The sequence below is a fragment of the Maricaulis maris genome (genome assembly GCF_003634045.1).
Classification (GTDB): Bacteria; Pseudomonadota; Alphaproteobacteria; order Caulobacterales; family Maricaulaceae; genus Maricaulis; species Maricaulis maris.
In genome coordinates, this window is record NZ_RBIM01000007.1 from 111,989 (window position 1) to 168,097 (window position 56,109).

The 56,109-nt window shown below is 65.3% G+C and carries 59 protein-coding genes (1 of these 59 running past the window's edge); 45 read left to right on the forward strand and 14 right to left on the reverse strand.

Going from position 1 to position 56,109, the window contains the following annotated elements:
* Window positions 1–127: 127 nt before the first annotated feature.
* Complete coding sequence (locus C7435_RS14475) at window positions 128–601, reverse strand: hypothetical protein (protein WP_121212233.1); 474 nt, start codon at window positions 599–601, stop codon at window positions 128–130.
* A 116-nt stretch (window positions 602–717) separates the two neighbouring features.
* Here C7435_RS14475 and C7435_RS14480 point away from each other — a divergent pair, with 116 nt between their 5' ends.
* Both C7435_RS14480 and C7435_RS14485 read left to right on the forward strand, forming a co-directional pair.
* Window positions 718–945 (forward strand): AbrB/MazE/SpoVT family DNA-binding domain-containing protein, encoded by a 228-nt coding sequence (locus tag C7435_RS14480; RefSeq protein ID WP_121212234.1) that lies wholly within the window; start codon window positions 718–720, stop codon window positions 943–945.
* The gene (locus tag C7435_RS14485; protein ID WP_121212235.1) at window positions 942–1,352 is read left to right on the forward strand and encodes a type II toxin-antitoxin system death-on-curing family toxin; all 411 of its coding nucleotides are present in this window, start codon (window positions 942–944) and stop codon (window positions 1,350–1,352) included. The genes C7435_RS14480 and C7435_RS14485 overlap by 4 nt, the downstream gene beginning before the upstream one ends.
* Here C7435_RS14485 and C7435_RS14490 read toward each other — a convergent pair.
* The 3 genes from C7435_RS14490 to C7435_RS14500 all read right to left on the reverse strand — a co-directional run bounded on the left by C7435_RS14490 (window position 1,349) and on the right by C7435_RS14500 (window position 4,900).
* Window positions 1,349–2,431 carry a DUF2336 domain-containing protein gene (locus tag C7435_RS14490; protein WP_121212236.1) on the reverse strand — a complete coding sequence of 361 codons (1,083 nt, stop codon included), beginning with the start codon at window positions 2,429–2,431 and terminating at the stop codon, window positions 1,349–1,351. The two genes, C7435_RS14485 and C7435_RS14490, sit on opposite strands and share 4 nt — an antisense overlap.
* 115 nt (window positions 2,432–2,546) lie before the next feature.
* Window positions 2,547–2,933 carry a PAN domain-containing protein gene (locus tag C7435_RS14495; protein WP_121212237.1) on the reverse strand — a complete coding sequence of 129 codons (387 nt, stop codon included), beginning with the start codon at window positions 2,931–2,933 and terminating at the stop codon, window positions 2,547–2,549.
* Window positions 2,930–4,900, reverse strand: coding sequence for a putative bifunctional diguanylate cyclase/phosphodiesterase (locus C7435_RS14500; protein WP_121212238.1), 1,971 nt, complete (start codon window positions 4,898–4,900; stop codon window positions 2,930–2,932). The genes C7435_RS14495 and C7435_RS14500 overlap by 4 nt, the downstream gene beginning before the upstream one ends.
* A 197-nt stretch (window positions 4,901–5,097) precedes the next feature.
* On the opposite strand from C7435_RS14500, the gene C7435_RS14505 reads away from it, so the two are divergent.
* Window positions 5,098–5,940 (forward strand): ion transporter, encoded by an 843-nt coding sequence (locus tag C7435_RS14505; protein ID WP_233350792.1) that lies wholly within the window; start codon window positions 5,098–5,100, stop codon window positions 5,938–5,940.
* Here C7435_RS14505 and C7435_RS14510 read toward each other — a convergent pair.
* The gene (locus C7435_RS14510; protein ID WP_233350793.1) at window positions 5,874–7,811 is read right to left on the reverse strand and encodes a transglycosylase domain-containing protein; all 1,938 of its coding nucleotides are present in this window, start codon (window positions 7,809–7,811) and stop codon (window positions 5,874–5,876) included. The genes C7435_RS14505 and C7435_RS14510 overlap by 67 nt on opposite strands.
* Before the next feature lie 99 nt (window positions 7,812–7,910).
* Here C7435_RS14510 and C7435_RS14515 point away from each other — a divergent pair, with 99 nt between their 5' ends.
* From C7435_RS14515 to C7435_RS14545, 7 genes are all read left to right on the forward strand, one after another.
* Window positions 7,911–8,372 (forward strand): YcgN family cysteine cluster protein, encoded by a 462-nt coding sequence (locus C7435_RS14515; protein WP_121212240.1) that lies wholly within the window; start codon window positions 7,911–7,913, stop codon window positions 8,370–8,372.
* 784 nt (window positions 8,373–9,156) lie between these two features.
* Entirely contained in the window at window positions 9,157–9,681 is a 525-nt protein-coding gene (locus C7435_RS14520) for a winged helix-turn-helix domain-containing protein (RefSeq protein WP_121212241.1), read from the forward strand.
* Window positions 9,566–10,861 (forward strand): DNA-packaging protein, encoded by a 1,296-nt coding sequence (locus C7435_RS14525; protein WP_407658369.1) that lies wholly within the window; start codon window positions 9,566–9,568, stop codon window positions 10,859–10,861. The genes C7435_RS14520 and C7435_RS14525 overlap by 116 nt, the downstream gene beginning before the upstream one ends.
* Window positions 10,862–10,898: 37 nt before the next feature.
* Window positions 10,899–11,957, forward strand: coding sequence for a phage portal protein (locus C7435_RS14530; RefSeq protein ID WP_121212357.1), 1,059 nt, complete (start codon window positions 10,899–10,901; stop codon window positions 11,955–11,957).
* Window positions 11,950–12,189, forward strand: coding sequence for a hypothetical protein (locus tag C7435_RS14535; protein ID WP_121212243.1), 240 nt, complete (start codon window positions 11,950–11,952; stop codon window positions 12,187–12,189). The genes C7435_RS14530 and C7435_RS14535 overlap by 8 nt, the downstream gene beginning before the upstream one ends.
* A 372-nt stretch (window positions 12,190–12,561) precedes the next feature.
* Window positions 12,562–12,996, forward strand: coding sequence for an HK97 family phage prohead protease (locus tag C7435_RS14540; RefSeq protein ID WP_121212244.1), 435 nt, complete (start codon window positions 12,562–12,564; stop codon window positions 12,994–12,996).
* Window positions 12,997–13,046: 50 nt separating this feature from the next.
* Window positions 13,047–14,258, forward strand: coding sequence for a phage major capsid protein (locus C7435_RS14545; protein ID WP_121212245.1), 1,212 nt, complete (start codon window positions 13,047–13,049; stop codon window positions 14,256–14,258).
* Between the two features lie 317 nt (window positions 14,259–14,575).
* Here C7435_RS14545 and C7435_RS14550 read toward each other — a convergent pair whose 3' ends face one another.
* On the reverse strand, window positions 14,576–15,196 hold the full coding sequence (locus C7435_RS14550; RefSeq protein WP_170150487.1) for a hypothetical protein: 621 nt from the start codon (window positions 15,194–15,196) through the stop codon (window positions 14,576–14,578).
* Here C7435_RS14550 and C7435_RS14555 point away from each other — a divergent pair.
* From C7435_RS14555 to C7435_RS14685, 27 genes are all read left to right on the forward strand, one after another.
* Window positions 15,195–15,773, forward strand: a complete 579-nt coding sequence (locus C7435_RS14555; protein ID WP_170150488.1) for a head-tail connector protein — start codon at window positions 15,195–15,197, stop codon at window positions 15,771–15,773. The two genes, C7435_RS14550 and C7435_RS14555, sit on opposite strands and share 2 nt — an antisense overlap.
* Entirely contained in the window at window positions 15,770–16,183 is a 414-nt protein-coding gene (locus C7435_RS14560; RefSeq protein ID WP_121212248.1) for a DUF3168 domain-containing protein, read from the forward strand. Before C7435_RS14555 ends, C7435_RS14560 begins: the two co-directional genes overlap by 4 nt.
* Window positions 16,184–16,538: 355 nt before the next feature.
* Entirely contained in the window at window positions 16,539–17,063 is a 525-nt protein-coding gene (locus C7435_RS14565) for a DUF4760 domain-containing protein (RefSeq protein ID WP_121212249.1), read from the forward strand.
* 99 nt (window positions 17,064–17,162) lie between these two features.
* Window positions 17,163–17,579: a phage major tail protein, TP901-1 family gene (locus tag C7435_RS14570; RefSeq protein ID WP_121212250.1), complete on the forward strand. Its 417-nt coding sequence runs from the start codon at window positions 17,163–17,165 to the stop codon at window positions 17,577–17,579.
* 1 nt (window position 17,580) lies between these two features.
* Entirely contained in the window at window positions 17,581–17,850 is a 270-nt protein-coding gene (locus C7435_RS17280) for a gene transfer agent family protein (protein WP_233350795.1), read from the forward strand.
* On the forward strand, window positions 17,847–18,035 hold the full coding sequence (locus C7435_RS14580) for a phage tail assembly chaperone (RefSeq protein WP_121212251.1): 189 nt from the start codon (window positions 17,847–17,849) through the stop codon (window positions 18,033–18,035). The genes C7435_RS17280 and C7435_RS14580 overlap by 4 nt, the downstream gene beginning before the upstream one ends.
* Entirely contained in the window at window positions 18,032–18,547 is a 516-nt protein-coding gene (locus C7435_RS14585) for a phage tail tape measure C-terminal domain-containing protein (RefSeq protein WP_121212252.1), read from the forward strand. Before C7435_RS14580 ends, C7435_RS14585 begins: the two co-directional genes overlap by 4 nt.
* The gene (locus C7435_RS14590) at window positions 18,544–19,170 is read left to right on the forward strand and encodes a DUF2460 domain-containing protein (RefSeq protein WP_121212253.1); all 627 of its coding nucleotides are present in this window, start codon (window positions 18,544–18,546) and stop codon (window positions 19,168–19,170) included. The genes C7435_RS14585 and C7435_RS14590 overlap by 4 nt, the downstream gene beginning before the upstream one ends.
* A 36-nt stretch (window positions 19,171–19,206) precedes the next feature.
* Window positions 19,207–19,875: a phage/gene transfer agent baseplate hub protein gene (locus tag C7435_RS14595; protein WP_121212254.1), complete on the forward strand. Its 669-nt coding sequence runs from the start codon at window positions 19,207–19,209 to the stop codon at window positions 19,873–19,875.
* Complete coding sequence (locus C7435_RS14600) at window positions 19,872–20,372, forward strand: NlpC/P60 family protein (RefSeq protein WP_121212255.1); 501 nt, start codon at window positions 19,872–19,874, stop codon at window positions 20,370–20,372. The genes C7435_RS14595 and C7435_RS14600 overlap by 4 nt, the downstream gene beginning before the upstream one ends.
* Complete coding sequence (locus C7435_RS14605) at window positions 20,354–24,118, forward strand: baseplate multidomain protein megatron (protein WP_121212256.1); 3,765 nt, start codon at window positions 20,354–20,356, stop codon at window positions 24,116–24,118. Before C7435_RS14600 ends, C7435_RS14605 begins: the two co-directional genes overlap by 19 nt.
* A gap of 76 nt (window positions 24,119–24,194) precedes the next feature.
* Window positions 24,195–25,112, forward strand: a complete 918-nt coding sequence (locus tag C7435_RS14610) for a DnaJ C-terminal domain-containing protein (protein ID WP_121212257.1) — start codon at window positions 24,195–24,197, stop codon at window positions 25,110–25,112.
* 64 nt (window positions 25,113–25,176) lie between these two features.
* A complete protein-coding gene (locus tag C7435_RS14615) occupies window positions 25,177–25,548 on the forward strand; it encodes a PepSY domain-containing protein (RefSeq protein WP_121212258.1) in 372 nt (123 codons plus the stop codon).
* 9 nt (window positions 25,549–25,557) lie between these two features.
* On the forward strand, window positions 25,558–26,235 hold the full coding sequence (locus C7435_RS14620) for a response regulator transcription factor (RefSeq protein ID WP_075191010.1): 678 nt from the start codon (window positions 25,558–25,560) through the stop codon (window positions 26,233–26,235).
* On the forward strand, window positions 26,232–27,617 hold the full coding sequence (locus C7435_RS14625; protein ID WP_075191009.1) for a sensor histidine kinase: 1,386 nt from the start codon (window positions 26,232–26,234) through the stop codon (window positions 27,615–27,617). The genes C7435_RS14620 and C7435_RS14625 overlap by 4 nt, the downstream gene beginning before the upstream one ends.
* A 114-nt stretch (window positions 27,618–27,731) precedes the next feature.
* Window positions 27,732–29,039 carry a hypothetical protein gene (locus C7435_RS14630; RefSeq protein ID WP_075191008.1) on the forward strand — a complete coding sequence of 436 codons (1,308 nt, stop codon included), beginning with the start codon at window positions 27,732–27,734 and terminating at the stop codon, window positions 29,037–29,039.
* 59 nt (window positions 29,040–29,098) lie between these two features.
* Complete coding sequence (locus tag C7435_RS14635) at window positions 29,099–29,755, forward strand: DUF938 domain-containing protein (RefSeq protein WP_121212260.1); 657 nt, start codon at window positions 29,099–29,101, stop codon at window positions 29,753–29,755.
* On the forward strand, window positions 29,755–30,225 hold the full coding sequence (gene ccmE, locus C7435_RS14640) for a cytochrome c maturation protein CcmE (protein WP_233350796.1): 471 nt from the start codon (window positions 29,755–29,757) through the stop codon (window positions 30,223–30,225). Before C7435_RS14635 ends, ccmE begins: the two co-directional genes overlap by 1 nt.
* 76 nt (window positions 30,226–30,301) lie before the next feature.
* Window positions 30,302–31,531, forward strand: a complete 1,230-nt coding sequence (locus C7435_RS14645; protein WP_121212262.1) for a bifunctional alpha/beta hydrolase/OsmC family protein — start codon at window positions 30,302–30,304, stop codon at window positions 31,529–31,531.
* Window positions 31,532–31,649: 118 nt separating this feature from the next.
* Entirely contained in the window at window positions 31,650–33,164 is a 1,515-nt protein-coding gene (locus C7435_RS14650; protein ID WP_083635194.1) for a Do family serine endopeptidase, read from the forward strand.
* 19 nt (window positions 33,165–33,183) lie between these two features.
* Entirely contained in the window at window positions 33,184–33,855 is a 672-nt protein-coding gene (locus C7435_RS14655; RefSeq protein WP_075191003.1) for a response regulator transcription factor, read from the forward strand.
* A 6-nt stretch (window positions 33,856–33,861) separates the two neighbouring features.
* Window positions 33,862–35,295 (forward strand): sensor histidine kinase, encoded by a 1,434-nt coding sequence (locus C7435_RS14660; RefSeq protein WP_121212264.1) that lies wholly within the window; start codon window positions 33,862–33,864, stop codon window positions 35,293–35,295.
* Between the two features lie 115 nt (window positions 35,296–35,410).
* Window positions 35,411–38,296 (forward strand): bifunctional [glutamine synthetase] adenylyltransferase/[glutamine synthetase]-adenylyl-L-tyrosine phosphorylase, encoded by a 2,886-nt coding sequence (locus tag C7435_RS14665; protein WP_170150489.1) that lies wholly within the window; start codon window positions 35,411–35,413, stop codon window positions 38,294–38,296.
* Between the two features lie 72 nt (window positions 38,297–38,368).
* Entirely contained in the window at window positions 38,369–38,938 is a 570-nt protein-coding gene (locus C7435_RS14670) for an EF-hand domain-containing protein (RefSeq protein ID WP_143743060.1), read from the forward strand.
* Between the two features lie 29 nt (window positions 38,939–38,967).
* A complete protein-coding gene (locus C7435_RS14675; RefSeq protein WP_083635217.1) occupies window positions 38,968–39,645 on the forward strand; it encodes an RNA polymerase sigma factor in 678 nt (225 codons plus the stop codon).
* Entirely contained in the window at window positions 39,645–40,055 is a 411-nt protein-coding gene (locus tag C7435_RS14680) for a hypothetical protein (protein ID WP_147422716.1), read from the forward strand. The genes C7435_RS14675 and C7435_RS14680 overlap by 1 nt, the downstream gene beginning before the upstream one ends.
* Window positions 40,052–40,600, forward strand: coding sequence for a periplasmic heavy metal sensor (locus C7435_RS14685; RefSeq protein WP_121212267.1), 549 nt, complete (start codon window positions 40,052–40,054; stop codon window positions 40,598–40,600). The genes C7435_RS14680 and C7435_RS14685 overlap by 4 nt, the downstream gene beginning before the upstream one ends.
* A 28-nt stretch (window positions 40,601–40,628) precedes the next feature.
* On the opposite strand, the gene C7435_RS14690 is transcribed toward C7435_RS14685, so the two are convergent.
* The 4 genes from C7435_RS14690 to C7435_RS14705 form a co-directional block, all read right to left on the reverse strand.
* Window positions 40,629–43,364: a PAS domain-containing sensor histidine kinase gene (locus C7435_RS14690; RefSeq protein WP_233350797.1), complete on the reverse strand. Its 2,736-nt coding sequence runs from the start codon at window positions 43,362–43,364 to the stop codon at window positions 40,629–40,631.
* Window positions 43,365–43,428: 64 nt separating this feature from the next.
* Window positions 43,429–43,986, reverse strand: a complete 558-nt coding sequence (locus C7435_RS14695) for a response regulator (protein WP_075190996.1) — start codon at window positions 43,984–43,986, stop codon at window positions 43,429–43,431.
* Window positions 43,987–44,007: 21 nt separating this feature from the next.
* Window positions 44,008–45,573, reverse strand: coding sequence for an EAL domain-containing protein (locus C7435_RS14700; protein WP_121212268.1), 1,566 nt, complete (start codon window positions 45,571–45,573; stop codon window positions 44,008–44,010).
* 76 nt (window positions 45,574–45,649) lie between these two features.
* A complete protein-coding gene (locus tag C7435_RS14705) occupies window positions 45,650–46,201 on the reverse strand; it encodes a hypothetical protein (protein ID WP_075190994.1) in 552 nt (183 codons plus the stop codon).
* 157 nt (window positions 46,202–46,358) lie between these two features.
* On the opposite strand from C7435_RS14705, the gene dusA reads away from it, so the two are divergent.
* Entirely contained in the window at window positions 46,359–47,354 is a 996-nt protein-coding gene (dusA, locus tag C7435_RS14710) for a tRNA dihydrouridine(20/20a) synthase DusA (protein ID WP_121212269.1), read from the forward strand.
* Window positions 47,355–48,173 carry a sulfite exporter TauE/SafE family protein gene (locus C7435_RS14715; protein WP_121212270.1) on the forward strand — a complete coding sequence of 273 codons (819 nt, stop codon included), beginning with the start codon at window positions 47,355–47,357 and terminating at the stop codon, window positions 48,171–48,173.
* 10 nt (window positions 48,174–48,183) lie between these two features.
* Here C7435_RS14715 and C7435_RS14720 read toward each other — a convergent pair whose 3' ends face one another.
* The gene (locus C7435_RS14720) at window positions 48,184–48,903 is read right to left on the reverse strand and encodes a retropepsin-like aspartic protease family protein (protein WP_158025632.1); all 720 of its coding nucleotides are present in this window, start codon (window positions 48,901–48,903) and stop codon (window positions 48,184–48,186) included.
* A 4-nt stretch (window positions 48,904–48,907) separates the two neighbouring features.
* Window positions 48,908–49,123: a DUF1289 domain-containing protein gene (locus tag C7435_RS14725; protein ID WP_170150490.1), complete on the reverse strand. Its 216-nt coding sequence runs from the start codon at window positions 49,121–49,123 to the stop codon at window positions 48,908–48,910.
* Between the two features lie 96 nt (window positions 49,124–49,219).
* On the opposite strand from C7435_RS14725, the gene C7435_RS14730 reads away from it, so the two are divergent.
* A complete protein-coding gene (locus C7435_RS14730; protein WP_121212272.1) occupies window positions 49,220–50,497 on the forward strand; it encodes a NupC/NupG family nucleoside CNT transporter in 1,278 nt (425 codons plus the stop codon).
* 498 nt (window positions 50,498–50,995) lie between these two features.
* Window positions 50,996–51,589, forward strand: a complete 594-nt coding sequence (locus C7435_RS14735; RefSeq protein WP_170150491.1) for a hypothetical protein — start codon at window positions 50,996–50,998, stop codon at window positions 51,587–51,589.
* Between the two features lie 5 nt (window positions 51,590–51,594).
* Here the strand turns inward: C7435_RS14735 and C7435_RS17355 are convergent, their stop codons facing one another.
* A complete protein-coding gene (locus C7435_RS17355; RefSeq protein ID WP_325048660.1) occupies window positions 51,595–52,317 on the reverse strand; it encodes an acyltransferase in 723 nt (240 codons plus the stop codon).
* Window positions 52,318–52,469: 152 nt separating this feature from the next.
* Here C7435_RS17355 and C7435_RS14745 point away from each other — a divergent pair, with 152 nt between their 5' ends.
* From C7435_RS14745 to C7435_RS14760, 4 genes are all read left to right on the forward strand, one after another.
* The gene (locus C7435_RS14745; protein ID WP_121212274.1) at window positions 52,470–52,907 is read left to right on the forward strand and encodes a PaaI family thioesterase; all 438 of its coding nucleotides are present in this window, start codon (window positions 52,470–52,472) and stop codon (window positions 52,905–52,907) included.
* A gap of 12 nt (window positions 52,908–52,919) precedes the next feature.
* Window positions 52,920–53,192 (forward strand): DUF3253 domain-containing protein, encoded by a 273-nt coding sequence (locus C7435_RS14750; RefSeq protein WP_121212275.1) that lies wholly within the window; start codon window positions 52,920–52,922, stop codon window positions 53,190–53,192.
* The gene (locus C7435_RS14755; protein ID WP_121212276.1) at window positions 53,179–53,769 is read left to right on the forward strand and encodes a uracil-DNA glycosylase family protein; all 591 of its coding nucleotides are present in this window, start codon (window positions 53,179–53,181) and stop codon (window positions 53,767–53,769) included. The genes C7435_RS14750 and C7435_RS14755 overlap by 14 nt, the downstream gene beginning before the upstream one ends.
* A gap of 119 nt (window positions 53,770–53,888) precedes the next feature.
* Window positions 53,889–54,962, forward strand: coding sequence for a Leu/Phe/Val dehydrogenase (locus tag C7435_RS14760; RefSeq protein WP_121212277.1), 1,074 nt, complete (start codon window positions 53,889–53,891; stop codon window positions 54,960–54,962).
* A 308-nt stretch (window positions 54,963–55,270) separates the two neighbouring features.
* On the opposite strand, the gene C7435_RS14765 is transcribed toward C7435_RS14760, so the two are convergent.
* Window positions 55,271–56,109, reverse strand: the 3' portion of a protein-coding gene (locus tag C7435_RS14765; protein ID WP_121212278.1) for an ABC transporter ATP-binding protein. Its footprint extends 199 nt past the window's final position; only the last 839 of its 1,038 coding nucleotides appear in the window; its start codon lies beyond the right edge, outside the window; its stop codon occupies window positions 55,271–55,273.

Sequence of the window (56,109 nt, forward strand, 5' to 3'; positions counted from 1 at the left end):
CGTCGCGCCAGCGGCGAGACGGAGGGGCCGCCTTAGGCGGCGAGCGGATTTCCTCGCTATGCTCGGCCCCATCGGCCCCATGCTGCGCATCGGCCCACTTCCCCATGTGATGGGGAAGAAGAGATCGTCATCCGCTCGGCAGCAATCCGGCCCGTCGCCGCAGCGCCTGAGCGGCGCCCGAGTTTAGCTGCCAGTCCAGATCCGTGATCACATCCGGGATATCGCCCCAGGCCGCCAGGAAAGCGGACCGGGCCGCGTTGAGTTGCTGATACAGGAGCGCCACCCCCGGATCGGCGGCATCCAGCCCCTCGGCCAGCGCCCAGCGCGACAGGTCCGCCGCATCGGCCAACTCGGCAAATCCGCGCCCTATCATCATCACTGCCAGCAAGGTGTCGTGGGTTGCGAGGTCGCCATACTCGTCAAACACGGTCACCCGCAGGGGCGGCAGGGTGTCGCTGTGAACGAGGATATCGACGGCATCACCGTGCAGGACCGCAAAGTCGGACGGAACAATCTCCAGCCGCAAGCGCGCCGCCGCCAACCAGGCATCCAGCCTGGCAGTGGCGCGTGTTGCGGCGGCGGGGTCGAAGGGGGCAGGCATGTTGGGAGACTGGCATGGTCGGAGGAAGCCGGGAAGTTTCCCAGATACTCTTCGGTCGCTCGTTCCGGACGCAGCCCGGATGTGTTATAACACACGTGACCACACGAGGTGATGTCATGACCCGTCTGAAAATTCGCACAATCGGCAACTCGCAGGGCGTCGTTTTGCCCAAGGCCCTGCTCGAACGCTTCAAGCTGGCGGCCGGTGACGTCCTTTATGTGACCGAAGCACCGGACGGATCAATGCGGATCACCCCCTATGACCCGGCTTTCAGCGAACAGCTCGAGGCGGCAAAGGAGGGCATGGCTGCCTATCGCAATGCCTTGCGTGAATTGGCCCGGTGAGCGCCCCGAAATGGTTGTCACCGGCAGTCGTGTTTGCCGTTCACGACATGCAGATCGCAGAGCATGGCGGTGCGGCGGGTCTGCGCGATGCGGAAGGTTTGGACAGCTCGCTGGTTCGTCCGTCGCAAGCCTATGAGTCTGGACTGACGGACCTGCATGCGCTGGCCGCGAAATATGCGCACGGCCTCGCTTCGGCGCATCCGTTCGTGGACGGCAACAAGCGCACGGCGTTTTTGGCGGCGTTCATATTTCTCGGGATCAACGGATTGAATTTGACGGCATCGGAAATTGATGTCGTGCGTCATACCTTGGCCTTGGCCGCAGGCAAGTGTTTGCAAGGCGAATACGCCGAGTGGTTACGCATGTGGACGAAGCCGGTCGACCTGGCAAATGCGCCCGCCCCCTAAGCCGCCATGTCCCGGCGCATGCGCCAGAAGCGCATCGCCCTTGCGGCGTCGTCGGGGGTGATCTTGTCGTAGAGCTGGCCCAGTTCTCGGGCATCGCGGAAGGCGTCTTCGCCGCCATTGTGGCGCAGCACGGCGAGAGTGACGAAGAGGGCCTTGTCGAAGCCGGCGGAGCGGCAGATCAGGGCGAGCGGATCAATGCTTTCCTGTTCGATGGCGCGCTTGGCGGCCGGGTAGTCGACGCCGGTCATTTCGGCGAAGGCGACATGGCATTTCACGTCTTCGCCCTCGCGCATGAGGCGGGCCAGAAGGCCGCCATCGAGCTTTTTGCGCATCGCCATGGCGCGCACGAATTTGCGGGCTTCCTCGACCGCCTTGTCCTGCTTCATGCGGGCTGCGAGGCGCGCCCTGGAGACGGCCATCGCCTGGTCGATGATGTCCGGATCGACGCTGTCAAACTTCTCCATGATCTGGTCGCGCAAATGATTGCGCACGGTCAGCATCATGTCGGCGAGGATGTCGTTTGGCGTATCACTCCGGCGGACCAGCGGCGCCTGCAGGACTTGCGAGGTTTCGGCCCGTTCGGAGACGGTCTCGAAGGCTTCCCGTGACAGCTGGGCGCCCTCGTTCGAGATCAGCGTCGCGACCGTTTCGTCATCGCCGCGGCGAACAATCGTGTCGGACAGGCGTTCGGAAACGGCCTCGCGTTTCGACATCGCCTTGAGGTGGTGCTGGCCACCCTTCTCGGCGATGGCCATCAAATCATCCTCGGACAGGACGGAGGATTTCGACAACATCGGGCCGGCGACCTCGATCGCGTCCTGGGCCAGTTTCAGGACCAGGCCGCGCGGCGCCAGTGGCGTGTCGGCGAAGCGCTGGGACAATTCCTCGCGGGCGTCCTGGGCAGTCTGTTCGGCCAGCGCGGAGAGGACTTCATCAAACCGTCCCGATACCGCGCTGTCACGCGCCGGCGGTTCCTCGAAGAAGAGATCGGTCACCTCGCGCAACAGGGTCCGCCGGCGATCACTCGATTTCTCGCGTGCCAGGTCGACCAGATTGTTGAGCTTGCTGATGACAGCCATGGGGCACTCCAAACGAGGATAGGGGCTCAATCTGCCTGCCGCGGGTAAAAAAAACGTACGGGCGATGGTTCAAATTGTTCACGACGCGCTGAAAACCGCGACGATTGCACAACCCTCAGTTCGGGTTGCTCTGAGCGGCTCTCAGGGCTTGTATTTCCTGCTCGCTCGGTGGCCGTTCAGATGTGGCTTCGATGCGGGCGCTGACCGCGCTGGACAGGCCTGTAACTCGGCCGGGCGCGCGATAGGGTGTCGGCGTGCTGGCGAGCAGGGCGCAACCGGGATCGCTGCCGGTCAGCTCGGCCCGGGTCCACACCCAGGACCGGCACATCGCGTCGTCGTCGCACAGGACGGCACAGGCTTGCGGGGTGAGATCGGGCTGGGTCATTCGCTGATAGACGGCGCCGCGGCGGGCGTGGCCGTCCATGACGTCATCGGCAAGGGCCGGTATCGCCGGGACAAGCCAGGCCGTCAGCAGGGCCGCGATCCGGAGCCGCGGTTTCACGCTTGCGCCTGACGCGGTGCCGGTGCCGCGATGTCCGGACGGGCCCGGCGTGGTGAAAGCGTCGTCGTCAGGCACGGCAGGACGTCGTCCGCCGCCATTGGCGCGCCGATGAGATAGCCTTGGACGTGGCGGGCGCCGAGCGAGCGCAGAATATGCATCTGGGCCTCGGTCTCGACGCCTTCGATGACACAGCCAAGATCAAGCGTCTGTGAAAGCGACAACATGGTCCGCACGATCTTGAAGGACGAGCTGTCGGTCAGCATGTCGCTGACGAAGGAACGGTCGATCTTCAGCTTGGAGACCGGCAATTGCTGCAGATACTGCAGGGAGGAATAGCCGACGCCGAAATCGTCCAGGGCGACCGAATGGCCCGCTTGCGAGATCCGGTTGATGGCGTGGCGGGCCTGGTTGAAATCGCTCATCATCGCGGTTTCGGTGATCTCGAATTCGATCCGGCTGGCCGGCAGGCCGCTGGCCTTCACGGTTTCCAGCACGCTGTCCATGGCCTGCGGCGACATCAGGTCGTGGGCGGACAGGTTGAAGGACAGGGCGACATCCTCCGGCCAGTCGGCCATGGCAGCGAGCGCCTTGCCCAGCAGGACCTGGGTCAGGGGCCGGATCAGGCCGGCGCGCTCGGCTGCGGCGATGAAGACGTCCGGTGCGACCGTTCCCAGCTCCGGGGAGTCCCAGCGGGCGAGGGCTTCAAAGCCGGTGATCTTCGACTTCACCAGATCATATTGCGGCTGGAACTTGACCGTGAATTCAGCCTCGTAGTCGCAACGGCGCAGCGCCTTGTCGATCTGGCCCGACGCCGTCATCTCGTGTTCCAGCGCGGCGTTGAACAGGACCGCCTTGCCTTGCAGGGCGCGCTTGGCGAAATAGAGTGCATGGTCGGCCCGTTCCATCAGGTCATGGGTCGATAATTGCGGGTCGTCGCAGATCAACAAGCCGACCGAGCCCGATCCCTTGCAGGTATATTCGCCCAGGTCATAGGGTTCCGAGAGTTGCGCCTCGATCCTGTGGCCGAGCTGCAGCACAGTTTCGGTCCGGGTGCATGGTGCCGGGGCGATGAGGGCAAATTCGTCACCGCCGAGGCGGGCCGGCATGGCCGTATCACCGGCGACACCGGTCAGGCGCCGGGCGACAGTCTTGAGCATTTCGTCGCCGGCCGCGTGGCCATAGGTGTCGTTGACCGGTTTGAAACCGTCGAGATCAACCAGTCCGAGAATGAAGGGCTCGCCATGGCTGCGCAGGCGCGCCAGCCGGCTTTCCAGGGCCAGGAAAAAACTGCGCCGGTTGGGCAGGTCGGTGAGGGCGTCGCATTCGGCCAGGTGGCGGGCTTCGGCGGCAAGAACCTCGGCGGTCTCGCGGTCCTTGACGGCTTCCAGCCGTGCCTTCACCGCGTTGACGACGGCATTGCGGATGATCACGGCAATGGCGACCGATGTCAGGACTCCGGCAAAGCCGACCGAGAGGTAGTCGTTCATCATGTGCGGAAGATTGGCGTGTACCAACCAGCCTAGCATGACGCAGCAGATCGCCACGGCGATGACGATCGACCGCCGTCGCGGCAGCAGAGTCGCGAAAACGGGCATCATCAGGACGGAATAGACAAGGTTTTCCTGCTCGAAGGACAGGAGTTGCTGCAGGTTGGAATTCAGGAACAGAACCAGACAGATAACCCCACCCAACAGGTCCAGCTGACGCGTCGACAACTCGTGACGCAGGCAGAAGTGGACAAAGGTGAGTGTCGCCAGGCCGACGACATTCATCACCAGCATGGGGCCGTCATAGAGCGGATTGGGGAAGAGGAGCCGGGTCACGAAGTCATAGGCGATGAACATCAGGATCGCGATGGTCGCGCCGTTCAGGATCGGCTTGTAGGCAATCAGGACCTCGTCGGCCTCCGGCAGGGCCGGGCCGGGAGGCTGCGTCGTCTCCGGAATGTCTTGGCGGGGTGTCCGCATGGCAAGGCCCGATCACTGTTCGTCGCCTTGATAGATGTGTGACCTTAAATCGTGGATAAGCGGTCCGGTAAAATTCGATCTATCTGTGATTTTCTTCAAATGTGATCTGCCACCAGATGATTGAATTTCAACGGGGACAGGGCTAGGAGCAGGCCTGACTGCCAGTCGGGACAACGGTGGCGGGGCTGCCGAGGGGGATGGGTGTGAAGGCTTTCATCGAGAGTTCGCGTTTTCGCAATTTCATCATGACGCTGATCGTTTTCAACGCGATCACGCTGGGGCTGGAGACCTATCCCTATGAGGGCGCGTGGTTCACCACCTGGCTGCCCATGGCGGATCGCATCATTGTCGGCGTGTTTGTCGTCGAAATCCTGCTCAAGCTGATCGTCTACCGTCACCGCTTCTTCCTCAATGGCTGGAACTGGTTCGATCTGACGGTGATCATCATCTCCATCCTGCCGGCGGCGGGCGGTTTCTCGGTCCTGCGGGCGTTGCGCATTGTCCGCGCCTTCCGCCTGTTCTCGGTCATGCCGGACCTGCGCAAGGTGGTCGAAGCCCTGTTGCGGGCCATTCCGGGCATGGGCGCGGTGATGGCGGTGCTGGGACTGATGTTTTACGTCTCGGCGGTGATGGCGACGAAATTCTTCTCCGAGACAAATCCGGAGCGGTTCGGCTCGCTGGGCGAAAGCGCCTTTGCCCTGTTCCAGGTGATGACGCTGGAAGGCTGGGCCACCGATGTCGCCTTGCCGGTGATGGAATTTCACCCCTGGGCCTGGATTTTCTTCCTCGTTTTCATCGTCCTGACCAGTTTCGCCGTCCTCAACCTCTTCATCGCCATCATTGTCGACAGCCTGCAGGCCAAGCATTTTGACGATGAGGAGGCGCGCGACGCCGAAGCGGATGCCGATCGTGACAAGTTGCACGCGGAAATCAGCGGCATGCGGGTTGAAATCAACCGCCTGACAGCCCTCGTTCAGCGCTCATTGGGCGAGGATCCGTCGGCCAGTATCGCCGAAAAAGACGCCGACAAGTCGGAATAGAAGGCGGCCAGGCGCTCCTCCCGTTCCGAGCGTGTGCGTGGCGCGGGGGCCGAGAGCGGTCGCGACGGCAGGCCCTGATGGACCCGCGTCATATAGCGCTGCCAGATCATCGCCGGCAGGCCGCCGCCGGTGACATTGTCCATCGGCGTGTCGTCATCATTGCCGACCCAGACCCCGGCCGTGAAATCGGCGGTATAGCCAACAAACCAGGCATCGCGGAAAGACTGGCTGGTGCCGGTCTTGCCAGCGGCGGGGCGATCACCCAGCGCCGCCCGGCGCCCGGTCCCGGTCAGCACCACATCCTGCAACATGGTCGACATGGATTGTGCCACGGCAGCCGTCGTCGCCCGCTGCGCCGGTGCGGTTTCGTGCTCATAAAGCACATCGCCGCGTGAATTGGTGATCGAGGTGATGAAATAGGGTTCGCGCCTCGCCCCGTCATTGCCGAACACGGCATAGGCGGAAGTCAGTTCCAGCAGGTTCACCTCGGCGGCGCCGAGCGCGATGGCCGGCAGTTCGGGCAGCGGTGAGGTGATGCCGAAACGGCGTCCGACCTCGACCACGCGATCAATCCCGACCTGGTCACCGACCTGGGCTGCGACCGTGTTGATCGACCGTTTCAGCGCCTCCTGCAGGGTGACCAGCCCTCGGAAACCGCCGGAGAAATTCTGCGGCGTCCAGCCTTCCAGATCGACCGGCTCGTCCCACACGGCCGAGGACGGGTCATAGCCCGCTTCCAGCGCTGCCGTGAACACGAAGGGTTTGAAGGCCGAGCCGGGCTGGCGCTGGGCCTGGATGGCGCGGTTGAACTGGCTGGTCGCATAATCGCGGCCGCCGGAGAAAGCCCGCACCGCCCCGTCCGGTGCCAGCAGCACGACCGCCGCCTCGGCGGCATTCTGGCTCGCGCCTTCGCTGGACAGGACTTCTTCGACGATGTCATGGGCGGCGCGGGCCAGTGCCGGGTCGAGTGTGGTGTGGATCACCAGGTCCGGCACCTCATCACCGATCAGCCCGGTGGCCTCGGCGAGGGCAAAATCGAAGGCATGGCCCCAGATCGCCGTGCCGCCGGGATCGGACGTGTCGGCGACCGGCACTGCCGGTTCGGCAATGGCCGCATCATGGGCCGCCTGGTCGATGAAACCGGCCACCAGCATGGCGTCGAGCACCGTCGCCGCGCGCGCTTGCGCGGCGGCAAGGTTGACCGTCGGATCAAGCCGGCTCGGCGCCTTGGGCAGGGCCGCCAACAGGGCCGCTTCAGCCAGGGTCAGCTCGGTCGCCGGCTTGTCGAAATAACGCCGGGCGGCCGCCTCGACGCCAAAGGCGCGGGCGCCCAGATAGATGCGGTTGAGATAAAGCTCGAGGATTTCGGTCTTGGTCAGATGGTTTTCCAGCTGCCGCGCCAGTCGCATTTCCTGGATCTTGCGGCGCAATTGCCGGTCCGGTGTGAGGATCAGATTCTTGACCAGCTGCATGGTGATGGTCGAGCCGCCCTGGACCGATCGTCCGGCCCGGAAATTGACCCATAGCGCCCGGAAAACGCCGCGCAGATCGACCCCGTCATGGGCGTAGAAACGCTGGTCCTCGATCGCCAGGAAGGCTTGCGGCACATGGGCGGGCAGGGTGTCGAGGCCGACCGCGCGGGCATAGAGCGGGCCGCGCACGGCCAGCACATGGCCCTCGCGATCCATCAGCGTCACCGCCGGTTCGCGCCGGGTCGACCAGAGTTCGGCGGCCGAGGTCGGCACCGCCGGCAGATCATGGAAGGCCCATTGCCAGCCGAGCGCGGCCAGCAGCGAGCCGACAAGCACAAGCGATCCCAGCACGGCGGCCAAGATACGCCGCGTGCGCTGCTCGCGTCGTTCGCGTTCCATCAAGTGATCCGCACGAAACGGCTCCTGATACATGCTATAGCCACCCCCCTTGGCTTCAGTCTAAAGCCTTCCAATCGAGGCGAAATTCAGGCGCGACCCATGGCATTGCCTTTCTGGAAGATGAAATCTCTCGGCGAGATGAGCAAATCGGAATGGGAGTCATTGTGCGACCATTGCGGCAAATGCTGTCTGATCAAGCTGGAGGACGAGGATACCGGCCTCAACCTGGACACCGATGTCGCCTGCAAACTCTATGACTGCAACAAGGGCGGCTGCCGCCATTACGCCAACCGCCACACCCATGTCCCCGACTGCGTCGTGCTGACGCCGGAAAACGTTCCCCAGCTCAAATGGATACCGCAAACCTGCGCCTACCGCCTGATCGCCGAAGGCCGCGACCTTTACGACTGGCACCCGCTGAAAACCGGTGACCCCGACAGCACCCGCAAGGCCGGCATGTCGGTGATCGGCCGGGTCTATTCCGAGAGCCAGTTCGAAGATCCCGACAGCGTCGACTGGGAAGCGCGGATCACGGAATGGCCGGGTGAGGGGGAGGAGTAGGTGGGGCTGTCAGACTGGTCCGGTTTTCACTTTTCCCGGGCGAAGACCCGGGACCGACGGGCCTTGTTGACAGGCGATGAGTCTCCCGTAGGTCCCGGATAGCGCTGCCGCGCTTCCGGGAAAAATGTGTGTTGCAGTCGGCGGAAAAACGCGCCCGGCGCGCAACCGTCCTTAAATCCCTTGTCAGCCAGCGGGCCGTATCCGGTTCTTGAGGTCAAGGGCGGCGCAGCCGCCGCTTCGCGGGTTCCCCCTTGAGCTCAAGAACCGGATACGGCTGTCTCCCGGCAAGTGATTTATGGCGGGGCATGCGCGCGGCGCCAGCCCTTCCACATCCCCCAATCCCCGTCATCCCCCGGCTTGTCCGGGGGACCTCGTCCACCCGCTCGACGGGGAAGCGAAGGTCCCCCGGATCGCGGCCTTGCCGCGACCGGGGGATGACGGTGGTGGTGGGGTATCGAAACAGCGCGGAAGAAGCGGCCCGCGCTCCACCGCCTCCCCCCGATAGCTTGCATTTGCACCCACGCCTTTACCGCGGCGCAACCCTCGCCCCACTCCGGTGTTTCAAATTCGAGCCAAATTCGTCACAAGAGCGATCAAGCAGGGCGCGCCGCCAACCCGCCTTCACGACAAATGCCAGTGACATTCCCCCCGACGGGGCCACAAGGCGCGGATAAACCCGCCACTATCCCCGTATCTGTCCCGAAGAACCCGTGACCATCCAGTTGGTTGCGGGTTTTTTCGTGGTGGATATCCGACCGGTGACGGCGCCGGCCTATTGTTCGGCATGCCCGGAATTCCCCAGACAAAGCCGAAAGACGACGTGGCCTGGTACCCCTATTTTTTGCGTTCGCAGAGTGGGGCGACCGGGCCGGAGCTGGCCGAAATGTGCGGCCTGTCCATCCCGACCGTAAACCGGCATTTGCGCCGGCTGCGCGCCTATGACGCGGAGACCCTAGCCGGCCTCAAAGAGCAGGCCATCGAGCGCCGCAAGGATGAAGCCGTGATCGAATTCCTGATCGGCGACCCCGGCAAGGCGACGCGCATTGCCAATGGCCTGGCGGCGCTCTGCAAGCTTGATCGCGCCACGCCCGACACCGCCGCAACACCCGATACACCAGACGAAGAGGACGCGATCGATGACGCCGCCCGACACGCTCGCGACGATGCTTTCCTTCGTCGATACATTCTGGACCATGACGATGCGGGAGCGGGTGAGGGCGTGGAAGACGGCGAAGCCGCCGGCCCGCGACGCGATCCATACCGACTTCCGCTACCGCGCGACGGGCCCACAGCTGCCGCCGCCGGGTGAGTGGCGGACCTGGCTATTCCTCGGTGGTCGCGGCGCCGGCAAGACCCGCGCCGGGGCCGAATGGGTGCGTCACCGGGCGCTGCGGACGGTGAGCCGGATCGCGCTGGTGGGGCCGACGTTCAATGATGTCCGCGAAGTGATGATCGAGGGGCCGTCCGGCCTGTTGCGACTGGGCTCGCGGGCCGAGCGGCCGCGCTATGAAGTCAGCCGCAAACGCCTGGTCTTTCCCTCCGGCAGCCTGGCCTATGCCTTTTCCGCCGAGGATGCGGACGGGTTGCGCGGGCCGCAATTTGACTATGCCTGGGGCGATGAGTTCGCCGCCTGGTCGGACCCGCAACGTGTACTCGACACGCTGCGCATGGGGGTCCGGCTGGGCGGTGCACCGCAAATCCTGCTGACCACCACGCCGCGCCCGATCCCGGCCCTGAAAGCCCTGGTCAAGAGCTGGGATCCGAACGGGCCGGTGCGGGTGACGCATCAACCGACCGCCGCCAATGCCGCCAATCTGGCGCCGGGCTTTGTCGAAGCGCTCAACGCCGCCTATGGCGGCTCGATGCTGGGCCGGCAGGAAGTCGAAGGCCTGTTGATCGATGATCCCGAAGGCGCGCTGTGGACGCGGGACCAGATCGAAGCGGCACGGCTCGAGACGGGTCATCCGGTGCCGGAGCTGGACCGGATCGTGGTGGCACTCGACCCGCCGGCCAGTGGCGGGCCGCGCTCGGATGAATGCGGGATTGTGGTGGCCGGGGCGCAGGGCGAGGGACCGGCCCGCTGCGCTGTGGTGCTGGCCGACTTGTCCTTCGGCCCGGCCTTGCCCGCCGATTGGGCCGCCCGCGCCGCGACCGCCTTTGAGGATTACAGCGCCGATGCGCTGATCGCCGAAGCCAACCAGGGCGGGGAAATGGTGCGTTCGGTCCTGCAGGCCGCCGCGCCCGGCCTGCCCGTGCGCCTGGTCCATGCCAGCCGCGGCAAACGCGCCCGCGCCGAACCGGTGGCCGCCCTCTACGCCGCCGGCCGGGTCCGCCATGCGCGGCCCTGTCCGGCCCTGGAAGACCAGATGTGCGCCTTTGGCGCCGCCGATGGTCCCAAATCCAGCCCCGACCGCGTCGACGCGCTGGTCTGGGCGATCAGTGATCTTGTGCTGGGGCGGGTCGGGGCGCCGCGTTTGCGGCGGCTGTGATCCGTCACCTGTCACCATCAACCAAAAGGAGGCAGCCATGCCCCACTGGCTCGACCGATTGTTTGGCCGGGAGGAGAAATCCGCCCTGTCCAGCCGTCTCATTGCCCTGACTGCGGGGTCGCAGACCGGATGGTCGCCGCGCGCCTTGCCGGCGATGATGCAGGCCGGTTATGCCCGCAATGCCATCGTCCATCGCTGCGTCCGGCTGACCGCGGAGGCCGCCGCCGCCGTGCCGCTGACCGCGTCAGACGCGGAGATCACCCGGCTATTGGACATGCCCAATCCGGACCAGTCCGGGCCGGAGCTGTGGGAAACGCTCTATGGTTATCTACAGCTGGCGGGAAATGCCTATCTCGAGCTTGCCAGCCTGGCCGATGAACCGCGCGCGCTCCATCTTTTGCGCCCGGATCGCATGCGTGTACTGGCCGGGCCGACCGGTTGGCCGGAGGGGTGGGAGTATGCGGCGGCCGGCCGGAAACGTCGTTTTCAGCGCGATCGGGCCTCGGGCCGCAGCCCGGTTTTCCACATCCGCCTCTTCCATCCCGGCGATGATCATTATGGCCTCTCACCACTGGAGGCGGTGGGCCGGGCGCTGGATCTTCACACCGCCGGCTCCGACTGGGCGCGCGCCCTGCTGGACAATGCGGCGCGGCCGTCCGGCGCGCTGGTTTTCAAGGGCGAGAACGGCCAGCTCTCGCCGGACCAGTTCGAGCGTCTGAAAGCCGAGCTGGAGGCCAGCCATACCGGCCCGAACAATGCCGGACGTCCGCTGCTGCTGGAAGGCGGGCTCGACTGGACGCCGATGGCGTTGAGCCCGGCCGAGATGGACTTCACCACCGCCCGCCGCGAAGCGGCGCGAGAGATCGCGCTGGGCCTCGGCGTGCCGCCGCTCCTGCTCGGCCTGCCCGGCGACAATACCCACGCCAATTACGCCGAGGCCAATGCCGCCTTCCTGCGCCAGACCGTGCGTCCGCTGGTGATGAAAATGGCCCGCGCCCTGAGCGTCTGGCTGCGGCCCTGGGCGACGCCGGAGCTGGAGATCAAGCCGGATTTCACCGTCCTGGAGGACGGCCAGAAGGAGGCGCGCCATGCGTGAGGCCGACAATTGGACCGTCCAGAAACAGGTCACCCTCGGCCTGGTCTTCGCCATCCTCCTGCAAACCTCCGGCGCTCTGATCTGGTCCGGCCGGGTCGGTGAACGTCTCGACCAGCTCGAACATGTCAGCGACCGCGCCAGCCCTTTGGCCGAACGCCTGGCGAGGCTGGAAGCCGAGATGCGCCTGGCCCGCGAGAGCCTGGTGCGGATCGAGCGGCGGATGGAGGAGTGAGTTTTTTCGATATTGAAGTGAGGCGCCGCAGCGCCCACCAATCCATTCATCGCTTGCCGAGACGTCGCCGCATCCGGTTTTCCAGGTCAAGGGCGCGAAGCGCCGCTACGCGGTTTTACCCTTGAGCTGGAAAACCGGATGCGGCCTGCTGGCTGACAAGTGATCCATGGATGATTGCGCGCCGACGGCGCTGAATTTCCAACTCTATTCCAACTCCCATCTACCCACCGTCATCCCCCGGCTTGTCCGGGGGACCTCAACCATCCCGCCAGCCGGTTAGCCGGGGTCCCCCGGACCGGCGCTGTGCGCCGGCCGTGGGATGACGGTGAGCGAGTGATTTCAATCTTCCCCCCCCAAACCCGGAGTCCTCCCATGCCAGATACCCTCGCCATCGAGGGTCATGCCAGCCTGTTCGGGCTGGCTGACCTTGGCGGCGATGTTGTGGCGCGCGGCGCTTTTGCGGCCTCGCTCGCCACCCGCCGCACCATTCCGATGCTGTTCCAGCACGATCCGTTCGAGCCGGTCGGCGTGTGGACCGCGATCACCGAAGACGCGCGCGGCCTGTTCGTGCGCGGCGAAATCCTCGCCACCGGCGCGCGGGGACGGGCGACAGCGGCGCTGGTCCGGCGCGGCGCGGTGGACGGGCTGTCCATCGGCTTTCGCACCCGCGCGGCCCGGCCTCGCAAGGTCCGGGGCCGTCTGCTGACCGCGATCGATCTCTGGGAAGTCTCCATCGTGACCTTCCCCATGCTGCCCCAGGCGCGCCTGCGTCTTGTGGCTCCGGCGGGCGACCGTGTCGCCGCCTGACTTTCCACCCTTTGACAACTCCCACCCTTTTCCAACCCCAGGAGATTTATGTGAGCAAGGAAACCAAGATGACAGCCGCGACCGGTGACAGCCGCGCGGTGATGGGCGAGCTGCTGGCTGCCTTCGAACAGTTCAAACAGGCCAATGACCAGCGCCTCGCCGAGATCGAGACGCGGGCCGCTGCCGACGTGTTGCTGGAAGACAAGGTCGCCCGCATCGACAAGGCCCTCGACAGCCAGAAATCCGCCCTCGACCGGCTGGTCCATGAGGCCGCCCGTCCGGGCCTCGCCACCGGTGCGGACAGGTCCGCGGCCTCTCTCGGCTTTGCCGCCTATATGCGCAGTGGCCAGATCGGGGAGGGCAAGTCCGCGACCGCCGGTACGCCCGGCGAGGGCGGTCATGTCGTGCCGGTCGAGACCGAGGCGCATATCGACCGCCTGCTGGCCGAAGCCTCGCCGATCCGCTCGATCGCCACCGTGCGCCAGAGCACCATGGGCGTGTTCCGCAAACCGGTCTCGCGCGGCGGCGCAGCGACCGGTTGGGTGTCGGAGACGGCCGCCCGCCCCGAGACCGATGCGCCGAGCCTCGAACTGATCGAATTTCCCGCTGCCGAGCTCTACGCCATGCCGGCCGCCACCCAGCAATTGCTCGATGACGCCATGGTCGATGTCGAGGACTGGCTGGCGCAAGAGGTCCGCGATGTCTTCGCCGCCCAGGAAAGCGCGGCCTTTGTCGCCGGCGACGGCATCAACAAGCCGCGCGGTCTGCTGGACTACACGGCGGTTGCCGAGGGCACACAGGCCTGGGGGGAGCTGGGCTATGTCGCGACCGGCACGGCGGGCGGCTTCGATGCGGCAGATCCGGCCGATGCGCTGATCGACCTCATCTATGCGCCCAAGACCGCCTATCGCGCCAAGGGCCGTTTCGTGATGAACCGTCAGACGGTCTCTGCCGTGCGCCGCTTCAAAGATGCCGACGGCAATTATCTCTGGCAGCCGGCGCTGGGCGAGGGCGCAAGCTCGACCCTGCTCGGCTATCCGGTCACCGAGGCCGAGGACATGCCCGATATCGGCGCTGACAGCCATTCGATTGCTTTTGGCGATTTCGCCCGCGGCTATCTCGTCCTCGACCGCCAGGGCGTCGAGGTTCTGCGCGACCCGTTCAGCGCCAAACCCTATGTCCTCTTCTACACCACCAAACGCGTTGGCGGCGGGGTGCAGGATTTCGAGGCGATCAAGCTGCTGAAGTTCGGCGAGAGCTGAGTTCCTGATCCTGTGCAAATTTACCGTCATCCCCCGGCTTGTCCGGGGGACCTCAGCCAAACCGTCGACGGGCAAGCGCAGGTCCCCCGGATGACCGCTACGCGGCCACCGTGGGATGACGGTGTTTTGTGGTGGTCGGTGTGACGCGCCTCCGGGCGCTCACCCCGCCATACACCCCTTGCCGGGACGTCGCCGTATCCGGTTTTCCAGGTCAAGGGCGCCGCAGGCGCCGCTCCGCGGTTTCACCCTTGAGCTGGAAAACCGGATACGGCCTTTTGGCTGACAAGGGATTTATGGCTCAGTCCGCGCTGAGGTGCTCAGTCATAATGCCATCCGACAAAGGGAAAGCTCGATGCCGCGCCGCGCGCTCGCAAGCGCCCCATGCGGTAGATGTTGGCGACCGCGCTCAAAAGCATCAGCAGCGCGAACGGGGCGGTAATAATAGTCAGTGGCGGAGCGAGGAAATACAGCCAAGCGCCGGCTTGTGGCTCGATCAGGGCCAGGACAATCGCGATGATCAGGCCGCCGACGAACACGCCCGCGCCATGGCCGAGCACCGGCAGGTGCAGGCGGTCTTCCTCGATATGCCAGGCCGGCGAGACATCACGCGCATGATCGGCTGCCCAGACCACGCCATAAACCTTGAACCACCAGGGCAGGGGATCGGGGCCGAGTTGTGCCCGGCGGCGCAGGACAGGGCGCAGGATCGCGCGAAAGACTGGCGGCAGCACAACGGCCGGAATGATCGGTGTCAGCAAGATGGGCATCAACACTATCGGCACCGGGTCTACAACCCACAAACGCAAAAGCACGACCCAGACCACCACACTGGCCAGACCGGCCAGTGTGAAAACCCCGACCTCGACCCAGAACGGCTTCACCGCCTCGGGCGGAAAGCGGACCCCATCTTCGTCCTCTGAAACGGAGTTTCCCCCCATGTCCCTCACACTCCTTGACCCGCCCGCCGCGGAGCCTGTCAGCCTGTCCGAAGCCAGGGCCCGCCTGCGGGTGGCGGATGCGTCGCAGGATGACGCGATCAACCACTGGATACAAACCGCCCGGGCGCGTGTCGAGCGGGATACCGGGCGGGCGCTTCTCTCCCAGACCTGGCTCGAGCGCCGCGATGTCTGGTGGGGCGAGGGGCGTCTTTCGGCCTTCGGGACGCGGTTTCGCCTGTTGAAACCGCCCCTGATCGCGCTGGAAGCGGTCACGGTATACGGGCTGGATGATGCGCCGTCGGAGATTGATCCGGCGGCGTTTTTTGTCGACACGCTGAGCGCTCCGGGGCGGCTGGTCCTGCGACCGGGCATGAGCTGGCCGCAGCCGGGCCGGGCGGCAGCGGGGATCGAGATCCGCTTTCGCTGCGGCTATGGCGACCAGCCTGATGACGTGCCGGCGCCGCTGCGCGAAGCCATTCTCCAGCTCACCGTGCATCTTGCGGAAACGGGCGGCGCCAGTGCCCTGCCGCCCGGCGTGGCCGACCTGATCCGGCCTTTCCGTCCGGTGATGTTGTGAGCGGCGTGATTGAGGCTCTGCGCGCGGCCCTGACAGCGCAGTTTGCCAGCGATCCGGCGGTGATGATCCTGCTGGGCGATCCCTTGCGACTTTATGACGAGCGCGACGGACGTGCAGCCTTCCCGCACGCCAGCTGGGGCCGCGTGGAGACGCGCGAAAGCGGCGCCGATGATGTCCGCCTGCTGGACATCCGCCTGACACTTGATGTCTGGCATCGCGATGGCGATCCCGACCCGGTGGTCACGGCCCTGGCCGATGCGGTTGCCAGTGCGTCACCGGATCTGCCTGCCCCCTGGCGCCTGATCAGCCTGACGCCGACCTATCGCGACGTCTTTGCGACGCGGGACCGACGCTTGAAACGCGGACTGTTGCGGGTAAGGGCTGTGGCGGGGGCGCAGGTGTCGGCGTGAAATCGGCACAATTGCTGCCTATATTGGCGCTTGCGGGTCAGAAGTGGTGCCGGAAGGGGTGACTGTTTACGGCCCGGTAAGCGCGCCTGCGCTATAGACCAGACAGGCGAAACCGGCTAAAAATTGCCACAAGTCGATCAGGAGTTTTGTGATGCATCGTGAAGGTACAAACCGGATTGAGGGTAGCAATCGTGAAGGCACCAACCGGCTCGAGGGCACGAATCGCTGATTGGCGGCGCGTTGCACGGCCCGGCTTGTCCGGGCTTTTTTGTGCCCGCACATGCCCGCTAAGGTGGTGAGTGAGAGTTGTGCGTGATTTCGGCGCCCAAAGGTCGGCGCGCACAGGAGGGGCATTTTGAGCCTGTTGCAAATTCTGCCGGCCATGTCGCCATTTGTCCTGCTCCTGTCGGTCGGGATAGCGTGGCTGGCCTACCGGGATGCGCGTCGGCGCAACCGCATGGATCATGATGAAGCCCGCAAGCGCGACCAGGTCTCCAAGTCTTTTGACCACATTATCGAGCAGACCCGTGATCGCGACCTGATCGAGATGAATGAGCAATTCAAGGCCGTGATCGACAGCCTGAAGAAAACCGGGCCGGGTCCCTATGGTTTGGCCGAGGTCGAAGGTCATTTCGTCAAACACCGCCAGGCCGCCATTGATGCGGCGGAGGTGATCACCAAGCTGTTCAACTATTATGAGGCGACCGCGATCGGGATCAGCCTGGGTGCGCTCGACGAGGAAATCATCAAGCAGTGGTGGCGCGCCAGCTATGTTGCGGATTGGCAGGACTTCTCCGCCTATGTCACCGAAAAGCGTGAGCGCGATGGCCGCGAGGCACTCTACCTGCAATATCAGAGGCAGGCCGAACGCTGGGCCTGACCGGCCCCCACCTACCCCCACCCCACCCAACCGCCCCCAACCGGGCGGTTTTTTTGTGCCTGACACCCAGACCTGATCCCCGAATGAAGGAGCCTTGCCATGAGCGTGCAATCCGGCCGCGATATCCTGATCCGTATCGGCGATGGCGGTGATCCGCCCGTGTTCACCAGTGCCGCCGGGCTGCGGTTGAAGACGATTTCGCTCAATGCGCGCACGGTGGATGTGACGAATGCCGACAGTGCTGAAGGCTGGCGCGAGCTGTTGGCCGGGGCAGGCGTGAAGACCTGTTCCGTGTCCGGCTCGGGTGTCTTTGTGGATGTCGCCGCAGATGCACAGATCCGGCAGGCGTTTTTTGATCAGGCGGCGCTGGCCTGGCAGCTCGTCATTCCCGATTTCGGCACGCTGACCGGGCCTTTTCAGGTCGCGGCGCTGGATTATGCCGGCCGCCATGATGGCGAGGCGACCTGGTCGATGAGCCTGGCCTCGGCCGGTCCGCTGGTGTTTGCGGCGCTCTGAGATGGCCAATCCGCAACGCGGCGAGGTCGAACTTCTCGCCGGTGAGATGCGGCTGACGTTGTGTCTCACACTGGGCGCGCTGGCCGAGATCGAAGCGCTGAACCGGGACGGCGGGCCGCTGAATGCCGACCGGCTGTTGCGCCTGGTTGAAATCCTGGCTCGCGGTGGCGGCAGTGCCATCACCTTGGAAGCCCTCAAGGCCGCTCCGCTGTCGCTGACGCAAGCGGCCGATGCGGTTGCCGCCTGCCTCGCGGCGGGGATGGAGGCATGAATTGGGCTGCCATCCTGCGCACCGGGCTGGCGCTCGGCCTGATGCCTGACGCGCTTTGGCGCCTGTCGCTGGTCGAGTGGCGCGCCCTGACCGCCGCCAGCGGTCCGCCGCCGCTCGACCGGGCCGGGCTGGACGCCCTGCGCGCCCGTTTTCCTGACAATTCTGGCAAGGAGGCCGAGAGATGAGTCCATCCTCTTCCGATAATCCGCTGGACGAATTCGCCGACGGAGCCGGTCAGCGCGCCGCTGAGGCGCTGGAGACGGCTTTTGAACGCGCCGGCAGCCGGATCGAGCAGGCGCTTGGCCGGGCGGCGCGCTCGGGTGAGGCGGATTTTTCGCGCATGACTGAGGCCATCCTGGCTGATCTGGCCCGGCTGGCGGCGCAGCAGGCGATCGAACGCCCATTGGCCGGGCTGATCGACCGGGTGCTGGGGTCGGTGACGCCGTCCGGCGCCCGGGCCGAGGGCGGGCCGGTGCAGGCAGGCGCGGCCTATCTGGTCGGCGAGCGCGGGCCGGAAGTCTTCGTGCCGGGCACAAGCGGGCAGATCGGCGCACCGGCTGGCGGCAAGACGGTGCACATCCATCTCACCCTGCCACCCGGTAGTCGTGGCGACAGCGAACGTGCCGTGGCGCAATCGCGCGCCCGCATCGCGCGCAGCCTCGCCCGGGCGGTTGATGAGGGGCGGCGTTGGTCATGAGCGTGTTTCACGAGATCCGCTTTCCCTTCTCCGTATCGATCGGGGCCTCGGGTGGTCCCGAGCGGCGCACGCAGATCGTGCCGCTCCTGTCCGGCCGCGAGCAACGCAACACGCCCTGGGCCGACAGTCGCCGCCGCTATGATGCCGGGCCGGGTGTGCGGTCCTTGGCTGATATCCACACCCTGATTGAATTTTTCGAGGCGCGGCGCGGTCCGCTGCACGGGTTTCGCTTCCGCGACCCGTTCGACAATCGCTCGGCCGCCCCCGACCAGGCGCCATCACCGACCGATCAGATACTGGGCAATGGTGATGGCGCGACAACCATATTCCAGCTGGTCAAATCCTATGCCAGTGGCGGCGAAAGCTGGACGCGGATCATCGAAAAGCCGGTCGACGGGTCGGTCCTGGTCGCGCTGGACGGGGTGGCGACGAGCGACTTTGTGGTCGATCCGGCGACCGGCCTGGTCACGCTGGCCAGCCCGCCGGCCAGCGATGTTGTGGTGACAGCCGGTTTTGCCTTTGACGTGCCGGTGCGTTTCGACGCCGACCGGCTCGATCTCGCCCTGGACGAACCCGGCGCGGCCAGCGCGCTCTCCATCCCCCTCATCGAAATCAGACCCTGAACCGTCGCCCCCGAGCGGGGCGGCAAGGAGGTGTTCATGCGAACCATCCCGACGCCGATACAGGCGGCGCTGGACAGCGGCGTGTCCTGTCTGTGCCAGTGCTGGATCGTGACCCGAACCGATGGCGCCCGTTTTGGCTTCACCGATCATGATCGCGATCTCGTCTTTGCCGGTGTGACTTGCCGTGCCGGTACCGGGTTTGGCAGTGGCGACATGGCGTCCGCGACCGGTCTGGCACCGGACCAGGCTGGCGTGGTTGGCGCGCTTGATGATGCGGTTTTGCGCGAGGCGGATCTTGAAGCCGGGCTGTGGTCCGGCGCCCGGGTCGAGGTTTGGCGGGTCGATTGGTCGGCCGATCCACCGCTTGGCGTGAAGACCGGCCAGGGCGAGCTGGGCGAGATCCGGGCCGTTGATGGCCGTTTCGAGGCCGAGCTACTGGGCTTGTCGCATCGCCTGTCACGGCTGACCGGGCGGGTCTTTGCCCGGCGCTGTGATGCGGAACTGGGCGATGCGCGCTGCGGCGTTGATCCCGGTCATCCCGGTTTTGCGGGCGGCTGTGACAAGGCCTTTGCCACCTGCCGCGACCGTTTCGCCAACACGCTCAATTTTCGCGGCTTTCCGTGGATGGTCGGCAATGACGTGCTGCAGGCCTCGCCGGCCGGAGACGCGGTGCGCGACGGCGCCTCGCGGGGGCTGGGCGGATGAGGCGGGCGAAACGGCGCCGCCCGGTTTCGGCGCGCGCCCTGGCCCTGGCCGAAGCGCGACGCTGGATCGGTACGCCCTATCACCATCGGGCCAGCTGTCGTGGCGCCGGTTGTGATTGTCTCGGCCTGCTGCGCGGCATCTGGCGGGCGCTGAATGGCGCCGAGCCGCAAGCCGTGCCGGCCTATGAGCGCGACCTTTCCGATGGCAGCTGGGACGGCGCCTTGCTGGCGGCGGCCCGGCGCCATTTTTGCGAAATCGACAAACAGGCGGTGCGGCCGGGCGATGTGCTGTTGTTTGCCGTCGAGCCGGGCGGCGCGGCGCGTCATTGCGCCGTGCTGTCGCAACGCGGCCGCATCATCCACGCCTATTGGCATCGCAGCGTCGTCGAGACGGCGCTGACGCCGTGGTGGCGCCGCCGCCTGGTTGCTGCCTTCGCCTTTCCCGACCTGCCTGACACCGAACCGAGCGAGGAGGCAATATGGCCGATCTTGTCCTGACAGCCGGTCGCGCGGCCCTGCAAACCGGTCTCGCTTTGGCCCGTTCGGCCCTGCCCATGCTGGGTCAGGCTGTGGCCGGTGCCGCGGTCAATGCGCTGTTGCCCGGACGTGAGGGGCCGCGCCTGGTTGAGCTGCCGGTCCAGACTTCGACCGATGGCGCTGCCATGCCACGCTTGTGGGGGCGGGCGCGTCTGGCCGGTCAGGTGATCTGGGCGGCTCGTTTTACTGAACACGCGCAAACCTCCGGCGGCGGCAAGGGCGGGCCGAAGGAGACCGGGTTTTCCTATTCCATCTCCTTCGCCGTCGGCCTGTGTGAGGGCGTGGTTTCCGGGATTGGCCGGATCTGGGCCAATGGGGCACTGCTTGACCAGTCGCGCTTTGCCGTGCGCTGGCATGACGGGGCGGAGGACCAGTCACCGGACCCGCTGATCACCGCGATCGAGGGCGATACGGCGCCGGGATTTCGCGGCACCGCCTATCTCGTCTTCGAGGATTTGCCGCTGGATGAATTCGGTCACCGCATCCCCAATCTCTCGGTGGAAGTGTTTCGCGGGGTCGGGGCGGACGGGCTGGAGACGCAGGTCCGCGGCGTCAATCTCATCCCCGGTTGCGGCGAGTTTGCCCTGTCGCCCGAGCCGGTCATGCGGCTGGACGGACCCGGCGCCGAGACGCCGCTCAATCGCAACAATTCGCGCGGCCTGACTGATGTCATGGCGGCATTGGATGATCTGGAACGCGATCTGCCGGCCTGCCGTTCGGTGCAGATCGTGCTGGCCTGGTTCGGCACGGATCTGCGGTGTGGTGCCTGTGAAATCCGTCCCGGCGTCGAGGATCGCGAGACCCAGACCCGGCCAACCGCCTGGTCTGTTGCCGGCGCCGATCGCGACAGCGCCTGGTTGATCGGCCGGGTCGACGGGCGGCCGGTCTATGGCGGCACGCCGGATGATGCCGGCGTGATCGCCCTGATCAAGAGGCTCAAGGCGCGCGGTTTCCGCGTTACCCTCTATCCCTTTATCCTGATGGATATCGCGGATGGCAATGATCTGCCCGACCCCGATGGCGGCAGCGGTCAGCCGGCCTATCCCTGGCGCGGCCGCATCCGTCCGGTCGGCGGCGGCGTGGCAGCGCAGATCGCCGATTTTTTCGGGACGGCCGCCGCGAGCGATTTCAGCGTTGCGGGCGAGATGGTCAGTTATGGCGGCCCGGCGATCTGGCGCTATCGCCGCTTCATCCTGCATTGCGCCGCCCTCGCCAAGACGGCGGGTGGGGTTGATGGCTTCCTGATCGGCTCGGAAATGGTCGCGCTGACCACCGCCGGTGCCGACGAAGCCTATCCGGCGGTTGCCGCCCTGTGCGATCTCGCGGTTGAAGCGCGCAGCCTGCTCGGTCCGGCGACCCGGCTGTCCTATGCCGCGGACTGGAGCGAGTATCATGGCCATCAGAGCGGCGGCGGTGCCAAGATATTCCATCTCGACCCGCTATGGTCGCATCCCCAGATCGACGCCGTGGCGATTGATTTTTATATCCCGCTGGCCGATTGGCGTGATGGCGACGGGCATCTCGACACAAGCCTCGCCGCGACCCCGCATGACCGCGCCTATCTCGCCAGCCGGCTGACCGGCGGGGAGGGGTATGACTGGTATTATACCAGCCCGGCCGATCGCGAGGCGCAGCTGCGCACGCCGATCCTGGATGTTGGCCATGGCGAGGACTGGGTCTGGCGTTACAAGGATCTCGTCGGCTGGTGGTCGAACGCCCATCATGACCGGCCCGGCGGTGTGCGCGATGCCAGTGCGACCGGCTGGGTGCCGATGTCGAAACCGGTCTGGCTGACCGAGCTGGGCTGTCCGGCGGTCGACAAGGGCGCCAACCAGCCCAATGTCTTCATCGACCCGAAAAGCTCCGAGAGCGCGCCGCCTTGGTATTCCAATGCCAGCCGTGATGATCTGATCCAGCGCCGCTATCTGGAATGCATGCTGGCGCACTGGCAGGATGTGGCGGCCAACCCGGTCTCACCGGTCTATGGCGGGCCGATGGTCGAGCCCGACTGGTGCGCGGTCTGGGCCTTTGATGCCCGACCCTGGCCGGACTTCCCGGCGCGCTCGGAGATCTGGTCGGATGGCGGCAATTGGCGGCTCGGGCATTGGCTCAATGGCCGCGCCGGCCTGGTCCCGGTCGCCCGCATCATCGACGAACTGGCCGACGCCTCGGGCCTGACCGAAATCGACACCAGTGCGGTCCACGATCTGGTCGCCGGCTATGTCGTCGACCGACCGATCGCGGCGCGCGACGCGTTGGCGCCACTGGTTACGCTGCTGGGGCTGGATGTGATCGAGGGCAATGAGGTGGTCGGTTTTCGCTCGGCCGCACCTGTCACCGACGGCCTTACCCTGACCGACCCGGTCGCGGCGGAGGCAGGCAGTGTGACGCGGCATTATCCGGCGCCGCTTGATCTCATCCGCGATGTCCGCTTGGGCTTTTACGATGACCGATCGGCCTATCGCCTTGGTCACGCCTTTGCCCGCGACACGTTCGGCACGGTTGAGAGCGCAACTCTGAGCGTGCCGGTCATCGCCGATGCTGACACCGCGCGGCGCTGGTGCACAGACTGGCTGGCAGCGGCGCAGAACGAGGCGGAACGGCTCGACCTGATCCTGCCGCCCGCCACGCTGGGGCTGGAGGCTGGTGATGCGATCACCGTGTCGGGCACAGTGTGGCGGATCGCGTCGCTGGACGGCGATTTTGGCCGCACGGCGCAGCTGGTCCGTCCCGGCGGGCGTCGGCTGACCGTCGCGACCGGCGAGGCGGGGGTGGACGCGACATTGCCCGGACCGGCGACCCGGCCGGCGCTGGAGGTTCTCGACCTGCCGCTGCAATCGGGCGAGGCGCGGGACGGGCCGCTGGTCGCCGCCTGGTCCAAACCCTGGCCGGGCGCCATTGATATCTCGCTGGCCGGTCAGACCCGTCTGCGATTGACCCGACCGGCGCGGATGGGCCGGCTGGTTGAGGCGTTGGCGAGTGGACCGGTCGGGCGCTGGGACCGCGCCGCCCGTCTCGACATCGCGCTCGATTGGGGGCCGCCCGACAGTCTCGATGAAATGACGGTGCTCGGTGGTGGCAACCGGATTGCCGTCGAAGCCGAGCCGGGCGTCTGGGAGGTTGTCGCGTTCAGCGACGCCGAACTGGTCGCACCGGGCCAATACCGGCTCACCGGATTGCTGCGCGGTCTGGGCAGCAGTGTCGCGCGCACCGCCGCGGCCGCGGCGCGGGTGGTGATCCTCGATGCCGCCTGTCAGCCCCTGATGCTGGCACCGCATGAGCGTGGTGTGGCGCTGGACGTCGCTGCCGTTGCCGCAGGGCGCTCGCCGCTGGACGAGGCCGCAAGCGTGCGCACGATCGCGCCTGTTGTGGCTGACCTGACGCCGCTGCCGCCGGTCCATCTTTCCCTGACGCGGACCACCGACGGGGTCGAACTGGACTGGATCCGGCAGACCCGGATCGGTGGTGATGACTGGTCGGCACCGGAGGTGCCGCTTGGTGAGACGGTTGAGGCCTGGCAGGTCGAACTGGAGGCGGACGGCGAGACAGTCCGCCTGGACGATATCGGTGAGACCCGGTTGACGCTCATGAATGCTGTGCTGACAGCGTATTTCGGCGCCTTGCCGACGCATTTGACGGTACGGGTGGCGCAGGTGTCGGCGCGGCTTGGCGCCGGGGCGGTCGCGACCGCTGAGGCCGACCTGTGAGGCCCGCTTTGATATCGTCGGCAAAGCCGCTTACATGATGCCTGACCTTCACAGCCGGAAGGATTGACGGACAGGCATGACGGGCATGGACGATCCCTACAAGACGCTTGGCGTTTCCAAAACGGCGACGGCCGACGAGATCCGCAAGGCCTATCGCAAGCTGGCCAAGGAACTCCATCCTGATTCCAATCCCGGCAATGCCGCCGCTGAGGAACGTTTCAAACACGTCTCGCAAGCCTTCAAATTGCTCTCCGACCCGGACAAGCGGGCTGAGTATGACGCGGCCGCGCGGGCCGGTTTCCATCCCGGCATGGGTGGCATGGGCGGTGCGGCCGGTGGCAAGCCGTTCAATTTCCGGCAATCACGTCAGGCTGGGCGCGGCGGGTTCGAGGACATCTTCTCGGACCTCTTCACCGATTTCGGTGCCCAGGGCGGCGCGCGTCGCCAGCAGCAGGCGCCGCGCAAGGGGGCCGACATGCGCCAGAGCCTGACCGTCGATTTCATGGAAGCGGCCCATGGCGGCAAGCATCGTGTCTCCCTGGCCGGCGGCCGGACACTGGATGTCGCCGTGCCGTCCGGTGCTTCGGACGGACAGGTGCTGCGTTTGCGCGGTCAGGGCGAGCCGTCCGCAAGCGGTGGCCAGCCCGGTGACGCGTTGATCGAGATCCGGGTTGCCGAGCACAAATATTTCTCTCGCGCCGGCGATGATGTTCGCCTCGAACTGCCGATCAGCGTCAAGGAAGCGGCGCTGGGGGCCAAGGTGCGGGCGCCGACGATTGACGGGCCGGTCGATGTCCGGGTGCCGCCGGGGTCGTCCACGGGCACACTGTTGCGGCTGCGTGGCAAGGGATTTGCGGGCGCCAAGGGCAAGCGGGGCGACCAGTTGATCCGTTTGATGGTGGCCCTGCCACCCAGCGATGAGGCGCTCAAGGCCTTTCTCGAGACATGGTCGCCGCCGGACGGTTATGATCCGCGCAAGGGCTTGCGCTCGTGACGGTGATGTTTTGGTAGTAAGTTGTTCAGCACGGGTTCAGGGGGATCCCGTCAGTGTGAGTGTCATGTTGAGACATTTGATCATCCTTGCCGGCGCCCTGAGCGTCATCGCGGCCCCCGCCCAAGCCGACGATTCGGTGGCATCGGCGACGCTGTCGTCCGCCGCGTTGTCGGTGGCGCAGCCGGCTGGCTATGCCAGCCTGCAGGATCGCTATTCTGCTCCGGAGGCCCGCAATGCGCGCCGTCAGGGTGATGTGGTGCCGGCGCTGCGTGTGATCGCGGAAGTGCGTCGTCGCTATCCCGGCGCCGATGTGCTGGATGCCGAACTCGAGGGCGGTGCGTCACCGCGCTATGTGATCAAGATTCTCACCCAGGATGGTCGCCGCGTTGATGTGGTTGCCGATGCCCGCACCGGGCAGATACTCTTTGAACGATAGGGGGAGTGCATGCGCGCGCTTGTTGTTGAAGACGATCCGGACCTGAACCGCCAGCTTGGCCGGGCGCTGGAAGATGCAGGCTATGCCGTGGACTCCGCCCTGGATGGCGAAGACGGGCATTTCATGGGGGATACCGAACCCTATGACGTGGTCGTGCTGGATCTTGGCCTGCCCAAGATGGATGGTGTCACCGTGCTGGAACGCTGGCGCCAGGAAGGCCGGGACTTCCCGGTCCTGATCCTGACCGCGCGCGACCGCTGGTCGGAAAAGGTCGCAGGCTTTGACGCCGGTGCCGATGACTATCTCACCAAGCCTTTCCATACCGAGGAATTGCTGGCCCGCATGCGCGCGCTGACCCGCCGCGCCGCCGGTCACACCACTGCGACAATCGAGTGCGGCGGCCTGTCCATCGACACCCGTGGCGCCCGCGTTTTCATCGATGGCGCGCCGGTGAAGGTGACCTCGCATGAATTCCGCATGCTGTCCTATCTCGCCCACCACCAGGACCGCGTGATTTCGCGCACCGAGCTGGTCGAGCACATCTATGACCAGGATTTTGATCGCGACAGCAACACGATCGAGGTTTTTGTCGGTCGTTTGCGCAAGAAGATCGGCACTGACCGGATCGAGACCGTGCGCGGTCTGGGTTATCGGCTGGTTGATCCGGTGGCGCGCCCGGTTTCGTGAAACGCCGCGCCTCCCTGGCTTTCAGACTGTTTGCCGGCGCCGCCGCTTGGGCGCTGGTCCTTCTGCTGCTGGGCGCGGTGGCGCTGACGACCCTCTATCAACGCTCCGTCCTGCGGACGATGGACGACCGGCTGGCCAGCGTCGTCGAGGCGCTGGTTGCGGCTGCCGAGACCGATCCCGGCGGCGGCATCGTGCTCGCCCGGCGACCGTCCGACCCCGCTTATGACCGGGTTTTCTCCGGTCGATACTGGCAGATCATGGACGGGCCGGAGATGGAGGGCGGCGGGCATCAGGCACTCGTGGTCTCGCGCTCGCTGTGGGACGAAGTCCTGGCGCCACCGGATGCGCTCCTCGCCTCGGCCCTGGCCACGCCGGGCCAGATCATTTCCTTTGATACCAAAGGCCCGAGCGGCGAGCCCCTGCGCCTGACCGCGCAGGCGGTGCAATTGCCGGCCCGGGCCGACATGGTGATCATGATGGCAGCCGAGGATCGCGAGGCTGCGGACCGCGATGTCCGCAATTTCGCCATCACGTCCGGCATCATGTTTCTTGGTTTTGCGACGGCCATTGCGGCCGGTGTTTTCTTCCAGGTCCGGATCGGCCTGGCGCCGGTCCTGCGCATGCGCACCAGCGTCGCGGAAGTGCGTGAGGGCAATCAGGAACGTGTCGATGGCGAGTTTCCGACCGAACTTCAGCCCCTGGCCGACGAACTCAACGCCATGCTCGACCATTCACGCGAATTGGTTGAACGTTCGCGCACCCATGTCGGCAATCTGGCGCATGCGCTGAAAACCCCGATCGCCGTCTTGACCAATGAGGCGCGAACCTCGGAAGGGGCGCTGGCCGACATGGTCCAGCGCCAGACGGGCGTGATGACTGAACAGGTGGAGCACCATCTGCGTCGCGCCCGGGCCGCGGCCCACGCCAAGGCGGTCGGTGCGCGCACCCCGCTCGGCCCGACCGTTGGTGACCTGGCGCGGACGCTGGAAAAGATCAATGCTTCGCGCGGCATCCGCATCACCACCGAGGTCGAGGACGATCTCCATTTCAAGGGCGAACGCCAGGACCTTGAGGAAATGATCGGTAATCTGATGGATAATGCCTGCAAGTGGTCGGGTGGCGAAGTGCGGGTTTCGGCCTGTCGCACGGCGCCGCGTGAGCTGGCGGTCACCATTGAGGATGATGGTCCCGGACTGGACCCGGACGAGTGCGAAGCCGCGCTGCAGCGGGGTGTTCGGCTCGACGAACAGGCGCCGGGCTCGGGACTTGGGCTGGCAATTGTATCTGACCTTGCCAAAGCTTATGATGGAGAACTCAGCCTGTCGAGATCAGAATTGGGAGGCTTGGCGGCCCGTATTGGACTTCCGGCGACTGGGCGCTAAACGCTCATTAACCTAAGTCGTTGAAGACTAGGGTCAGCAAAAAACTGTGTATCCTAGACCATGGCAAAACTCTCGCCTTCCCAGCGAGCCAAACTCGAAGCGCTCTGGCGCAGCATGCCCGAACATATGCGGGCGACGTTGCGGGCGACAACGAAGGCGGCCGCACCGAGCGACCCCGCTTCGGCCTTGCTCAGCACGATATTTGCCGAGCTGGATGAGGCGATGCGCAAGCCGGCCGGTGATCTGGCGAAGGCCTATGTGCTGGCGCCCTTGCGGCCGTTGGTCGGCGAGTCCGGCATCATCCCGCCATCGCGCTTTCGCTTCACCACCGAAGACCTGTCGAAGATCTGGGGCTGGATGGGGCGACATCTGGCCAAGGACATGGTCGAGACTGCCAAGAAGTGCAAACGACCGGAGAGTGATCCGATCTGGTTTGAGTTCCGGCGTCAGGCCGGGGCTGCACTGGCTGAAGCCGTGCACAAGGCCGACCGCGTTCCCAAGGACATGACAGCCCTGCTCAAACGCTTCGGCGGCGAGGGGCGGGCGATGCTCTCGGATGCAATCGTCTTGCTGAATAATTGCGAAGAGATCGCCGGGGCGATGGCGGAAGTGCCGGAGAAGATCGAGGATTTTGATGACGACCTGTCCCTGACCGTCAAGCGGCTGCACGAGACCATGCATGAGAGCAATGCCGAGGCGGCCTTGTGGGTGTTGCTGTTGACGATGGGACGGCTGGAAAGCCCGTGGCAGATATTCCGTGTCGTCAAGCGGATCGGTCGCCGGGATGATGATCTGGTCGTGTCCAAGACCGAACTCGCCGCCGTCGGTGATGCCGTGCTCGGTGATACCGGCTATTTCGCGGCCCGCCTCAAACAACCCCCGCAGACGCTGGAAGAGGCCAAGGCCTGCTATCTCGTCTTTGACCGCTTTGTCGCCTTCTCGACCGGGATGACCGCCGAATTCGGCATTCGCAAGGATGGCCGCTGGGGCCGGTCCCTCTTCGGGTTGCGGGCCGAGGCCTCGACCAATGTCGAGAAAATCCTCGCCAAGGTCCCCCTCGCGCTTGACGCCGGCCTGCCGGAACCACGCCGTGGTCGCAGCGGCCGGGTGATCCCGGCGCAAATCCCGCCCGAGGCGGCGATCGACAAGGCCGAAGGCCTGCTCTACTTCCTCGGCAAATGCCGCGAACACGCGACCGCCGCCGCCATCGCTTCGACCCAGAAACGAATCGCGGATGCGGCCGAAAAACGCATGCAGGAAGCCGGCGAGATGCTGGTCGATCTGGTCGCCACCAGTGAGGGCCAAAACCGCACAACTGCCCAGGACGGGCTGGACATCACCGTGCGCCTGATGCTGGCCGCCGGTTGTGATGAAGCGGCCTCCTTGCTGCGTCGCCGTGGCGTCGCCGCCGCCGCGGCATAGCGTCCCGCGCCGCGCCTGGCAGCTTGCCTCGAGCCGCGCAGACACGTAATTCCCACCGCATGAGCAAACCACCCGGATCACCGATCGCGCTGGAACAGCGGACTGCCACTGACGACCGGCTGCATTCGCCCAGTGCGGGCCGCAATCGCGATGCCATCGCCGCCGTCCTAGCCGATGTCCTGCCGCCGGACGCCGAAGTGCTCGAGATCGGATCGGGGACGGGCGAACATGCCGTGGCGGCTTGTCGGGCGCGTCCCGATATCCGCTGGCAACCGTCCGACCCGGACCCGGCCTCCCGGGCCAGCCAGGCGGCGTGGGCCAGCGAAGCCGATGGTGCGATCCGGCCGCCTTTGGCGATCGATCTGCTGGATCCGCAAACCGTCGCCGACCTTCCCCCGTTCGACGCGTTGGTCTGCATGAATGTCATCCATATCTCGCCTTGGGGTGTGGCCGAGGCGCTGGCCGCGCTTGCCGGGCGCGCGCTGAGGCCGGGCGGCTGTGTCATGCTCTATGGCCCCTTCATGGAAGGCGAGGCAACCGCGCCGTCCAACCGCCAATTCGATGCGTCGCTGAAAGCCCGCAACCCGGCCTGGGGCGTGCGGGCGCTGGACGATGTCGTCGCGCTGATGGCGGGCCACGGCCTCGCCCTCAACCAGCAAATCGCCATGCCGGCCAATAATCTCTCCCTCATTTTCAAACCTTCGGAGCCGCGCTGATGCGTCACCGCAATCGCCGCCTCGCCACCATCGCCGTTGCCGGAATCGTTCTCAGCATCGCGGTCGCGCTCGGCTTCCTGGCGGTCGGCAATGCCATCGTCTATTTTTATTCGCCCAGCGAGATCGCCGAGGCCCATCCCGGCACCGAGGCGCGGATCCGGGTCGGCGGGCTGGTGCTTGAGGACTCTGTGGGCGAGACCGCCGACGGGGCCGTGCAATTCGTGATCACCGACCGGGTCGAAAATGTTCAGGTCGTCTATGACGGTCTGCTGCCGGACCTGTTTCGCGAAGGCCAGGGCGTGGTCGTCGAAGGTCAGTTCAACCTGGCAGGCGTGCTGCAGGCCCGCAATGTCCTGGCCAAGCATGACGAGACCTATATGCCGCCGGAAGTCGCCGAGGCCCTGCGCGAGGCGGGCGTCTGGCAGGGTGAGGGCGAAGACATGACGGCAGGCGCGCCCGACAGTCGCTGACGGGATTGTCAGCGCCGCGTGTGTTGTGTTCGTCTCCTGATGACTTACCTGATGGGAAAGTCGAAGGAGACACGGCATGGCACGATCTGAACGCGTGACCTTTACCGGCGCGCTGGGCGAGACGCTGGCGGCGCGGCTTGAACGGCCGGCCGGTCCGCCGCGGGCGCACGCCCTGTTCGCGCATTGCTTTTCCTGCTCAAAGGACATTCTCGCCGCCAGCCGGATCGCACGCCGTTTGACGGCCGCCGGCTTTGCGGTTCTGCGCTTTGATTTCACTGGGCTGGGTCAGTCCGAGGGTGATTTCGCCAACACCAATTTTTCCTCCAATATCCAGGACCTGGTCGCGGCGGCGCGTTATCTGGAATCCGAACATGCGGCGCCGGACTTGCTGATCGGTCATTCCCTGGGCGGCGCGGCGGTGATCGCTGCGGCGGCGCGATTGCCGTCGGTCAAGGCTGTCGCGACGATCGGCGCTCCGGCCGATGCCGAACATGTCACCCGCCAGTTCGCCGACAAGGTCGAGACCATTGCCCGCGACGGCGTCGCCGAGGTTTCGCTGGCCGGTCGCCCGTTCACGATCAAGAAGCAGTTCCTTGATGATATTGCCGGCCACAGTCTGGAAGACGCCGCCGCCGACCTGCGGCGACCGCTGCTGATCCTGCATTCGCCGATTGATGAGGAGGTGGGTGTCGAGAACGCTTCGCGCCTCTTCGGTGCGGCGAAACACCCCAAGAGCTTTGTCAGCCTTGATGATGCCGACCATTTGCTGCGCGACGAGCGTGATGCGCTCTACGCCGCCGACGTCATTGCCGGTTGGGCGACGCGCTACGTGCTCGCTCCGGCACCGGCAGCGCCGACACCGGGGCCTGCGGGTACGGTGATTGTCCGCGAGACCGGGCGCGGCAAGTTCGAAAACCATGTCGTCGATGGTGATCATGTCATGATCGCTGACGAGCCGGCTTCGGTCGGCGGTTTCGATGCCGGCCCGTCGCCCTATGGTTATCTCGCGGCCGCACTGGGCACCTGCACCGCCATGACGCTGCGCATGTATGCCGACCGCAAGGACCTGCCGCTGGAGCGGGTGACGGTGGGCACGTCCCACGAGAAGGGGCATGCCGAGGATTGCGAGGCCTGTGCCGATGGCCAGGAACGGCATGTCGATATTTTCGAGCGCGAGATCGTTCTGGAAGGCGCGCTGGACGCGGCGCAGAAGGCCCGCCTCCTGGAGATCGCCGACAAATGCCCGGTCCATCGCACCCTGCACAATCCTGTCGTCGTGAGGACCCGCCTGAAAGATGACGGGTAAATTACCGGTTGTAATGTTATTGTAATGTTTGAGACACGCCGCGTTTAATCCCGCCGCGTGATGTTCGAGCCGTATTCGCAATGAACCCGTACTTGTAATGGAAAGGTCGTCGATACCCATGATTTCGGTTGATCGCATGCGCCGCCTTGGCGGTGTTTCGCTTCTGGCGCTCTCCGCGCTGGCTGCAGGAAGTCTTCTGGACCGCTCGATGGGCGAGGCCCACGCCTTCCAGTCCGCCGGCCAGCCGCCATTGGCGGCTGCGGTTCCGGCCGGGGCGCCGATGTCCTTCGCGGACCTCATTGAAAGCGTCAGCCCGTCCGTGGTCACGGTCCAGGTGAGCGGGACGGTCGACATGGCCCAGTTCGGCGGCGGTGACGGCCCCGACATGGACAATCTGCCGCCGCAAATGCGCGAGTGGCTGGAGCGCCAGTTCGGTGGCCAGCGGCCGCAGCCGCAGCCGCGGCAATCGCTCGGTTCCGGCTTTTTCATCAGCGCTGACGGTTATCTGGTCACCAACAACCACGTCGTGGCCAATGCCGACGAGATCACCATCGGCATGTCTGACGGTGAAGAATTCCCGGCCCGTGTCATCGGTACCGACCCGCAGACCGACCTGGCGCTGCTGAAGGTCGATTCCGACGTCGATTTCCCCTTTGTGCGCCTGGAAGAAGACCCGCAATATCGCGTTGGCGACTGGGTTGTCGCGGTCGGCAATCCGTTCGGCCTCGGCGGCACCGCAACCGCCGGCATCATCTCGGCCATTGGCCGGCCGATCGGCAATTCGACCTATAACGACTTCATCCAGGTTGATGCCCCGATCAATCGCGGCAATTCCGGTGGCCCGACCTTTGATCTCAACGGCAATGTGATCGGTGTGAACTCGCAGATATTCTCGCCGACCGGCGGCAATGTCGGCATCGGTTTTGCCATCCCGTCCGACGTCGCCGCCCGCATCATCGCTGACTTGCGTGATGATGGCCGCGTCGCGCGCGGCTGGCTGGGTGTGTCGATCCAGAACGTCACCGACGATATCGCCGAAGCCTTGGGACTTGAGGGCACGACCGGCGCCATCGTCAGCTCGATCGTTGAGGGCGGCCCTGCCGACCAGGCCGGTTTCGAGCGCGAGGATGTGGTGCTGGAAGTCGATGGCGAAACGGTTGACGGATCGCGAGATCTGACCCGCCGCATCGGCAATATCCAGGCTGGCGAGGAGGTTCGTTTCCTGGTCCTTCGCGATGGCCGTGAACATACGGTCCGCGCCCGTCTCGGTGATCGGCCAGGCGAGCAGGAATTGGCCAGCATGAGTTCGGTCGACCAGGTGGCGCCGCGCACAGCCGTGTTCGGGATGTCGATGGCGCCCTTGGCCGAAGAGGACCGTGAGGTCCGGGGGCTGGCGCCGAACGTCACGGGTGTCGTGGTCGATGAGGTTGAACCGGGCAGCGAAGCCGCCCGCAAGGGTGTGCTCACCGGTGACATCATCCTGGAAGCCGGCGGCGAGCCGGTCGACAGCGCCGACGCCCTGCGTGTCATCGCCGATGAGGCACGTGAAGACGGTCGCAGCGCCATCCTGCTGCTGGTCCAGGGGCGTGGCGGTCAACGCTATGTCGCCCTGCAACTCGGCGATGCCGACTAGAGAAAAAAAGGAGATCGGGGTGCGCATTCTGATCGTTGAAGATGACCGCGAAGCCGCCAGCTATATCCGCAAGGGGCTTCGCGAAAGCGGCCATGTGGCCGACCATGCCGGCGACGGCGAAGAGGGTCTGGAAATGGCCCGCGCTGCGGAATATGACGTGCTCGTCGTTGACCGCATGATGCCGCGCATGGACGGGCTTTCGATGGTCGAGGCGCTGCGCGCCGACGATGATCGCACCCCGGTTCTCATTCTCTCCGCCCTCGGCGAGGTCGATGACCGTGTCGAAGGTCTCAAGGCCGGCGGCGACGATTATCTGGTCAAGCCCTACGCCTTCGCCGAATTGCTGGCCCGCGTCGAGGCCCTGGCCCGTCGCCGGGATCCGGACACGGTTCGCACCAAGCTGGTGGTCGGGGATCTGGAAATGGACCTGCTGGCCCGCACCGTGGTGCGCGAGGGCGAGGAAATCCTGCTTCAACCGCGTGAATTCCGCCTGCTGGAATTCCTCATGAAGCATTCCGGTCAGGTCGTGACCCGCACCATGCTGCTGGAAAAAGTCTGGGACTATCATTTCGACCCCCAGACCAATGTCATCGACGTCCATATTTCGCGCCTGCGCTCGAAGATCGACAAACCCTTCCCGCGCTCGCTTCTGCACACGGTGCGCGGAGCCGGCTACCGCCTGCAGGCCTGATCCGGCATGCAGGCGCGTGGGGCTGCCTTCCTGAGAACAACGGCCTTCCGGCAGACCCTTCTGTCGGCGGCCCTGTTCGCACTCGCGAGTTTTGTCACGCTGGGCTTCGTTTATGCGGCCTCGGCCGGCATGGTGCTGCGCCGTGCCGACGCGGCGATCAATGAGGAAGTCGAACAGCTCGATGCCAGCTTCCAGGCCGGCGGCATCCGTACGGTCAATCGCTACATCCTCGAGCGTACGGTCGGCGGCGGGGCGGACTATCTCTATCTGCTGGTCCATCCGTCCGGTCGCAGCCTGTCAGGAAACCTGACCTATCTGCCGGATGTACAGCCGGATGATGAAGGTCGCGTGCAGTTCACCTATCGCCGGCCTGCTGCCGGTGACCGCGATGATGCCGACGGCAAGGATGATCGCACGGCGCGCGGCCGGATCATCGACCTGCCGTCCGGTTATCAGCTCTATGTCGGTCTTGATGTCGACGAGGAAACGCGTCTCGTCTCGCGCATGCTCAACACTATCCTGGCGGCTTCGGCGCTGGCTCTGGCGCTGGGCGTGGCGGCGGGCATTTTCGTCAGTCGCCGTTTCGTGCGCCGCCTCGACCGCATCAACACCGTGGCGCGGCGGGTCAAGGCGGGCGATCTTCAGCCTCGTGCGCCGCGCAATTTCACCGGCGACGAACTCGACGAGCTGTCCGAGAATTTCAACAACATGCTCGACCGGGTCGAGGCCTTGATGCACCGCATGCGTCATACCGGTGACAGTATCGCCCATGACCTGCGCACGCCGCTGACGCGCATGCGAAACCGGCTCGACGAGGCTTTGCGGGAAGACGGTGACCGCCAGTCGCGCGAGCAGGCGCTCGAGCGGGCCGTCGCCGATACCGACGAGCTCCTGGGGATTTTCAACGCCATCCTGTCCCTGTCGCGCCTGGAAGCCGGTGAGAGCCGGGCCTCGATCCAGCGCCTCGACCCGGCCGATATCGCCTCCGACCTGGCCGAGCTTTACGAGCCGGTCTGCGAGGATGAGGGCCTGGCCTTTGCGGCCGAGATCCAGACGGGTCTGATCCTGCTGGGTGATCGCGGCCTGTTGTCACAAGCGCTCGCCAACATTCTCGATAATGCGGTGAAATATACGCCGGCCGGCGGCGCAGTGACCCTGCGCCTGCGCGAGACCGGCGAGGGCAAGATCGAATTCTCGGTCACCGATACCGGGCCCGGGATTCCCGACAGCGATCGCGGGCGGGTGACCCAGCGTTTCGTTCGACTCGACAATTCACGCACCAAGCCGGGTTCCGGCTTGGGCCTGTCCCTGGTCCAGGCCATTGCCGACGTCCACAATGGCACGTTCGAACTGGGCGAGGGACCAGGCGTTGTCGCCGACGGCCATGGCGCCGGCCTGCGCGCCTCGCTCTGCTTCCCCAAGGCGCCAGCGGGAAGCTGATCCGGCGGGCTGTGTGCTACGGAAAATTATTTCGTGGTGCAGAGGATCAGGAAAATTTGCGATTGGTGGCTTCGCGCCCTTCACCCGAACCGCGGATCGGGCCAACTTGCCCGTCATGACCGAAGCCGACACGCAATCCAGCCCCACCCTGCCGGCCGGCCTGGCGCCCTTGCCGGGACGGACGCCCGGTGCCGCTGCGCATGTGATCGCGGCGCTTCCGGAATCTGTGCGCCAGGCGGTTGCGCCGGTCGAGGCCTTTCTTGACACCGTGTTTGCGGCTGCGCCCTATCTCGCCCGGCTGGCCCAGCGGCGACCGGACACGCTGGCCGCTTGCGTGATCGAGACGCCGGACCGCCTGATCGGGATGGCCATCGATAATCTTCGCATCGCGGGGGCCGGGGCGCCGGATGTCGGTGAACTCGATATCGCCCTGCGCCAGGCCAAGAGCGACGCCCACCTGGTCACCGCGCTGGCGGATTTGGCGGGGGTCTGGGGTGTACGGTCCGTCACCGGGGCCATGACCCGGCTGGCGGACGCTGCCCTGCAGGCGGCCCTGCACGCCCATGTCCGCTTTCTCGCCGAACAGGGCCGTGCCCATCCGGTCGATGATCCGGAGAATCCGCTTCCCGGTGTGATCCTGCTCGCCCTGGGAAAGATGGGCACGGGTGATCTCAATTATTCCTCAGATATCGATCTGGTCGCCGTCTATGATGCCGAGGCCTTGTCCCTGCCCGACAGCGAGGAGCCGCGGCGGCGTTTGCCGCGCCTGATCCAGTCCGTGGTCAAATCGCTGCAGGACGTCACGGCAGACGGCTATGTCTTCCGGGTTGATCTGCGGCTTCGGCCGGATCCCGGTGCGACCCCGGTCATCATCTCGACCGATGCGGCGCTGAACTACTATGAGAGCCTCGGCCAGACCTGGGAGCGGGCGGCCTGGATCAAGGCCCGGGCCAGCGCCGGCGACACCGCCGCCGCAGCGCGCTTTCTTGCGCACATGCAACCCTTCATTTGGCGTCGCTCGCTGGACTACGCCGCGATCGACGACATCCGGGGCCTGGCGCGGCAGATCCAGACGGTCGGACGACGGGCCGAAATCCGCCCGGCCGGACATGATCTCAAACTCGGGCGTGGCGGCATTCGCGAGATCGAGTTTTATGCCCAGATCCCGCAATTGGTCTTCGGAGGTCGTGACGAACGGGTGCGGGCGCCGGCGACCCTGGCAGCGCTTGAGGCGCTGCGCCAAACCGGTGCGGTGGATGCGGACGTCGTCGCTTCGCTGTCGGCCGATTATTGCGACCTGCGCAGCTGGGAACACCGGGTGCAGATGCGCCAGGACGAACCCAGCCAGACCGTGCCGCTCGATGACGATGATCGTGCCGACCTTGCCGCCCTGGCCGGATTTGTCGACCGGGCTGCCTTCGAGGCGGCGGTCGAGGCCTGCCTGCAGCGGGTGCACGGGCATTTCTCTGACCAGTTCGAGGATGACGAGGCGCTGGCTTCGGAAGCGGGTTCGCTGATCCTGACCGGGGTTGAGCCGACACCGGACACGATTACCACGCTGGAAACGCTGGGTTTTTCCCAACCTGCCTCGGTCTGGGCCACGCTCAATGGCTGGGCCGCGGGGCGGGTGAGGGCGGTGCGCTCGACCCGGGCGCGGACCCTGTTTGCCCGTATCGCGCCACAACTGGTTGATCGCATGGCGGCGACCGGCGAGCCGGATGCGGCGATGACGCGCTTTGCCGCCTTCTTCGAAAACCTGCCGATGGGGGTGCAACCGCTCTCCCTGTTGTCCAACGAGCCGGGACTGGCCGCCGACCTGATCGGTATTCTCACGCTTGCGCCGCGACTGGCTGCCGATCTGGCGCGGCGTCCGGCCTTGCTCGATGCCATGCTGGACGAGCGCTTTTCGGTCCCGCTCGACCAGGATGCACCGGGCAGTTTTCGCGATGGGTTGGGCGAAGCCCTGGCGCGGGCCGGTGATTATGAGGCGGCGCTCAACGCGGCGCGCCGCCGGGTGCGTGAGGAGCGCTTCCGCATCGGCACCCAGATCCTCAAGGGGACAGCGAGCGCGCAAAGCGCCGGTGTCGCCTATTCGGCCATGGCCGACGCCACGCTCGCGGCCATGGCGCGGGCCGCCCAGGACGAGACCGAGCGCCGTTACGGACCGATGCCGGGCGAGGGGGTGATCCTGGGCATGGGAAAGCTGGGCGGCCGCGAACTCGCCGCCGACAGCGATCTCGACATCATGATCATCTATGACGGTGACGATACCGCGCCAGCCTGGTTCGGCCGGTTTGCCACCCGCATCATCAGCGCCCTGTCGGCGCCGACCGAGGAGGGCGAGCTCTACACGGTCGACATGCAATTGCGCCCGTCGGGCAAGGCGGGACCGGTGGCCGTCTCGCTGGCACGTTTTGACAGTTACTACCCGCACGAGGCCTGGACCTGGGAGATGATGGCCCTGACCCGGGCCCGCATCATCGCCGGCGACGGACCGCTGGCGCGGGCGGTTGAGGCGTCGTTCGAGCGGGCGCTGTGCCGACCGCGTGACGCCAAGGGGGTGCGGGACGACGCTTTGGCGATGCGCCGCCGTCTCGCCGAAGCCAAGCCGCCACGGTCGGACTGGGACCTCAAGGCACGGCCGGGCGGTCTGCAGGACATTGAATTCATCGCCCAGACCCTGCAACTCATCCATGCCGGCAAAGCCGATGTGTTGCGCGCTTCGACCGCGGACGCGCTGACGGCGCTGGGCGAGGCGGGCATCCTGCCGGCCGGTGAGGTCAAGCTGCTCACCGAAACCCTGCAGCTCGAACTGGGCGTGTTGCAGATGATCCGCTGTGCGCATGGCTCGGGCTTTGACCCGGCCCAGGCCAGCAGCGGTTTCGCGGCCCGTCTCGCTGAACTGGCCGGCTGTCGCAAGATCGAGGCCCTGTCGGCGGCCCTCGGGACGCGCATGGCCGAGGTCCGCAAGGTGTTTGGGCGGCGGGTCGGAAAAATGTGACGCCGCCGCGACGGATATCCGCCGCTGTCCCGTTCTACTCACAGCGAGGCTTTGAACGACAAGGACGACGTCATGAAAACTTCCAGACTGATTATACTGATGAGCTCGACCTGCCTGTTGCTGGCCGGTGCCGTGGCCCAGGCCCAGGGTCCGGGCGGACGCCATGGCGGTGACCGCCAGGGTGGTGGCCATGGTGCCGGCGGCGCCCATCGTGCGATGAGCATGTTGCGCGCGGCCGATGCCAATGGCGACAACACCATCACCCGGGCCGAGGTCGATGCCTTGCAGGCGGAAATGTTTGCCTGGATGGATCGCAATGGCGATGGCTATCTCGATAGCGCCGATGCGTCGCCGGTCCGGCAACGTCTGCGGGCGCAGCGCGAGGCGCGGGCCGATGAGGGCGAAGGCAATGACCGTCGCCGGCATCGCCGCGGATCGCGCCGCGGCGGCGGTGAAGGTGAAGGCCCCGGCCGCCGTTTCGACACTGATGAGGATGGCCGGATCTCCCGGGCCGAATTCCTTGGTGGCGAGAACCGGCTCTTTGCCCGGCTCGACAGCGATGAGAACGGCTCGATCACGCCGGACGAGCTGGACGCGGCTGTGGAACAGCGACAGGATCGCCGGCATTGGTGGCGGAACTAGCGGTTTCGCTGATGTTCGACGGACACGGTATGAAGACTGACGAACCGGCTGCTGCCGGAACCCTGTCGGGCCGTGTCCGCGAACGGTCGCTACCCGTCACCCCGGCTCCGGCCGGGGTGCGGGCGGCGGAGGATCGCCTGATGGCGCGTATCGGCGCTGGCGACCGCGATGCGGCGCGCGAGCTGATGGCGGCCAACATGTCCCGCATCCTCGGTCTCGCCCGGCGCACGCTGGGTGATCCGATGGAAGCCGAGGATGTGGCGCAGGAAACTTTCCTGCGGGTGTGGAACGCCGCCGGACGCTGGCAGCCGGGTCAGGCCCGGGTCTCCAGCTGGGTCTGCCGGATCGCGCTGAACCTTTGTTATGACCGGCTGCGCAAGCGACGCGAGATACTGACGGATGCCGTCCCCGAGCGCGCCGACAGTGCGCCCGGTCAGGATGCCCGGATGGAACAGGCGGAAAGCGGCAATCGCGTCGCTGCCGCTGTGGCGCAATTGCCGGAGCGCCAGCGCCAGGCACTTGAATTGGTTCATTTCCAGGAAATGAGCAATATCGAGGCGGCGGACATCATGTCTGTGAGCGTCGATGCCCTCGAATCCCTGCTGGCCCGTGGCCGGCGCAAGCTCAAGGCCGTGCTTCTGGGCGATGCGCCCGATCTGATAGCCAGCTATGCACAGGGCGGTAACGCCCGTTACGGTGACGAATGATGACTGAGGAACGCTTCTTTCGAATTCTCGAGGTCTATGGCGCCGATCCGGCCCGCTGGCCTGATGATGAGCGTGCCGCGGCACAAGCCTTCGCGGCGAGCCACCGCGCGGGCGTGCTCGAGGCGACCAGTGATGAAATGGTACTGGATGAGCTGCTCGACCGGTTGGTTGAACCGGTGATCGAGGCACCGCTGCTGGAGCGCCGTCTGCTGGCACAATTGCCGGTGCCGACCGGCCTGCCGGCCTGGATGGCCCCGTCGGCGATCGCGGCCGCACTCCTGGTCGGTGTCTTTGCCGGCTTTGCCAGCGGTGCGCTGACCGGAACCGGGGCCGATACCGACATGATCTACGCCGACGCTTTCACCGGATACGAGCAGGATTGGGTTGACTGGCTGGGAGAGGACGCATGAGACCGGCGCTCCCCTGGATCATTGCCCTGGTTGGGTCCGTCCTGATCAATGGCGCCCTTGTGGGCTATCTGGTGCATCGAAGCACCGATGGTCCGCGTTGGCAGCTGCGGCAGGAATACGAGCCCGGGACGCCGCCCCGCGGTGGTCCGACCGGCCGTGGCGGGTTTGACCTGCGCGGTTTTGTCGAAGCCCTCCCTGATGAGGCGCGTGACGAGGCGCGGAGCCGCCTGCGCGACAGCTTTGCCGGGATGCGCGATATCGTCGGTGAGGGCCGGGACGCCCGGCGCGAATTGGATGCCCTGCTGGTTGCCGAGGAATTTGACGCCGATGCGGTCGCTGCGGCCATGGCCCGGATGCGGGAAAGCCAGCGGACGATGGAGGCGCGCATCGAAGCGGTTGTTCTCGACGTCGTCGCCGGACTTGATGCCGAAACCCGGGCCGCAGCGCTCCAGGCCGGTCGTGACCGGATCGGGCGTGAGGCACGGGGACGACGCGGACCCCGCCGTGATCGTCGCGACGAACCCCGGCCGCCTGCCGGGCAATAACGCCGCGACAGTCGAAATGGATGGATGATTATTCGCCGGCCGCGAAGCGGGCCGGCGTTTCGCTGTCGACGAACTCATCATCCGCATCAAAGCCGTCATCGCTCTGAAGACCCGCTGACAGGCCGAGCGGTGCGTGGGTGTCGACATCCGCCTCGGCGCTGACGTCGTCGCCGTCAATGTCGGCATCGGACCCGCCGGTGACCTTGCGGATGGCGTCGCGCGGGATCGGCTGGTCCTGGCTGATCGGCAGAACGATGGACACCGTCGTGCCTTCACCCAGCGTCGACTCGATCGACAGTGTGCCGCCATGCAGTTCGATCAGGGACTTCGACAGGGCGAGGCCAAGACCGGAGCCCTGGAAGCTCTTGGAATGCTGGCTCTCGATCTGTTCGAAGGGGCGGCCGAGGCGCGGCAGGTCGTCCTTGGCAATGCCGATGCCGGTATCGGAGACCTGGAAGGCGACGCCGAGGCCGGACAGGAAGCCGCGTATGGTGACCCGGCCCCCTTCGGGCGTGAACTTCACAGCGTTCGAAACCAGATTGATCATGACCTGTTTGAAGGCGCGCGGATCGACTTCGATCTCGGGCAGGTCGGAAACATCGGCACGCAGTTGCAGCCGTTTCTCCTCGGCCCGGCCACGGACAATGCGAATACTCTGCTCGACCAGCTCGCTGGCATCGGTCGGTTCGGGCTGAAGCTGCATCTTGCCGGCTTCGATCTTCGACATGTCGAGAATGTCGTTGATCAGTTCCAGCAGGTGACGGCCGGAGGACAGGATGTCCTTCATGTAGCCGACATAGCGGTCATCCCCGAGCGGACCGAACATTTCCTGCATCATAATTTCGGAGAAGCCGTTGATCGCGTTCAGCGGCGTGCGCAGCTCGTGACTCATGTTTGCCAGGAATTCGGACTTTGACCGGTTGGCTTCCTCGGCGCGGATCTTCTCTTCCTCGTACTTCTTGGCGAGGTCGGCGATGCGGGCCTGCGAGCGTTTGACGTCGTCGACGGTCTTGCGCAGCTGGGCTTCGTTCTCGGTGAGGGCGGCCTCATGGTGTTTCAGGTCGGTGATGTCGGCACCCACCGAGACCAGGCCGCCATCGGCGGTCGGGCGGTCGGAATAGTGCAGCCAGCGGCCATTCGACAGCTCGATCTCATAGGCAGCCTTGCCCTCGGTGCCGCCATGAACGGTCTTGATGGCCCGGGCGGCAGCCTGTTCGACGGCTTCATAGCTCATGCCGGGCTTGAGCATGCCTTCGGCGAAGTCGAACAGGTCACGGAATTTGCGGTTCCACAGCACCAGGCGCTGACGGCTGTCCCAGAGGACAAAGCTTTCCGACATCGATTCCAGTGCCGCGCGGAGCCGGCTCTCGGCGGCGGCGACGCGGGCCTGGGCGCCCTTGCGCTCGGTGACGTCGATGGCGACGCCGACGATGCGGGTGTGATTGGCCTCGCCGCCCGGCAGGATGCGACCGCGCATCTGCAGCCAGACCGGTGACCGTGCCGCGAGGACTTCATGGTCGACTTCGGCACCGGCCGGGGCACCGCGCATGGCCGCGCGCAGCCGCTCGCGGTCCGGCTTGGAAAAGAGTTGCAGGAATTGCTGGCCGCTACATTCGATGGCGGCGTCCAGTCCCAGGATCCGGGCCAGGCTGTCCGTGACGAAGACCGTGTCGGCCTCCGGATTCCAGTCCCACACGCCGCAGCGTGCGCCTTCGATGGCGACGCGGAAGCGTTGTTCATTGTCTTCCAGCTGCTGCCGTGTCGAGCGCAGACGACCCATCTGCATGAAGACCAGCGCACACAGGCCGAGCGCGACGAAGATCGGGGCGATGAACATCAGCCCGTAAAAGGAGATGGTCCGGTACCAGGCGTTCTGGTTGATGCGCATCGCGCCAAGGGCGTAGACGCGCAATTCCGTGCCGGTGATCGGGGCCACGGCGAAGGTCACGCGTTCCTCACCGAAGCGGGCATCGGATGTGGCACCGCCGCCACCCTCGGCCAGGGCGTCGATATAGCCCGGTTGCAGCCCGAAGCGTTCGGCCAGCTGGGTGCCGGCGCGAGCGCTGGGCATGCGTGGACGGATGGCCAGCATGCCGCCGCCGGCATCGGCCAGCGCGACAACGCGGTCATCGCCCCAGTCAGGCAGCGCGGTTTCGGTGCTCAGACGGGCCACGAAAGCGCCGACCGTGCCGTCGCCCAAGGGGGCCGGAACGGCCAGCACCAGATAGGCCGCATTGCCGGACACGTCGGACGTCAGGCCAGAGGGCGCATCGAGTGCGGCGCCGGCAATGTCACGCAGGCCATCGACCGGCGTGCCGTCGGCGATCACCTGGCCACCGGGCAGTAGCAGGGCAATGTCCGCGACGAGTTCGGACCCGCCGATCGCGGCGAGGCGGGCGCGAGCCAGGCCCTCAACCGCGTCCGGTGCGGCGTCACGCAGGTCGGCGGCGGCAAAGGCGAGGGCGTAGCGGGCTTCGGCAATCCGCGCTGTCACGCGCTCGGCCAGATAGCCGGCCGCATTGGCCTGCGAGCGCTCGGCCTCGGTGATCAGGATTTCGCGTTCCTGCTGGATCTTGACCAGCAGGATGCCGCCATAGGCCAGGGTGAACAACACCATGGCGAGAATGATCCACATCGCGCCGCTGGCCCGCTTGCTGGCCGGTTTTTCGGGCTTCGGATTGCGGTCGCGCGCCTGCCCTCCCCGGGAAGGGGATTTGACCACCCTGTCCAGGGACGGGCGCTGATCGAACCGCATCTGATTCATTGTCTCAAACTAAGGTGCGTCGGCGGCCCGTGTCGACCGGCCAAGGCGGGCTTTCAAACGGAACTCATGCCTCACCGGCATCAGCGTCCTGGCTGGTATCGGACGCCTCGATATCGGCGCCCACTTTCTGGCGCGCCTTGCGCCGTTCCTGACCCTTGTAGGCGCCGCCGTCTTGATTGGCGCGCCGCCGGTCTGGCCCGAAATAATTCTTGTTGCGGATGAAGGGCCGTGGCTCGTTGATCACCGAGGCGATCTTGGAGAACATTTCCTTTGCGGTGACCGGTTTGCAGCAGAACTCGGTCACGCCGGCATCCCGCGCCGCCATGACCTTGGACTTCTCCGAGTAGGCGCTCAGCATGATGATCGGCACAAGCGGATTAGGGCTGTCGTCAGCGGTCCGCACGAGGCGTACGAAGTCCAGCCCGTCGAGAATTTCCATCTGGTAGTCGGTGATGATGATGTCGACGGAATCTGAGCGGACCAGGTCAAACGCGTCGGCGGGGTCTTTCGACTCGAAAATCTGCTTGATGCCGAACCCGTGCAAAATGGTGCGCAGAATGGTCAGCATATAGCCGTTATCGTCGACGATCAGAACTCGCACACGGCTGAAATCCACGGCCATGGTCTGCCTACCTCGGTTGCGTCACGCCGCGCGCGACGCATTCTTCTTCGGATCCTTGAGCGAGCTTAGCGGCACAGGCTTACCGAAATAGTAACCCTGGCCATAGGTCACGCCAAAACCCTTCAATGTGGTTGCCTGGGCTTCTGTCTCGATCATTTCCGCGACCGTGGCGGCGCCAAGGCTGCGGCAGATATTGATCATGCCCTTGAGCAGGGTTGCGTCCCGCTTGGAGTGTTCGAACTGCTTGATATAGCTGCCGTCGATCTTGACCACATCGGCCGGAAAATCGCGCAGATAGTGGAAGCCGGCCGAGCCGGCCCCGAAATCATCGAGGCAGACCTGGTGGCCGCGTTCGCGGATTTTCTGGATCACGGCGTTGGCCGCCTTGATATTGGAGACGGTGGCCGTCTCGGTCAGTTCAAAACTCAGACGCGAGCGGTCGATCCTGAGATCGGAGAGCAGGGCCAGAAAGCGTTTGCCCCAGGCCATGTTGGTCAGAGACTTGCCGGACAGGTTCACCGCCAGCGCCGGGCGGTCGTAATCTTCGCGCAGGAAGGCGGCCGCGATTTCGGTCATGGCGAAGTCGATCTCGTAGATCAGGCCGGTGCTTTCGGCAAAGCCGACACTGTCCTGCACCGGCTTGCCGTCGGGCAGGCGCAGCAGGAGTTCATAGTGGTGGACCTTGCCGGTCTCCAGCTCCACCACCGGCTGGGCGTGTGGTTCGATTACCCGTCCGGCGATGGTGGTGCGCAGCTCGGTCATGCGGCGTTCGTTCTCGCGCATCATCCCTTCGGCGACTTCCTGCAGGCTGACGATGTCCAGCGCCTTGTCACTCTGCGCGGCTTCATTGATCGCATAGAGGAAGGCCTGGATGGCGATGCCCGGCTCGATGCTGGGGGCATCGGCAACGGACTCGATTACGACTTCGGCGTCTGGCAGGCCGGCATCGGCGAGGCTGGCTTTCACTTCCGTGCGCAGGTTTTCCAGATCGACATTGCGATCATGGATCAACGCCGTGCGTTCCTCATCAACCTGGCGGGCGACCCCGTCATCGCCGACGGCGAGGGTGCAGGAGGCGGCGACAGACTGGTAGACGGCGGCGGCGCGGGCATCGCCGATCAGGCGGTCGAGCGCGTCGCCAGCGTCAATGCGCAACACCGACATCGCCATGTTGACGCCGGCCGAGCGGGCTTTCTCGATCGCGCGTTCGGCGCAGCGTTCAAAGGCCTGCGGGTCAAGTTCGTCGGGCGCGTGCATGGCCTCGTAGGACAAGCTCCAGCGGATGCGGTCATCTTCGCCCAGCATCCAGCCGCTGAGACGGCATTCGCGACCGCCGACAGCGATCCGGACCGGGCCGAGGCGGCGGCCGGGTTTGAGACGATGCATGGTGGCTTGAAAAATCGGGCGCGAGGTCCGGTCGAAGCGCTTCGCCAGATCCTCGCCGGTACCGTTCAATTGCGGTTCGCCCAGCGCGGCGACAGCGCCGGCCGCATAGGTCACGCGGCCCTTGCCGTCGGTTTCTATCAGGATGTCGGCGGCGGCGAAGGCAAAGGACAGGAACCGGTTGCGTTGTTCGACCAGGGACATGGAGATTCCACTTGTATGCACAGGTCGGACAGTTTCCGTGCACAAACGTTAGAACGCCCTTAAAATTTTAGGTGAATCAGGCAGCTTGCGGGCGAGCCGCCCCGCCACGCTTGGCAGGCTTGGTGTTGACGTCTTTCAAAATGCTCTCTGCACGGTGGGAAAGTTCGGCCAGCGCTGGTGGCAATTCACCATCCTCGCCCGCGAGGGCTGCAAGATGTTCGGCAATTTCCAGCAGGCGCGGACTGTTGGCGAGGAGGCGGGCCTGGGCTTCGATACGGTGCGGATCACGGTCATATTCCGCCGCCGGCACCCGCCAGCCGCCCCAATCCATCGCCTCGGTGACCACGACGGGGAATGTTCCGGGGAAGGGATGCCCGGCACATTCCTCCATGCTCTGCCACTTGTTGCGGGCGCGCAGGACGCGCCAGTGGCCGGCCTCGACATGGTCGGCCTGTTCGGCGGCAAGTTCATCGGCGGTGAAGTCGCGCCCAAGCCCGCAATCATAGGCAATGCGGATCGGCTCCTCGACATCCTTCACCCAGTGCGGCTTGACCTGTTCGATCAGGGCCCAGGTCCCCACCGGTGCGACATAGACACGCTGATGCTTGTGAAAGACTGCCTTGGCCATGCGTCAAACTCCCTCGCCCGCCTCACACAATCATGTCCACGTTTAAACCCGGTGAACGGAACAGATTGGATTTGAGGGATTGCCGGCGCAGCCCCCATGCTGACCGGTGCGGGCGTGCCGCGTTGCCCGACAGGCCTGCACAGGCTATGTGGCGCGCATGAAGACGCCTTCGACCTTCTCCCGCCGCCTCTCCGTGGCGCCAATGATGGACTGGACGGACCGGCATTGCCGGGCCTTTCACCGTGTCCTGACGCGAAACGCGCTGCTCTATACCGAGATGGCGGTCGACAAGGCGATCATCCATGGCGACACGGCGCGTCTGATCGGCTTTGACGCCTCCGAACATCCGGTGGCGATCCAGCTGGGCGGCTCGGATCCGGCCGAGCTCGCGGCTGCCGCTCGCACGGCGCAGGATTTCGGCTATTGCGAGATCAATCTCAATGTCGGCTGCCCGTCCGACCGGGTCCAGTCGGGCCGGTTTGGCGCCTGCCTCATGCTGGAACCGGAACTGGTTGCCGATTGCGTCGCGGCGATGCGCGAGGCGGTCACTGTGCCGGTGACGGTGAAATGCCGGATCGGCGTCGATAAGCAGGAGCCGCAAGCCGCGCTGTTCACCCTGGTCGACGCCTGCGCGGCGCGCGGCGTGACAAGCTTTGCCGTACATGCCCGCAAGGCCTGGCTCAACGGGCTGAGTCCGAAGGAAAACCGCACCGTCCCGCCGCTTGATTATGATCTGGTGCGCCGGCTCAAGGCCGAACGTCCGGAGCTGGAAATCATCCTCAATGGCGGGCTGGAAGACCTCGACCATGCGGTCCGTGAGAGCACCGATTTAGACGGCGCCATGATCGGCCGCGCCGCTTATCACACGCCGTGGATACTCGCCCGCATCGACTCGACCCTGTTTGGCGACACCGACCCGGTGGCGACCCGGTCGCAGGCGCTGGACGCCTACCGACCCTATATCGCGGCCCATCTGGAAAATGGCGGCCGCCTGCATGACATCACCCGGCACATGCTCGGCCTTTACGCCGGCGAGCCGGGCGCGCGCCAGTGGCGGCGCATCCTGTCGGAAAAGGCGCCGCGCGCGGGTGCCGGTCTCGATGTTCTCGAGGAAGCGCAGGCGGCCGTGTCGCCGCGCGATGAGGCGGCCTGAATGACTGATATCTGGATTCTGGTCCTGGCGATGGCGGCGACGGGCGCCTTTGCCGGACTGATCGCCGGCCTGTTCGGCATTGGCGGCGGCGTCGTTATGGTCCCGGCCATGTTCTATGCCTTTCAATTTCTCGGCTATGACGATCCGCGCATCATGCAGGTCGCGGTCGGCACCTCGCTGGCGGTGATCATTGCCACTTCGGCCCGCTCGGTTGCCGCTCATGCCAAGCGCGGGGCGGTTGATTTCGCGGTCCTGCGCGCCTGGGGGCCGTGGATCGTGATCGGTACACTGATCGGCTCGCGTATTGCGCACATGCTGCCCGGCAATTTCCTGACCGGCCTGTTCGGGGCCATGGCGGTCCTGCTGTCAGCGCAATTCTTTTTCGGGCGTCCGGATTGGCGTTTGGCCGAAGACATGCCCGGTGGTCCCCTGCGTTGGGGGCTGGGCGGCGCAATCGGCATTCTTTCGGCGTTGATGGGGATTGGCGGCGGCGTGCTCGGCGTCACCCTGATGACATTGTGCGGCAAGTCGATCCACAAGGCGGTCGCAACCGCTGCCGGTTTTGGCGTTGCCATCGGCTTTCCCGGCGCTGTCGGCTTCGTCGTCAATGGCTGGGGCCAGGACGCGGTGCCGTATTCGCTCGGCTATGTGAACCTGCCCGGCTTCGCCTTGCTGGCCGGCGCCGCTTTCTTCGTTGCCCCGCTCGGCGCCAGGCTGGCGCATTCGCTGCCGGAAAAGACCCTCAAGCGCTGTTTCGCGGTTGGCCTGGTGATTGTCGGCGTCATGCTGGTGCGTGAGGCCTGGCTGGCGGCGGGCTGACCGCGACCGGTTACTCCGACCGCAGGATCAGCTGGTTGCGGCGGATCTCGATGACATCGAAGCGTTCCAGCACAGTCATGCCGAGCAGGGATCGGTCACCACCACGCATCACATGCGCCGATACCCGCTCGAACGTGCGGCCGGGCAGCGCCAGCGAGCGGATCTCGACGGCCGCGGCCATTGACCGGCCGGCAGCGGTCGAGGTCGGGATGGTGAAGTCGAGCCGGTCAGTGCGAATGCCGACACGTCGGGCATCGTCCAGCGAGAGGGCGACACCCGTGGCGCCGGTATCGACCAGAAAGGTGACCTCGGTCCCGTTGATCTCGGTATCGATGTAGAAATGCCCGTCGAACTGACGCTCCAGCACGATGGCACCGTCGCGCAGCTGCACGCCGCCCTGGCTGCGACGGGCACTGCCGGCGTCGACCGGTGCGGCGCCCCACAGGTCCTCGTATTGCCAGTCCGAATAGTCACGATCGAGAATGGCGACGCTGCATGCCGCGACGCTGATTGACACCCAGGCGATGAGATTGCGGTGACGGGTGCGGTCCGCAGCGAGGGCAGAGCCGAGCAGGGCAAGGCCCAAAAGCGTCAGGACGACCGCCATGAAGACGCTTCGGAGCAGTGGCTCGACTTCGGTCCACAAGGGCCAGCTGAGCACACGCAGGACGACCAGCGCGATGGCAAGGACCAGCGCGGGCAGGGCGAAGCGGACGATCAGCTGACGCATCATCTCAATCCCGTGCAGTCTTGCGCGCTGCGGCATAGGCCGCCTCACGCTGCGGCAAAGCCGCCATCACCGCCTCGCGTTCATCATCGCTGTAACGCGTCCAGCGACCCAGCTCCTCCAGGGTCCGGAAACAGCCGACACATAATTGTGCTTTGGGATCAACGAAGCAGACCTGAACACAGGGCGTCTTGATCGGGGTCGGGACGGGCATTTGTGTCATGCGCTGCAGCATTCCGCCTGTGACCGGTTGAGGCAAGAGCTTGCCGCCGCAGGGGTGGGCAGAATATGGTCCCGTTTTGACCGGCCGGGGACATTCATGGACGATCTTCTCCTGCAGGGACGCAGCTTTGCGGGCCTGTTTCTTCTTGCAGGCATTGCCTGGCTCCTGGGACCGCGCAAACGCTTTCCTGTCATCTTGCTCGTCGGGGCCATCGGCCTGCAGCTGGTCATCGCGACCCTGCTCTACACGGTCGCGCCCTTCCGCGCCTTCCTGCAATCGCTGACCGGTGTCGTCGCCGTGCTGCAGGAGGTGACCAATGAGGGGGCGCAATTCGTCTTTGGCTATCTCGCTGGCGCCGAAGCCCCGTGGGTGACCGATCCGGCCGGCGGCTCCGGCTTCCTCTTTGCCTTCCAGGCCCTGCCCATGGTCATCGTGCTCTCGGCCCTGTCGGCGCTGTTGTGGCGGTGGCGTATTCTTGAAGTCCTGGTGCGGGCATTTGCCTTCGCTTTTCAGCGTCTGCTCAACCTGTCCGGCTCGGCCAGCCTCGGCGCCGCCGCCAACATCTTCCTGGGCATGACGGAAAGCCCGGTCCTCATCCGGCCGCGCCTGCCTGATATGAGCCGCTCCGACCTCTTTTTGATCATGACGGTCGGCTTTTCCACCGTCGCCGGCTCGGTGATGGCGCTCTATGTCTCCCAGCTTTCCGGCATCATTGACGGCGCGGCCGGCCATATCTTCACCGCCTCGCTGATCTCGGTGCCTGCTGCGGTTCTGCTGTCGCGCCTGATGATGCCGGCCGAAGCCATGACGCCCGAGGCCGAGGCCAAGGAAAAAGTGCCGACCCAGATCTATCACTCCTCGATGGATGCGCTGACAACCGGCGTGTCGGACGGGATGCGGCTCTATTTCAACATCATCTTCATGCTGCTGGTCTTCACCGCTCTGGTCGCCCTGCTCAACGTCATGCTGGGGCTCTTCCCGGACGTGTTCGGCGCCGCCCTGTCGGTCGACCGCATACTGGGCTGGCTGTTCGCGCCCATCGTCTGGCTGGCCGGCGTGCCGTGGTCGGAAGCAACCCAGGCTGGCTCCCTGATGGGTCTCAAGACGGCCCTGAACGAAGTCTATGCCTATGACCGCCTGGCCCAGATCGGCGGCGAGCTTTCCCCGCGCACCGGTCTGATCATGACCTATGCCCTGTGCGGCTTCGCCAATTTCTCCAGCGTCGGCATCCTGACCGGCGGCCTGGTCGCGATTGCCCCCTCACGCCGTGAGGACATCCTCCAGCTGGCCCCGAAAGCGTTGATATCGGGCACGCTGGCGACGCTGATGACCGGGGCCGCGATTGGTGTGCTGCCGCAGGGATTGTTCGGGTAGTCGGAAACCCATTTGTCGTCCCTGCCACCCGCCTATGCGGGCGCAGGTTCCCGCCCGGCGAAGGCCGGGCGAAAGTCAGGGACCTGGCTGGTTGCAACCACATAGATCCCTGTCCTGCGTCCGGCCTACGCCGGACATCCGACAGGGATGACAATCGAAGACCGCACCGAACACAGACTCATTTTTCCCGACCGCAGCCCCGCAAAAGCGGGGCGGAGAGCCGGGACCAACCAATCTGTCCTGCAAGCGATGAGTCTCCCGTCGGTCCCGGATGGCGCTGCGCGCCTCCGGGAAAAATGAGTTGGGATTGGCGCGGAAGCGGCATGCGCCAGGCCGTCGGTACTGCACCGTGATGGCCGGCTAACTGCAGAGTGGTCGCCAGAGGCGGCCGGTCCGTGAGGCGCGCGAGGGAAACAAAGGTTCAATTTTGGGTTGTCTATTGCTGCGGTTTGCAACAAGCTTGCATTCATTCCCTGATCTGGTGGAAAGGGCTGCGCCGTGCGAAATCTTGTGGCACCGACCTTGATCGCCGCCGGCCTTGCCGCGTGCGCGAGCTCTCCCGACGTCGAACAAGACATGATGACGCTTGATTGGGCGCGGACAGTAATCGTCTGCGATGGCCCGGCCATTGATCCGCAGTCGCCGGGTCGGTTCTCCATGCGGACATCTGTTCCCGCGAATTTGCGCGGGCAAATGGAGCTTCCACTCGGCCGTGCAGGCCGCTTGGCGCTGCAGCGTCAGGTGGAAGCAACAGAAAACGTTGACGTCGGCGAGGTGGAGCTTCACCTGAGCCGGTATGATGACGATGGTGACGCAGTTTTTGAGGTCAGCCTCTCCGCCACCACGCCAGGAGGTCGTAAAAGCTGGCTGATGCGTTTTGACGCCCTGTCTATGAACACAGACGAGGCGTATGCGGAGCGGAGCATGACGGCCTTGGATGCACCCTATGTGCTGTCCACCGAAGGGGTTCTCACCCGTCCGGACAATGGTCTGGCACACGAGTGGCCAGATGCGGAGGAGATGTTGGTTTCATTCGGAGAAATCTGCGCGACGCTGTCCCGGAGCCAGGCGGGGTCAGTGGATGCTTCCTAGCTGATCTAATCCCCCCGCGCCGGCCACAGCCGGCTTCTCAGCCACCCCGCTGTCGAATTCCCCGCCAGGGACTGCCGGTAGGCCGTGTCCATGAATCGGTCGAGGCCTTCCGCGTCGGCGAACAGGTCGGAGCGGGTTTTCATCGGGGCGTCGGGGTCGATGCGTTTGATGACCTTTGCCGGATTGCCGGCGACGATGGTCCAGGGTTCGACATCCTTGGTCACCACCGAGCGGGCACCGACGACAGAATGATCGCCAATGGTGACGCCCTTGCCGACAAAGGCGCCATCGCCGATCCAGACATTCTTGCCCAGCCTGACCGGTCTGAATTCCGGCTGCGGGTCGACGCGGTCATGGATGGAATGCCAGTCGCAATCGGTGATGGTGACCTTGTTGGCGATCAGGCAGGCATCGCCGATCTCGATCTCGCCGGCGGCGAGGATACGCGTACCCGGTGCCAGGAAGACATGATCGCCCAGGCTGATCCGTCCGGCCTGGGTCTGCGGGGCCCAGACCGTGAGGCGGACCTGGTCGGCCTTGTTGGCGATGACGTGGAGATAATCGCCGACGGTGATATTGGGGCCGAAGACTTCCAGCGCCCAGGGCTGGACGATCTTCGGTTCCCTGCCGACTTCAGCAAAGTGCGGCCAGACGTAATGGCGTGCCCAGGCGTTCTCGAAACGCTCCCAGGCCTGGTGCATCCAATAGGGGCGATGGTCGCGGCGCATGGCGGTGTCCCGGTTGGGTGGGTCGGAGGCGGGCTGGCATTGCGGCTTGCCGCGCGCGCCCGCGAAGGCAAGTGTTTCACCGACATGAGACAATAAGGGACCGGCCCTGTCTTGCCTGCGATGCAGGTCGGGCGCCAGGCCGGAGCGTTGCGGTGGCTTACAAGGTTGAATTGGATGCGGCGGCGGTCACCGCCTATCTCGACGCGGTCTTCCCGCAATGGAACCAGGGCGGGATCCGGTTCGGCATTGATGTCATCGAGCCGGGACGGGCGCGGGTGTCGGCCGAGGCCCGGGCCGAGCATTTGCGGCCGGGCGGAACCGTGTCGGGGCCGACCCTCTTCACCCTCGCCGATTTTGCCGCCTACGCCGTCATTCTCGGCCATGTCGGCAAGCAGGCGCTGGCGGTGACGACCAATCTCAATATCAACTTCCTGCGCAAGGCACCGCCGGGTCCGGTGGTGGGCGAGTGTCGCCTGCTCAAACTGGGTTCGCGACTGGCGGTGACCGAATGTGATATCAAGGTCGACGGCACAGACGACTTGATCGCACATGCCAGTGCGACCTATTCCCTGCCGCCCAAGACCAGCTGAGGCCGACCCCGCATGACCGAAACGCCTGAAACCGAATTGACCGGCCCCGATCCGATCGAGGATATCATCCTGGCACTGGTCGCAGCAGCGCCGGAAAATCGCTCGATCTCGCCCGCCGATGTCGCCAAGGCGGTCGATCCGGAGCGTTTCAATCGCAAATTCGGCCATGTCCGCCAGGCCGCCATTCGTCTGGCCAAGGCTGGCAAGGTGACGATCCTGCGCAAGGGCAAGCCGGTCGAGGATCCGGAAACTTTCAAGGGTGTCTGGCGGATTGGCCGCGCCTGATTTCGACACGCTGCTGGCGGATATCCGCGCCTGTCGGGTCTGCGCCGATGCCATGCCGCACGAACCACGTCCGGTCATCCAGGCCCATCCGGACGCCCGCATCATGCTGGTCGGGCAAGCGCCGGGCACGCGTGTGCATGCGTCCGGAAAACCCTTCACCGACCCCTCCGGCGACCGTCTTCGTGACTGGCTGCAGATGGACGAGACGACCTTCTACGACCCGACAAAACTCGCCATCATACCGATGGGCTTTTGCTTCCCCGGTCTTGACGCCAAGGGCGGTGACCTGCCGCCGCGCCGCGAATGCGCGCCGCTGTGGCAAAAGCGGGTGCGCGAGCAACTCCCCAATATCGGGCTGACGCTGCTTGTGGGGCAGTACGCCCAGCGCTTCTGGCTGGGTTCGCAGGCGCACAAGACGCTGACCGAAACTGTGCGTCATGCCGCCGATTATGCGCCCGAATTCCTGCCGCTTCCGCACCCGTCTTGGCGAAATAGTGCCTGGTTGCGCAAAAACCCCTGGTTTGGAGAAATAATTCTCCCGATGCTGCGATGCCGCATAAAAGATTTGTTACCGTGACCACGTTTCGGGGTGTTTTCGAGCGCTTGTATCATGCCGTCTGAAAGGGTATTCCGGCGCCCGAAATCGTGACCCCGTCACAGGTGGTCGCTACAGCTGAATAAAAGGGTTTGCTGCTTATGAGCGTTCTCGAGCATCCGTCTTTCGACAATCACGAGAAAATTCTCTTCGCGACCGACGAAGTGACCGGGCTGAAAGCCGTCATCGGTGTCCATTCCACGGTCAGCGGTCCGGCCTGCGGTGGTTGCCGCATGTGGTCCTATCCCAGCTCCGACGCCGCCCTCCAGGACGTGCTGCGCCTGTCCCAGGGCATGAGCTACAAGAATATCATGGCCGATCTGCCGATCGGTGGTGGCAAATCCGTGATCATGAAGCCGGAAGGCTCGTTTGACCGCCGCGCCCTGTTCGAAGCCTTTGGTCGCGCCGTGGAAAGCCTCAACGGCCAGTACATCACGGCCGAGGATGTTGGTGTTTCACCCGACGACATGATGGCGGTTCGCGCCTCGACGGCGCATGTTGTTGGCCTGCCGGAAGGCAAGGCCGCCTCGGGTGACCCGTCGCCGGTGACCGCTGAGGGCGTGTTCCGCGGCATGAAGGTCTGCATCGAGCGCGGACTGGGCAAGTCCGACCTCTCCGGCGTCAAGGTCGCCATCCAGGGCGCTTCGGGCCATGTCGGTACCTATCTCGCCGGTCATCTCGCCAAGGCGGGTGCCGAGCTCTTCATCACCGATATCAACCAGGACGGTCTTGAGCGTTTGAAGGCGGAATACGGGGCCACGATTGTCGGTCTCGAAGAGATCTACGACCAGGATGTCGACGTTTTCGCCCCGTGTGCGCTGGGCGCGATCATCAATCCGGACACGATCGACCGCATCAAGGCGAAGATCATCGCCGGCGCTGCCAACAATCAGCTCGCCACACGCGAGATGGGCGCCGAACTGCTCAAGCGCGGCATGATCTACGCACCGGATTATGTCCTCAATGCCGGTGGCATCATCAATGTGATGGGCGAAATTGCCGGTGACTTCAATCCGGAATGGGTCAAGGGCAAGCTGATCGGTCTGGAAAAGACCCTCGGCGAAATCCTCGACCAGTCGGACCGCGAAGGCCGCCCCTCCAACCTCATCGCCGACGAAATCGCCCGTCAGCGCATCGAGGAAAAGCGCGCCGCCAAGCTGGGTAAAGCCGCTTAAGTCACACCGTATGACGCTTGCACTGAAACGCCCCTGCCGGAAGGTGGGGGCGTTTTGCTGTGTGGGAGTATACGCCCCCTTTGTCATCCCTGATTGATGCCCGGCGAAGGCCGGGCGCAAGTCAGGGACCTATGTGGTGCTAAATCGCGCCTTGCGCGGATTGATTCATAGATCACTTGTCAGCCAGCGGGCCGTATCCGCTTCTTGAGGTCAAGGGCGCCGCAGGCGCCGCTCCGCGGGCATGCCCCTTGAGCTCAAGAAGCGGATACGGCGTTCTCTCGGCAAGTGATGTATGGACAGGTCTGCGCCTACGCGCTCGTCGCCACAACCCGCACATAAGCCGGATCCAGCTCGACATTCACCCGATCGCCTTCGCGGATCGGAGAGGGGGCTGGTGTCTGTGCGGTCCATTCGCCGGCATCGCTGGCAAAGCGATGCGTCAGGTGAGGTCCGGCGGAGCGGCGGCGGGTGATGGTGCAGGCACCTTCGGCGTCGAGGCTCAGCGTGAAGGCGCGGGGGCGGATCAGCACGGCGACGGGCTGGCCGTCTTCAAAGCCATGGGCATCGACGGGACCAAAGGGTGTTTCAGCCTGACCACTTGTGACGCGTGCCTCAATGATTTCGACATCACCCAGCAGCTTCGCAGCCGTAGCGCTGACCGGGCTCATCCAGACCTCGTCCGGCGGGCCGGTCTGGATGATGCGGCCGCCATCCATCAAGGCCAGCTCGTCGGCGACGGCCATCGCCTCTTCAGCGTCATGGGTGACGATCAGGGCGGTGGTGCCGGCCGCGCGCAGCGTGTCGACCGTGCGTTCACGCAACTCGCCGCGCAGGCGCCGGTCGAGGCCGGAGAAGGGTTCGTCCAGCAGTACGACAGCCGGTTGCGGCGCGAGGGCGCGGGCCAGGGCGACACGTTGCTGTTCGCCGCCCGAAAGCTCGTGCGGATAGGCCTTGGCCTTGTGGCCGAGCTCGGCGGCCTCCAGCTGGGCCAGGGCTCGCGCCGTCTTGCCCGGTCCTGTCAGGCCGAAGGCGACATTGGCCAGCGCCGTCATGTGCGGGAAAAGGGCATAGTCCTGGAACACCATGCCGACCCGGCGCGCCTCTGGCGCGACATGGGTGGCCGCGTCATTCCAGATCGTGTCGCCGA

Coding starts and splice junctions, on each gene's coding strand:
- C7435_RS14720 (WP_158025632.1), bottom strand. CDS start 48,903: ATGCGTCAGCTGATCGTCCGCTTCGCCCTGCCCGCGCTGGTCCTTGCC.
- C7435_RS17280 (WP_233350795.1), top strand. CDS start 17,581: ATGGCCAATCCGCAACGCGGCGAGGTCGAACTTCTCGCCGGTGAGATG.
- C7435_RS14615 (WP_121212258.1), top strand. CDS start 25,177: ATGTTGAGACATTTGATCATCCTTGCCGGCGCCCTGAGCGTCATCGCG.
- C7435_RS14555 (WP_170150488.1), top strand. CDS start 15,195: ATGTCCCTCACACTCCTTGACCCGCCCGCCGCGGAGCCTGTCAGCCTG.
- C7435_RS14590 (WP_121212253.1), top strand. CDS start 18,544: ATGAGCGTGTTTCACGAGATCCGCTTTCCCTTCTCCGTATCGATCGGG.
- C7435_RS14500 (WP_121212238.1), bottom strand. CDS start 4,900: ATGCGGACACCCCGCCAAGACATTCCGGAGACGACGCAGCCTCCCGGC.
- C7435_RS14525 (WP_407658369.1), top strand. CDS start 9,566: ATGACGATGCGGGAGCGGGTGAGGGCGTGGAAGACGGCGAAGCCGCCG.
- C7435_RS14675 (WP_083635217.1), top strand. CDS start 38,968: ATGAAGACTGACGAACCGGCTGCTGCCGGAACCCTGTCGGGCCGTGTC.
- C7435_RS14630 (WP_075191008.1), top strand. CDS start 27,732: ATGCCCGAACATATGCGGGCGACGTTGCGGGCGACAACGAAGGCGGCC.
- C7435_RS14650 (WP_083635194.1), top strand. CDS start 31,650: ATGATTTCGGTTGATCGCATGCGCCGCCTTGGCGGTGTTTCGCTTCTG.
- C7435_RS14760 (WP_121212277.1), top strand. CDS start 53,889: ATGAGCGTTCTCGAGCATCCGTCTTTCGACAATCACGAGAAAATTCTC.
- C7435_RS14620 (WP_075191010.1), top strand. CDS start 25,558: ATGCGCGCGCTTGTTGTTGAAGACGATCCGGACCTGAACCGCCAGCTT.
- C7435_RS14530 (WP_121212357.1), top strand. CDS start 10,899: ATGCCCCACTGGCTCGACCGATTGTTTGGCCGGGAGGAGAAATCCGCC.
- C7435_RS14645 (WP_121212262.1), top strand. CDS start 30,302: ATGGCACGATCTGAACGCGTGACCTTTACCGGCGCGCTGGGCGAGACG.
- dusA (WP_121212269.1), top strand. CDS start 46,359: ATGAAGACGCCTTCGACCTTCTCCCGCCGCCTCTCCGTGGCGCCAATG.
- C7435_RS14595 (WP_121212254.1), top strand. CDS start 19,207: ATGCGAACCATCCCGACGCCGATACAGGCGGCGCTGGACAGCGGCGTG.
- C7435_RS14660 (WP_121212264.1), top strand. CDS start 33,862: ATGCAGGCGCGTGGGGCTGCCTTCCTGAGAACAACGGCCTTCCGGCAG.
- C7435_RS14605 (WP_121212256.1), top strand. CDS start 20,354: ATGGCCGATCTTGTCCTGACAGCCGGTCGCGCGGCCCTGCAAACCGGT.
- C7435_RS14550 (WP_170150487.1), bottom strand. CDS start 15,196: ATGGGGGGAAACTCCGTTTCAGAGGACGAAGATGGGGTCCGCTTTCCG.
- C7435_RS14690 (WP_233350797.1), bottom strand. CDS start 43,364: ATGAATCAGATGCGGTTCGATCAGCGCCCGTCCCTGGACAGGGTGGTC.
- C7435_RS14475 (WP_121212233.1), bottom strand. CDS start 601: ATGCCTGCCCCCTTCGACCCCGCCGCCGCAACACGCGCCACTGCCAGG.
- C7435_RS14695 (WP_075190996.1), bottom strand. CDS start 43,986: ATGGCCGTGGATTTCAGCCGTGTGCGAGTTCTGATCGTCGACGATAAC.
- C7435_RS14515 (WP_121212240.1), top strand. CDS start 7,911: ATGGCATTGCCTTTCTGGAAGATGAAATCTCTCGGCGAGATGAGCAAA.
- C7435_RS14750 (WP_121212275.1), top strand. CDS start 52,920: ATGACCGAAACGCCTGAAACCGAATTGACCGGCCCCGATCCGATCGAG.
- C7435_RS14480 (WP_121212234.1), top strand. CDS start 718: ATGACCCGTCTGAAAATTCGCACAATCGGCAACTCGCAGGGCGTCGTT.
- C7435_RS14570 (WP_121212250.1), top strand. CDS start 17,163: ATGAGCGTGCAATCCGGCCGCGATATCCTGATCCGTATCGGCGATGGC.
- C7435_RS14520 (WP_121212241.1), top strand. CDS start 9,157: ATGCCCGGAATTCCCCAGACAAAGCCGAAAGACGACGTGGCCTGGTAC.
- C7435_RS14635 (WP_121212260.1), top strand. CDS start 29,099: ATGAGCAAACCACCCGGATCACCGATCGCGCTGGAACAGCGGACTGCC.
- C7435_RS14670 (WP_143743060.1), top strand. CDS start 38,369: ATGAAAACTTCCAGACTGATTATACTGATGAGCTCGACCTGCCTGTTG.
- C7435_RS14730 (WP_121212272.1), top strand. CDS start 49,220: ATGGACGATCTTCTCCTGCAGGGACGCAGCTTTGCGGGCCTGTTTCTT.
- C7435_RS14610 (WP_121212257.1), top strand. CDS start 24,195: ATGACGGGCATGGACGATCCCTACAAGACGCTTGGCGTTTCCAAAACG.
- C7435_RS14600 (WP_121212255.1), top strand. CDS start 19,872: ATGAGGCGGGCGAAACGGCGCCGCCCGGTTTCGGCGCGCGCCCTGGCC.
- C7435_RS14685 (WP_121212267.1), top strand. CDS start 40,052: ATGAGACCGGCGCTCCCCTGGATCATTGCCCTGGTTGGGTCCGTCCTG.
- C7435_RS17355 (WP_325048660.1), bottom strand. CDS start 52,317: ATGCGCCGCGACCATCGCCCCTATTGGATGCACCAGGCCTGGGAGCGT.
- C7435_RS14535 (WP_121212243.1), top strand. CDS start 11,950: ATGCGTGAGGCCGACAATTGGACCGTCCAGAAACAGGTCACCCTCGGC.
- C7435_RS14490 (WP_121212236.1), bottom strand. CDS start 2,431: ATGGCTGTCATCAGCAAGCTCAACAATCTGGTCGACCTGGCACGCGAG.
- C7435_RS14705 (WP_075190994.1), bottom strand. CDS start 46,201: ATGGCCAAGGCAGTCTTTCACAAGCATCAGCGTGTCTATGTCGCACCG.
- C7435_RS14505 (WP_233350792.1), top strand. CDS start 5,098: ATGGGTGTGAAGGCTTTCATCGAGAGTTCGCGTTTTCGCAATTTCATC.
- C7435_RS14725 (WP_170150490.1), bottom strand. CDS start 49,123: ATGACACAAATGCCCGTCCCGACCCCGATCAAGACGCCCTGTGTTCAG.
- C7435_RS14665 (WP_170150489.1), top strand. CDS start 35,411: ATGACCGAAGCCGACACGCAATCCAGCCCCACCCTGCCGGCCGGCCTG.
- ccmE (WP_233350796.1), top strand. CDS start 29,755: ATGCGTCACCGCAATCGCCGCCTCGCCACCATCGCCGTTGCCGGAATC.
- C7435_RS14680 (WP_147422716.1), top strand. CDS start 39,645: ATGACTGAGGAACGCTTCTTTCGAATTCTCGAGGTCTATGGCGCCGAT.
- C7435_RS14540 (WP_121212244.1), top strand. CDS start 12,562: ATGCCAGATACCCTCGCCATCGAGGGTCATGCCAGCCTGTTCGGGCTG.
- C7435_RS14580 (WP_121212251.1), top strand. CDS start 17,847: ATGAATTGGGCTGCCATCCTGCGCACCGGGCTGGCGCTCGGCCTGATG.
- C7435_RS14700 (WP_121212268.1), bottom strand. CDS start 45,573: ATGTCCCTGGTCGAACAACGCAACCGGTTCCTGTCCTTTGCCTTCGCC.
- C7435_RS14715 (WP_121212270.1), top strand. CDS start 47,355: ATGACTGATATCTGGATTCTGGTCCTGGCGATGGCGGCGACGGGCGCC.
- C7435_RS14585 (WP_121212252.1), top strand. CDS start 18,032: ATGAGTCCATCCTCTTCCGATAATCCGCTGGACGAATTCGCCGACGGA.
- C7435_RS14510 (WP_233350793.1), bottom strand. CDS start 7,811: ATGGAACGCGAACGACGCGAGCAGCGCACGCGGCGTATCTTGGCCGCC.